41 protein-coding genes and 2 pseudogenes (2 of these 43 only partly in view) are annotated in these 57,671 nt (G+C 47.5%); 36 read left to right on the top strand and 7 right to left on the bottom strand.

What is annotated here, in order from left to right; all coding sequences use genetic code 11:
- A protein-coding gene (locus MHI37_RS26580; RefSeq protein ID WP_256710673.1) for a beta-L-arabinofuranosidase domain-containing protein crosses the window boundary here: on the top strand, positions 1–1,232 show its 3' portion. The gene continues 655 nt to the left of window position 1, outside the view; the window shows 1,232 of its 1,887 coding nt (coding positions 656–1,887); its start codon lies off the left edge, out of view; it ends in the stop codon at positions 1,230–1,232.
- A 94-nt stretch (positions 1,233–1,326) separates the two neighbouring features.
- Here MHI37_RS26580 and MHI37_RS26575 read toward each other — a convergent pair whose 3' ends face one another.
- Positions 1,327–2,232, bottom strand: a complete 906-nt coding sequence (locus MHI37_RS26575; RefSeq protein ID WP_076339176.1) for a helix-turn-helix domain-containing protein — start codon at positions 2,230–2,232, stop codon at positions 1,327–1,329.
- A 222-nt stretch (positions 2,233–2,454) separates the two neighbouring features.
- On the opposite strand from MHI37_RS26575, the gene MHI37_RS26570 reads away from it, so the two are divergent.
- The 21 genes from MHI37_RS26570 to MHI37_RS26470 all read left to right on the top strand — a co-directional run bounded on the left by MHI37_RS26570 (position 2,455) and on the right by MHI37_RS26470 (position 33,802).
- A complete protein-coding gene (locus MHI37_RS26570) occupies positions 2,455–3,537 on the top strand; it encodes a glycoside hydrolase family 172 protein (RefSeq protein ID WP_076339175.1) in 1,083 nt (360 codons plus the stop codon).
- Between the two features lie 49 nt (positions 3,538–3,586).
- The gene (locus MHI37_RS26565; protein ID WP_076339174.1) at positions 3,587–4,594 is read left to right on the top strand and encodes a LacI family DNA-binding transcriptional regulator; all 1,008 of its coding nucleotides are present in this window, start codon (positions 3,587–3,589) and stop codon (positions 4,592–4,594) included.
- 45 nt (positions 4,595–4,639) lie between these two features.
- Positions 4,640–6,433 (top strand): L-fucose isomerase, encoded by a 1,794-nt coding sequence (locus MHI37_RS26560; RefSeq protein WP_076339173.1) that lies wholly within the window; start codon positions 4,640–4,642, stop codon positions 6,431–6,433.
- A gap of 19 nt (positions 6,434–6,452) precedes the next feature.
- Positions 6,453–8,120, top strand: a complete 1,668-nt coding sequence (locus MHI37_RS26555; RefSeq protein WP_076339172.1) for a ribulokinase — start codon at positions 6,453–6,455, stop codon at positions 8,118–8,120.
- Between the two features lie 70 nt (positions 8,121–8,190).
- The gene (locus tag MHI37_RS26550) at positions 8,191–9,300 is read left to right on the top strand and encodes a glycoside hydrolase family 172 protein (RefSeq protein WP_076339171.1); all 1,110 of its coding nucleotides are present in this window, start codon (positions 8,191–8,193) and stop codon (positions 9,298–9,300) included.
- Positions 9,301–9,327: 27 nt separating this feature from the next.
- Positions 9,328–10,461: a DUF4185 domain-containing protein gene (locus MHI37_RS26545; RefSeq protein ID WP_256710675.1), complete on the top strand. Its 1,134-nt coding sequence runs from the start codon at positions 9,328–9,330 to the stop codon at positions 10,459–10,461.
- Between the two features lie 92 nt (positions 10,462–10,553).
- Positions 10,554–11,957, top strand: a complete 1,404-nt coding sequence (locus MHI37_RS26540; protein WP_076339169.1) for an extracellular solute-binding protein — start codon at positions 10,554–10,556, stop codon at positions 11,955–11,957.
- A gap of 83 nt (positions 11,958–12,040) precedes the next feature.
- Positions 12,041–12,925, top strand: coding sequence for a sugar ABC transporter permease (locus MHI37_RS26535; protein ID WP_083676500.1), 885 nt, complete (start codon positions 12,041–12,043; stop codon positions 12,923–12,925).
- A gap of 29 nt (positions 12,926–12,954) precedes the next feature.
- Positions 12,955–13,779 (top strand): carbohydrate ABC transporter permease, encoded by an 825-nt coding sequence (locus tag MHI37_RS26530; RefSeq protein ID WP_076339167.1) that lies wholly within the window; start codon positions 12,955–12,957, stop codon positions 13,777–13,779.
- Between the two features lie 16 nt (positions 13,780–13,795).
- Positions 13,796–16,027, top strand: coding sequence for a DUF6259 domain-containing protein (locus tag MHI37_RS26525; protein ID WP_076339166.1), 2,232 nt, complete (start codon positions 13,796–13,798; stop codon positions 16,025–16,027).
- A 136-nt stretch (positions 16,028–16,163) separates the two neighbouring features.
- The gene (locus MHI37_RS26520) at positions 16,164–18,113 is read left to right on the top strand and encodes a DUF4185 domain-containing protein (RefSeq protein ID WP_218638953.1); all 1,950 of its coding nucleotides are present in this window, start codon (positions 16,164–16,166) and stop codon (positions 18,111–18,113) included.
- A 19-nt stretch (positions 18,114–18,132) separates the two neighbouring features.
- Positions 18,133–19,125, top strand: a complete 993-nt coding sequence (locus MHI37_RS26515; RefSeq protein WP_076339165.1) for a zinc-dependent alcohol dehydrogenase family protein — start codon at positions 18,133–18,135, stop codon at positions 19,123–19,125.
- Positions 19,126–19,142: 17 nt separating this feature from the next.
- Positions 19,143–21,599, top strand: coding sequence for a GH116 family glycosyl-hydrolase (locus tag MHI37_RS26510; RefSeq protein WP_076339164.1), 2,457 nt, complete (start codon positions 19,143–19,145; stop codon positions 21,597–21,599).
- Positions 21,600–21,613: 14 nt separating this feature from the next.
- A complete protein-coding gene (locus tag MHI37_RS26505; RefSeq protein WP_076339163.1) occupies positions 21,614–24,586 on the top strand; it encodes a DUF4185 domain-containing protein in 2,973 nt (990 codons plus the stop codon).
- 230 nt (positions 24,587–24,816) lie between these two features.
- The gene (locus MHI37_RS26500) at positions 24,817–25,839 is read left to right on the top strand and encodes a LacI family DNA-binding transcriptional regulator (protein ID WP_076339162.1); all 1,023 of its coding nucleotides are present in this window, start codon (positions 24,817–24,819) and stop codon (positions 25,837–25,839) included.
- A 29-nt stretch (positions 25,840–25,868) separates the two neighbouring features.
- Entirely contained in the window at positions 25,869–27,668 is a 1,800-nt protein-coding gene (locus MHI37_RS26495; protein ID WP_076339161.1) for a sensor histidine kinase, read from the top strand.
- A gap of 21 nt (positions 27,669–27,689) precedes the next feature.
- Positions 27,690–29,261 carry a response regulator gene (locus tag MHI37_RS26490; RefSeq protein WP_076339160.1) on the top strand — a complete coding sequence of 524 codons (1,572 nt, stop codon included), beginning with the start codon at positions 27,690–27,692 and terminating at the stop codon, positions 29,259–29,261.
- A gap of 10 nt (positions 29,262–29,271) precedes the next feature.
- The gene (locus tag MHI37_RS26485; RefSeq protein ID WP_076339159.1) at positions 29,272–30,588 is read left to right on the top strand and encodes a sugar ABC transporter substrate-binding protein; all 1,317 of its coding nucleotides are present in this window, start codon (positions 29,272–29,274) and stop codon (positions 30,586–30,588) included.
- 87 nt (positions 30,589–30,675) lie between these two features.
- Positions 30,676–31,992, top strand: coding sequence for an ABC transporter substrate-binding protein (locus tag MHI37_RS26480; protein ID WP_076339158.1), 1,317 nt, complete (start codon positions 30,676–30,678; stop codon positions 31,990–31,992).
- A gap of 97 nt (positions 31,993–32,089) precedes the next feature.
- Entirely contained in the window at positions 32,090–32,977 is an 888-nt protein-coding gene (locus MHI37_RS26475; protein ID WP_218638952.1) for a sugar ABC transporter permease, read from the top strand.
- A 12-nt stretch (positions 32,978–32,989) separates the two neighbouring features.
- On the top strand, positions 32,990–33,802 hold the full coding sequence (locus MHI37_RS26470; RefSeq protein WP_083676498.1) for a carbohydrate ABC transporter permease: 813 nt from the start codon (positions 32,990–32,992) through the stop codon (positions 33,800–33,802).
- A gap of 283 nt (positions 33,803–34,085) precedes the next feature.
- On the opposite strand, the pseudogene MHI37_RS26465 reads toward MHI37_RS26470, so the two are convergent.
- Positions 34,086–34,825: pseudogene (locus MHI37_RS26465) on the bottom strand (IS630 family transposase); the annotation flags it as partial.
- A gap of 120 nt (positions 34,826–34,945) precedes the next feature.
- Between MHI37_RS26465 and MHI37_RS26460 the strand changes: the two are divergent.
- Together MHI37_RS26460 and MHI37_RS26455 are read left to right on the top strand one after the other, a co-directional pair.
- The gene (locus MHI37_RS26460) at positions 34,946–36,049 is read left to right on the top strand and encodes an ogr/Delta-like zinc finger family protein (protein WP_256710225.1); all 1,104 of its coding nucleotides are present in this window, start codon (positions 34,946–34,948) and stop codon (positions 36,047–36,049) included.
- A gap of 31 nt (positions 36,050–36,080) precedes the next feature.
- Entirely contained in the window at positions 36,081–36,614 is a 534-nt protein-coding gene (locus tag MHI37_RS26455; RefSeq protein ID WP_076335858.1) for a hypothetical protein, read from the top strand.
- Between the two features lie 41 nt (positions 36,615–36,655).
- Here the strand turns inward: MHI37_RS26455 and MHI37_RS26450 are convergent.
- Positions 36,656–36,859: pseudogene (locus MHI37_RS26450) on the bottom strand (IS5/IS1182 family transposase); the annotation flags it as partial.
- 850 nt (positions 36,860–37,709) lie between these two features.
- On the opposite strand from MHI37_RS26450, the gene MHI37_RS26445 reads away from it, so the two are divergent.
- Entirely contained in the window at positions 37,710–42,749 is a 5,040-nt protein-coding gene (locus tag MHI37_RS26445) for a stalk domain-containing protein (protein ID WP_076335859.1), read from the top strand.
- A gap of 472 nt (positions 42,750–43,221) precedes the next feature.
- Here MHI37_RS26445 and MHI37_RS26440 read toward each other — a convergent pair whose 3' ends face one another.
- Complete coding sequence (locus MHI37_RS26440; RefSeq protein WP_076335861.1) at positions 43,222–44,049, bottom strand: AraC family transcriptional regulator; 828 nt, start codon at positions 44,047–44,049, stop codon at positions 43,222–43,224.
- A 128-nt stretch (positions 44,050–44,177) separates the two neighbouring features.
- Between MHI37_RS26440 and MHI37_RS26435 the strand changes: the two genes are divergently transcribed.
- Positions 44,178–46,091 (top strand): DUF4965 domain-containing protein, encoded by a 1,914-nt coding sequence (locus MHI37_RS26435; protein ID WP_076335862.1) that lies wholly within the window; start codon positions 44,178–44,180, stop codon positions 46,089–46,091.
- A gap of 152 nt (positions 46,092–46,243) precedes the next feature.
- Here the strand turns inward: MHI37_RS26435 and MHI37_RS26430 are convergent, their stop codons facing one another.
- Complete coding sequence (locus MHI37_RS26430; protein ID WP_076335863.1) at positions 46,244–47,731, bottom strand: FAD dependent oxidoreductase; 1,488 nt, start codon at positions 47,729–47,731, stop codon at positions 46,244–46,246.
- Positions 47,732–47,999: 268 nt separating this feature from the next.
- Here MHI37_RS26430 and MHI37_RS26425 point away from each other — a divergent pair, with 268 nt between their 5' ends.
- From MHI37_RS26425 to MHI37_RS26410, 4 genes are all read left to right on the top strand, one after another.
- Positions 48,000–48,584, top strand: a complete 585-nt coding sequence (locus MHI37_RS26425; protein WP_076335864.1) for a GNAT family N-acetyltransferase — start codon at positions 48,000–48,002, stop codon at positions 48,582–48,584.
- Between the two features lie 85 nt (positions 48,585–48,669).
- Positions 48,670–49,101, top strand: a complete 432-nt coding sequence (locus MHI37_RS26420) for a hypothetical protein (RefSeq protein ID WP_083676140.1) — start codon at positions 48,670–48,672, stop codon at positions 49,099–49,101.
- A gap of 98 nt (positions 49,102–49,199) precedes the next feature.
- The gene (locus MHI37_RS26415; protein WP_076335865.1) at positions 49,200–49,610 is read left to right on the top strand and encodes a DUF2203 domain-containing protein; all 411 of its coding nucleotides are present in this window, start codon (positions 49,200–49,202) and stop codon (positions 49,608–49,610) included.
- Positions 49,611–49,719: 109 nt separating this feature from the next.
- Complete coding sequence (locus tag MHI37_RS26410; protein WP_076335866.1) at positions 49,720–50,013, top strand: hypothetical protein; 294 nt, start codon at positions 49,720–49,722, stop codon at positions 50,011–50,013.
- Between the two features lie 403 nt (positions 50,014–50,416).
- Here the strand turns inward: MHI37_RS26410 and MHI37_RS26405 are convergent, their stop codons facing one another.
- The gene (locus MHI37_RS26405; RefSeq protein ID WP_076335867.1) at positions 50,417–51,478 is read right to left on the bottom strand and encodes an endonuclease/exonuclease/phosphatase family protein; all 1,062 of its coding nucleotides are present in this window, start codon (positions 51,476–51,478) and stop codon (positions 50,417–50,419) included.
- 109 nt (positions 51,479–51,587) lie between these two features.
- On the opposite strand from MHI37_RS26405, the gene MHI37_RS26400 reads away from it, so the two are divergent.
- The 6 genes from MHI37_RS26400 to MHI37_RS26375 all read left to right on the top strand — a co-directional run bounded on the left by MHI37_RS26400 (position 51,588) and on the right by MHI37_RS26375 (position 56,696).
- A complete protein-coding gene (locus MHI37_RS26400; protein WP_076335868.1) occupies positions 51,588–52,355 on the top strand; it encodes an IclR family transcriptional regulator in 768 nt (255 codons plus the stop codon).
- A 117-nt stretch (positions 52,356–52,472) separates the two neighbouring features.
- Positions 52,473–53,159, top strand: a complete 687-nt coding sequence (locus MHI37_RS26395; protein ID WP_256710232.1) for a type 1 glutamine amidotransferase — start codon at positions 52,473–52,475, stop codon at positions 53,157–53,159.
- A gap of 52 nt (positions 53,160–53,211) precedes the next feature.
- Positions 53,212–53,862 carry a FusB/FusC family EF-G-binding protein gene (locus tag MHI37_RS26390; protein ID WP_076335869.1) on the top strand — a complete coding sequence of 217 codons (651 nt, stop codon included), beginning with the start codon at positions 53,212–53,214 and terminating at the stop codon, positions 53,860–53,862.
- Between the two features lie 18 nt (positions 53,863–53,880).
- Positions 53,881–54,789 (top strand): aldo/keto reductase, encoded by a 909-nt coding sequence (locus tag MHI37_RS26385; protein WP_076335870.1) that lies wholly within the window; start codon positions 53,881–53,883, stop codon positions 54,787–54,789.
- Positions 54,790–55,031: 242 nt separating this feature from the next.
- On the top strand, positions 55,032–55,475 hold the full coding sequence (locus MHI37_RS26380) for an Rrf2 family transcriptional regulator (RefSeq protein ID WP_076335871.1): 444 nt from the start codon (positions 55,032–55,034) through the stop codon (positions 55,473–55,475).
- Between the two features lie 204 nt (positions 55,476–55,679).
- Positions 55,680–56,696, top strand: coding sequence for an LLM class flavin-dependent oxidoreductase (locus MHI37_RS26375; RefSeq protein ID WP_076335962.1), 1,017 nt, complete (start codon positions 55,680–55,682; stop codon positions 56,694–56,696).
- A 456-nt stretch (positions 56,697–57,152) separates the two neighbouring features.
- Here the strand turns inward: MHI37_RS26375 and MHI37_RS26370 are convergent, their stop codons facing one another.
- Positions 57,153–57,671, bottom strand: the 3' portion of a protein-coding gene (locus MHI37_RS26370) for a M15 family metallopeptidase (protein ID WP_083676141.1). The gene runs 117 nt beyond the window's last position; only the last 519 of its 636 coding nucleotides appear in the window; its start codon lies beyond the right edge, outside the window; its stop codon occupies positions 57,153–57,155.

The raw sequence follows: 57,671 nt of genomic DNA, 5'->3' as shown, positions 1-57,671 counted from the left end.
GGGACTGGACGACTCATGTCGTGAACGTGGCGATGGGAGTAAAGACACCAGGCGTGCTCTACGAATTGAACGGAAGCCCGGATGAGAGGGAGATTGTGCATCGCGGCATCGACTCTCTGATGACTTATCATGGTCAAGCGCACGGCATGTTCTCAGGCGATGAATGGCTATCAGGCACAAGTCCAAGCCAAGGTGTAGAATTATGTGCGGTTGTCGAGTATATGTTCTCAATGGAACAGCTCACGCGTGTTTTCGGGGAAGGACGTTTCGGTGATATTTTGGAGAAAGTAGCCTTTAATGCGCTACCGGCAGCAATTTCTGCGGATTGGACTTCCCATCAGTATGATCAGCAAGTCAATCAGATCGTATGTAACGTTGCACCGCGTGCATGGAGCAATGGTCCGGATGCGAACTTGTTTGGATTGGAGCCGAATTTTGGTTGCTGCACGTCAAACATGCACCAAGGCTGGCCGAAGCTGGCGTCACATTTGTGGATGAAAGATTTAGACGGTGGTTTGGCCGCTGTATCATACGCTCCTTGTAAGGTGACAACACAAGCGGGGAAAGGTGCTCTCGTCATTGTAGAGGTAAGCGGCGAGTATCCGTTCCGTGATCGTGTGTTCATCGATTTGAAGCTGGATCGGAGTGAACATTTTGCTATCTCGTTGCGGATTCCAGCCTGGTGCAGCAACCCTGCTGTTACGCTGAATGGAGAAAAGCTAGACATGATCGTAGAATTGGGATATACAAAAATTGATCGGGCTTGGAACAGCGGTGATCGGCTTGAGCTTCATTTGCCGATGGTAACGGAAACCGTATCTCGCAATCTGTACGCGACCAGCGTCGAGCGAGGCCCGCTCGTTTATGTGCTTCCTATCCAAGAGAACTGGCAAATGGTGCAGCAGCGGGAAATGTTCCATGACTGGGAGCTATATCCTTCCTCCAGCTGGAAATACGGCTTGCTCGCACAAACGCCATTCGAAGTCAAGGAATACGAAATTCCTTATCAGCCGTTTCATGCCGCTCACTCACCGGTTAAGCTTAAAGCGCAGGGCCAGCTTATAAAGGAATGGAAGATGGAAGGTAATAATGCAGGAACACCGCCTTTGCATCCGAACATAGACGGGCAGCCGATAGTCGAGCTTGAGCTCGTGCCATATGGGGGCGCGAAATTACGGATCGGCGAATTTCCATTAATCGGTCAACGTTCGTTATTTAAAGGGAAAAAGTAAGCAGGGGGTTCGTAATCGTGTAGATTTTAAAAAGTTTCGGTTAGGCTGGATATGCAGCGTAACTGAAACTTTTTTTGTTTTTGGCGTGTTTTGTTTAGATGTCATTGATACCCGTGAAGGTTTGGATGAATTTCCGTGGTGATATGGCTTCGATTTGCTTAAAAGCTTTGCTGAATGCGAAGACGCTGCCATAACCGACCTTCTCTGCGATCGTCGTAATCGACAAAGGAGTATAAATCATAAGATGCTTCGCTTTTTCGATGCGATAGCGCATTTGGAATTGATGTGGCGTAAGCCCGTATTTCTGTTTGAATAGTCGCGAGAAATGAAAAACGCTCAATGTTGCCGCCCGGGACAGCTCCTCGAGCAGTATCGTTTGGTCAAAACGCTCCATAATTAAAGTGGCTGCCGCATCAAGGGATTTATGATGGACTTTCCGTCCTGTTAGTTCGCTCGCTTCCAATCCTTTAATCAGGAGATAAATGAGCTTTAAGGCCAATGATTTTTGCAAAATAAAAAATTCAAGGTCGCGCCGTTCATAGGCATGTATAAGCTGCTGCAGTGTTCTTAATATTTCCCCGTGATTTTCAACGCGAATGACATCTGGTATTTGCAGCACAGATCCCAGAACATCCTCCCGAATCCATCTTTTTTCCTGTTCGCTGCATTCGGATAAGCTTTTGTAGCTGATGGCAACTTCCTCATAGTTATCCTCGTAAAGTGCATCAAAATGAATATGCGGCATCCAGCATTCTCCGATGGATTCAATAAACTCATGCTCCTTGCCCGGTTTAAAAAGAACGATATCGCCTGGCTGGATGTTATGGATCGTTTCATCGATCCTTAAGGTTATCTGGCCCTTCTCTAGGTAAAGCAGCTCATAATCGAATATGATTCTGGATTTCAAGCGCATGCCTGATTCGCGATGATTCCAGGCTTTGCGGACATTAGGCGAGAGCTTGGTCATTAATTTAGTCTTTCGATTAGAGAACGCTTCCATACGATCACTCCAAATTAGCAAGATTGGATAAATAATGACAAGTTGAAATAAAGAAGTTCCTGATAAGTTGTGATAACATAAGCAATGTAATCGGTAACACGGTTGGGAAGTCTTGATAATGGATAGCATCATCTATTATATTATAGCACTATTCTCTCATCAATCACCTTACGTCTATCTTCATTTGGACTGCTAATTTCGTATGAAAAGGAGCGCATAAACATGAACCGATTTAACGGACTTGAGATGGGGATCAGTAATTTGGCTAGAGTGTCAGACGCTCAAACTCGTTCCATAAGCCCTGAAAATTTTAAAGGTGAGAAAGGCAAGGGGGGGATGGCAACGGAAGGAACCGGCGCAGATTGCGCACGCGATCTGGGTATCGGCTGGAAAGTGTCTCCTTCGGTAGAGATTGCACCGGGAGAGATCTTCACGATGGCGGATATAGAGGGTCCTGGCGCGATCCAGCATATATGGCTGACTTGTTTTCCAACGCATTGGAGAAATATGATCCTTCGCATGTATTGGGACGAAGAGGAGCAGCCTTCTGTTGAAGTTCCGCTTGGAGACTTCTTCTGCAACGGCTGGCAAGAACGATGCGATGTGAATTCGCAGCCGATCGCCGTGAATCCTGCTGGGGGAATGAACAGCTATTGGCTGATGCCATTTCGGAAGCATGCCACCATTACGATCGAGAACAAGGAGCCAGACAAGGTCGTGCTCTATTACCAGGTCGACTATACATTGACCGAGGTACCGGAGGACATGGCATATTTTCATGCGCAGTGGAGAAGATCCAACCCGGTACCTTACGGAGAGGTGCATACGATACTGGACGGCGTGTCCGGAAAAGGACAATATATCGGCACCTATCTCGCTTGGCAGGTAAATAATACAGGCTGGTGGGGGGAAGGTGAAATCAAGTTTTACATGGACGGTGACAAGCAGTTCCCGACGATTTGCGGAACGGGTACGGAAGATTATTTCGGCGGAGCGTGGAACTGGGAACAGCCGCTCGGAAAGTATTCGACCTATTCCACCGCATATCTGGGGATGCATCAGCTTATTAACCCGGACGGCTTATACCGCAGCCAGCAACGGTTCGGAATGTATCGATGGCATATTCTAGATCCGATTCGGTTCCAATCTGACTTAAAGGTAACGATCCAGGATCTCGGCTGGCGTTCCGGAAGAAGATATTTGCCGCAGCAAAGCGATATCGCTTCGACGGCGTTCTGGTATCAATTGGAGCCGCATACCCCGCATCCCTCCTTGCCTAGTAACGATGATCGGGAAGTGATTTAATTAATGCGCTTAATCTGTCAATTCGATAAGGCTCTGAGGTGAGAGAGCTTTGTTGAAAGCAACGATCAAACAAGTAGCTGCCGAAGCGGAAGTTTCCACGGCAACCGTATCCCGTGTTCTGAACTGCAGTCTAAAAGTAAGCGATGAAGCGAGGCTCCGCGTGAACGAGGCGATCGCCAAGCTGCACTATGAGCCGAGCGCTATTGCAAGAAGCTTGAAGCAGGACAAAACGTACATGATTGGCATTATCGTTCCAGATATTACGAACCCGTACTTTATGGAAATATCGAAGGGTATCGAGGATACCGTCGGTCAATGCGGCTTTCAGCTGATGTTCTGCAGCTCTGATGAGAATAACGACAAAGAGGGAAGACTTCTTCAGCTGTTGAACGAGAAGCGGGTAGACGCCGTCGTCATTGCGACTGCAGGCGGTAATGGAGCCAAAATCGCAAGTATGTCTCGCTCCGGGCTGCCGGTCGTGCTGATTGACCGCAGTTTGGAAGGCGGAGAGGATTTGGAGAGTCTGGATCTGGTTGCGGAGAACAATGCGGAAGGTGCCTTTATGCTGACCAAGCGTCTGCTGGAGGACGGGCACACGGCTCTAGGTGTCGTAAACGGACCGTCGTCGGTAAGCACGGGACGCGAGCGACTTGAGGGTGTACTGCGAGCCATGCGGGAATGGGGAATCGAGGAGCCGCTTCACATATACAATGGTGATTTCACCATACAAGGAGGAATTCGTGCTGTTCGGCGGTTCTGGCAAGCCGAGCACAAGCCGACAGCGATCATCTCGCTTAACAATCGGATGACTTTCGGCGTTTTACTTGAGCTTGTGCGAAGCGGCCTTAATATTCCAAGCGATGTGGCCATCGCCTCCTTCGGCGAAGTTGAAGCGGGTCAGCTTCTAAAGAGGCCCAAGCTTTATTATATAGATCAACAACCCTACGTCATGGGAAGGAGAACGGGGGAGCTTCTTCTCAGCCGGATAAACAAACAAGATGACAGAGTATACCCTCATTTGGAGCGATTCAGCCATCAAATCAAATGTATTCAATAACGAAAAACATACAACGCAAACGACCACATAGAAGAGGTGACTTAGATGTCAAACGCGCAAATCATTAATCGACTGCAGGGCCAATTGCCAAAAATCGGCATCCGTCCCATTATTGACGGACGAAGAGGAGGCATACGCGAATCGCTGGAAGACGTAACGATGGATATGGCGAAAGCTGCAGCAGCCTTCCTTACTGAAAATGTTAGACATAGCTGCGGGATGCCCGTTGAATGCGTCATTGCAGACACCACGATCGGCGGCGTAGCCGAAGCAGCACGTGCAGATCAGAAATTCGCTACCGCTGGCGTTGGACTTACGATTTCCGTTACCCCATCCTGGTGCTACCCGACAGAAACGATGGATACCGATCCGACTAGGCCGAAAGCGATCTGGGGCTTTAATGGAACGGAGAGACCAGGCGCCGTTTATTTGGCGGCGGCGCTTTCCGCGCATAACCAGAAAGGACTTCCCGCTTTCAGCATCTATGGCCGTGACGTGCAGGATATTGGCGATACTACCATTACGCCAGACGTTCAGGAGAAGCTGCTGCAGTTTGCTCGGGCCGGCCTCGCCGTGGCGACGATGCGAGGCAAATCATATTTGTCGATGGGTTCCGTCTCGATGGGCATCGCAGGCTGTATCGTTGACGAGTCGTTTTTCCAGAAATACTTGGGCATCCGCAACGAGTACGTCGATATGACGGAGTTTGTAAGGCGGATAGAGCTTGGTATTTACGACCACGAGGAATTTGAGCTGGCACTGGCATGGACGAAGGAAAATTGCAAGGAAGGCATCGAAGTGAAGCCGGAGCATCTGATACGGACGGGCGAGCAGAAGGAGAAGGACTGGGAAACCGTTGTCAAAATGGCCCTGATCGGGCGCGATTTGATGATCGGCAATCCGAAGCTGAATGAACTCGGATACGGTGAAGAGGCGCTCGGCCACAATGCGATCGCAGCAGGCTTTCAAGGTCAGCGTGCCTGGACGGATTACTTCCCTACCGGTGATTTCATGGAAGCTATGCTCTCAACCTCCTTTGATTGGAATGGCATTCGTGAGCCGTTTATGCTGGCGACGGAGAATGATACGCTTAATGGCATTACGATGCTGTTTGGCCATTTACTTACGAATGCGGCTCAAATTTTCGCCGATGTTCGTACATATTGGAGTCCGGAATCGGTGAGACGCGTTACCGGTCATGAGCTGACAGGCCGTGCGGCGAATGGGATTATCCATCTGATCAATTCCGGACCTGCTGCCCTGGACGGTACCGGCCGTCAGACACGCAATGGTGAGCCGGTGATGAAACCATTCTGGGAAATAACCGAGGATGAAGTAAAAAGCTGCCTGGAAGCTACGGAATGGTGCCCAGCGGTAGACTTCTTTCGCGGCGGAGGTTACTCCACCGATTTCACGACCCGTGCTGGCATGCCCGTGACAATGGCTCGCATTAATCTGATCGCAGGACTTGGTCCCGTGCTTCAAATCGCAGAGGGTTACACGGTTGAGCTGCCGGATGATGTGCACAGCAAGCTGGATGAGCGGAGCAACCAGACCTGGCCAACCACGTGGTTTGCGCCGAATCTGACAGGAGAGGGCCTATTCAAGGATGTATACACGGTGATGAACAAATGGGGCTCCAACCACGGCGCTGTGAGCTACGGACACATCGGCAGTGATCTGATTACGCTGGCATCCATGCTGCGTATTCCCGTTTCCATGCATAACGTTCCGGAAGAGAAAATATTTCGACCAAGCGCTTGGTCGGCATTTGGCGAGATGGAACCGGTCGGGGCCGATTACCGAGCATGCCAAAACTTCGGCCCGCTATATCGATAACGGAAAGGAGTCATGACAAATGTATGCCAAATATGTAATCGGCGTCGATTATGGCACTGAATCGGGAAGGGCATTGCTGGTTGACGTTTCGGATGGGACGGAAATCGCATCGCATGTTACACCGTATCCGCATGGCGTAATGGATGAAAAACTGCCAGGCGGAACGTCGCTCGAGCCTGACTGGGCGCTGCAGCATCCCGATGACTATATAGAGGTGTTGAGACGCTCTGTACCGGAGGTGCTGCGCGAGGCGGGCGTTCATCCTGCGGATGTCATCGGTATCGGTATCGACTTCACGGCTTGTACGATGATGCCGCTTGATGAGAAAGGCCGGCCGCTATGTCTGAAGCCAGAGTGGAGCAGCAATCCGCATAGCTGGGTGAAGCTTTGGAAGCATCATGCAGCCCAGCAAGAAGCGAGTCTTTTGAACCGGATTGCAATAGAGCGCGGGGAAAGCTTCCTGCCTCGCTATGGAGGGAAATTGTCCTCGGAATGGATGCTCGCTAAAATATGGCAAATATTGAATGAAGCACCCAAGGTGTATGAGCAGACGGATTTGTTTATGGAAGCGGCGGATTGGGTCGTCATGCAAATGACGGGCAGCCTCGTAAGGAACAGCTGTACGGCAGGATACAAAGCGGTATGGCATAAGGAACAAGGCTATCCGTCGAATGAGTTTTTTGCAGCGCTGGATCCGCGGCTGGAGACGCTCACCAAGACGAAGCTTCGCGGGCGAATCGCTGCGCTGGGAACGAAAGCGGGCGAGTTAAATGCCGAAATGGCGGAAATCATGGGCTTGCGCGCCGGCATCGCGGTTGCGGTAGGCAATGTCGACGCCCATGCAGCTGTACCGGCGGTAGGCGTTGTGACGCCGGGAAAACTAGTCATGGCGATGGGCACGTCCATCTGTCACCTATTGCTCAGCGACATGGAAGTAAATGTTGAAGGCATTTGCGGCGTCGTAGAAGACGGCATCGTACCGGGCTATTACGGCTACGAAGCTGGTCAATCCGCAGCAGGCGACATTTTCGGGTGGTATGTAGATGAGGTAGTGCCGGAATATGTACGGGAAACCGCACGGGAAGAAGATACTGGCGTTCATCAATGGTTGGAACGCAGGGCGGCTGCGTATCAGCCGGGAGAAATCGGTTTGCTTGCGCTGGACTGGTGGAACGGCAATCGTTCGGTGCTTGTGGACGCGGAATTATCTGGCCTGATTGTCGGACTGACACTGCAGACGAAGCCGGAAGAAATTTATAGGGCACTGCTCGAATCGACCGCATTCGGAACGAGACGAATCATTGAAGCGTTCCATCTGAACGGCGTCGAGGTTCAAGAGCTGTACGCCTGCGGAGGTCTGCCGCAGCGCAATCGACTGCTTATGCAAATTTATGCGGATGTTACGGGCCGGGAAATTAAAATCGCTGATTCGACGCAAACGGCGGCGCTTGGAGCGGCCATGTTCGCAGCGGTAGCGGCGGGAGCTGAGGCTTATGGCTATGCGACTATCGTTGAAGCGGCGGAGAAGATGGCGCGTGTAAGAGAGGAAACGTTCAAACCTATTCCGGAGCATGAGGCAATATATGAGGCGCTTTATCAAGGCTATCTGAGCCTGCATGATTATTTCGGACGGGGCGGCAACGACGTTATGAGAACGCTCAAGGCAATGAAACACAGCTCGATTTAAACGATCAAGGCTTTAGGATCTACAGTGTGCAATCGATCCCACATTACATCACAGAAAAGGTGGAACAATCATGGAAATTCAACAATCGATCCAATCGCTTAGCCAAGTGAGACCAGGAAAACGAAAAAGGGAGTCCAGTTACGATCGTACGGGAGGAAACAAAGACTACTATACAATTAATCCAGGCGATAAAACGGACATTTGTATGGTCAAGGGTGCGGGGGCAATTACCCACATCTGGATGACGATGGCGACAGACGGTCCTCAGGAAGAGGCGCTTCTGCCAAGAAAGATCGTGCTTCGCATGTATTGGGACGGAGAAACCGAGCCTAGCGTAGAAGCGCCGATCGGAGATTTCTTCGGACTTGGGCATGGAATTACGAAAAACTATGAGTCGGCTTGTCTTATGATGAGTCCAGAAGACGGCAAAGCGCTTAACAGCTTTTTCCGTATGCCATATGCAATCGATGCCAGAATCGAAATTGAGAGCGAAGCGGATCATCCTATCAAATTTTACTTTTATATCGATTATGAGGCGTATGACAAGCTGCCGGAAAACGAGCTGCGTTTCCATGCTCAGTGGCTCCGGGAATGTCCGACGGATGGCATTGACGATACGAGCGTAGATAATGCTTTCTTTGAATTCGGCGGTAAAAATACGACGGGAGACGGCAATTACGTCATTCTTGAAGCCAAGGGCAAGGGACATTATGTTGGCGTAAACTTCAATGTCCACAATCTGAGAGAAACGAGAGAGTGGAACTGGTACGGAGAAGGAGATGACATGATCTTCATCGACGGGGAGCCTTGGCCGCCAACGCTGCACGGAACGGGGATGGAAGACTACTTTAATACGGCATGGTGCCCGCAGCAGGAAGTATGCACGCCGTATCACGGCCTTATCCTTGGCGGAGGACCGAATTGGAGCGGCAAAATCTCCACCTACCGCTATCATATTCTTGATCCGATCATGTTTGACCAAAGCATTAAAGTGACCATCGAGCATGGCCACAACAATCATCGAAGCGACGATATTTCGTCGACAGCTTACTGGTATCAAACAGAGCCGCATCAAGCTTTCAAGCCGATGCCGAACATAGAAGGCCGCCTTCCGATAACGGATACGAAACCCTTTAATGATCAAAGCCTGAAAGAAATATTCAAGCACGCCAATCCATAAGCGCACTGGAAACGCCTTTTGAAGGAGATGATGAAGCTGCGTAAAGCGATGACGGCAAGTTTAATGATCGTCTGCTTGCTGCTGGTTTCCTGCCGTAACGGCGATGCTCAGATTGCGGATCGGATGCTGGACGGGAGTAACAAAGCCTTTCGGTTGAAGAGCGTGACAGGGCTTCAGCAGGTCGCACAATTAACGGGAAAAGAATCGATGAACGGAACCGACCGCTATGCGGTATCGGGAACCGATCTTGGTTCCATGTTTCAAGCGGGCGACAGAACCTATTTCGTATTCGGCGACACCTTCGGCGATCGGTCGGATGGCTCGACAGGCGCCGGAGGCAGCTTCTGGCGGTCCAATACTTTAGCTTATTCTACCGATATCGACCCGTCGGACGGCATTACGTTCGACGGGATGATAACCGATGAGATTGGACTGGCGAAAGAGCTGCTGCCCTCTAAAAAAAACGATTTTGACGAAATGACGAAAATCCCTACTCACGGCCTGTACGCAAATGACGTTATGTATTTGTACTACATGTCGGTCAACCATTGGGGAGATCCAGGTCAATGGGATGCCAATTACAGCAGTATTGCAAAATCAACGAATGATGGGAAAGATTGGACGCTGCTGGACGAGGTGAAATGGCCGGGAGACAGCAGCTTCATTCAGGTCAGTCCCTTTAAGATGCCAAACGGCAAGGATCACTCTGATATTTACTTTTGGTGTATTCCTTCCGGTCGCTTCGGAGGCGTTAAGCTGATGAAAGTGAACGAGGCCGCTATCGAAGATATAAACAGCTACGATTATTTTGCGGGAATAGATAAAACAGGAGAGCCCGTATGGAGCAAAGCCATCGCTGAAGCCCAACTCGTAGTAGATGACAGGGCCGGAGAGCTTTCCGTCATATGGAATCCTTACCTCGACAGCTGGATCATGACTTATTTGGAGGAAGGTGAGGGCGTCGTCTTGCGCGAAGGCGTGACGCCATGGGGCCCATGGAGCGAAACGACCTTGCTGGTTTCATCAACGGAGTATCCAGGCCTTTATGGTCCTTATATGAATCCTCAATATATGGAAGATGGCGGGAGCACCATTTATTTCACTTTATCGCTATGGGAGCCGTACAACGTTTTCTGGTATAAAGCGACGCTTCATAAATGAAAGCGCTTCAATATTTGAAGAACCATGGATTCCGGTTTGAACGCTCTGGCGTTTAAATAAATAGTTTTTTTAAAAAAAGGGAGGATTCACACATGCAGGTTTATCGGGGGAAGATCGTAACGTCAATTCTAGCGGTTGTTATTTTGCTCACACTCGTCTTATCGGGCTGCGGGAATGGAAACACGAATGCTGGGAACACGGGCAAAACAGACAATGAAGGCGGCACAAATTCACAGGCAGGCAACGACAACACGGGGGAGAAACCGGCTGAGAAAGTAACGATCGAATTCTGGGCACAGAAGTTCGAGGATACAACGGACGCTTGGTTCAAAAAGTGGACGGACGAATTCAACAAAACGCATGACAATATTCAGGTAAAGCTGCAAATCGTTCCAGGGGATGCCTGGGCACAAAAGTTGAAAGCAGCGCAGGCTGCGGGCAAAGCACCTGATTTGATGACGATGAGCTACTCGGGAATCGCTCCTGCTGCAAAAATTGGTCAAATCAAGCCATTAAACGACTTGATGGATCCGGCTGTATTCGATGACCTCTATGAAAATATCAAGGAATTCGTTACCGTTGGGGATCAATTTTATGCATATCCGAAGCTGGTAGAGCCCTCCGCTGTATTGTACTATCGCAAAGACTTGTTCGAAGCGGCCGGTCTTGATCCAGAGAAACCGCCAGTTACTTGGACAGAGCTGATCGAATACGGCAAAAAACTGACACAAAAAGGAGTTTTCGGCCTATCCACCGCGCAAACGGCTCCGGATTTGGGCTGGTCGAGCTGGGGCTTGCAATACAATGCTGCTGGACATTTGCCTGTTACGGACGATTGGTCCAAAGCGGATGTGATGAATGATGGCTACAAAGAGCTGCTTAACTACTATAAAACGCTCTACCAAGACGGAATCATCCCGAAGCAGCAGCTTGCGGGTTACGCCGATGCAACTCCGTTCGGCGAAGGGAAGCTGGCGATGACGATCAGCGGCTCCTGGTCGATCGGCTTGTTCCGCAACGACTTTAAAGACATGCTGGACAAAATCGGAGTAGCGCCAATGCCGTCCATTGATGGTGATCCAACAAAACCGACAGCGACGTTAGGCGGCTGGACGCTTGTTGTTGACGGTAAATCGAAGCAGCCAGAAGCTGCTGCCAAGTACATTGAGTATTTGCTCGCAGGTGACCCGGGCATTATGATCGACTTCTTCAAAACGAGCCAATTCTCCAAATTCTCGCCGCGCAAATCGGTGGACGAGGCGATGGCTCAGGATCCGGCAGCCTCAAGCGATGAATGGCGCAGGCTGATTGCCGAGAAGGTCATTCCTTTCGCACAAGCTGAGCCGAACTACCCTTGGGATATCAGCATCGCGTTTGCGACTGCTATCGAGTCTGCGATGAAAGGCGAGGATGTCGATAAAGCGCTTGCCAAAGCAGAGAAAACGATTAACGACTTTATCGCGAAACAAAGCTTAGCAGGTACGAATCCGAAATAATGTACGGCCGGGGAGAGTCGTCCGGAAGCGGGAGCTTCCGGACAGCTGGTCTCCACACTTTTATGCGACGGTGGTGAATGCGAATGAAGAAGAAAACACGGCTCGACAATGTGACCGCATTTACGATGCTGATTCCTATCGTAGTGCTGCTGACTATATTTGTCGTCATCCCGTTTATTTATGCGCTCTACGTCAGCTTTTACGACTGGAGCTTCTATCAGGATTCCGAATTTGTAGGTTGGAGCAATTTCTCTAATGTGCTTTCCGATCCTTTGTTTATGATGTCCATCGAAACGGGCTTGAAATTTGCTTTGTTTGTTGTCCCGGCCCAAATGATTCTTGCATTCTTTTTTGCGCATGTCATTAGAGGGATGGGGACGAAGCTATCCGGCTTCATCAAAACCTCGATCTATATCCCGACCATTATTTCCGGTATTATTGCGTCTATTATTTTTGTGTTTATTTACGACTATAACGCAGGTCTTGCCAACGTCATCGTCAATATGTTCGGCGTTGAGAATCAAGCTTGGCTTGCCGATGCCAAGACAGCGCTCGGAAGCATTGCGATTCCCGCGGTATGGCTCGGCTTCGGCATTACATCGCTGATCATGCTTGCGGGCCTGCTCGATATCCCCGAGAGCTATTATGAGGCTGCGGATCTCGAAGGTGCTGGCTCCTGGACCAAAATGGTCTACATTACGATTCCATTAATGAAAAATGTCGTTCTGTATTTATTGATCGTTGGGTTTACGGGAGCCATTCAGCAGTTCGAGCTGCCGCTCGTTATGACCGGCGGAGGGCCGCTTAATGAAACGACGACACCGAATTTATACATCTTCAACCATTTCCGCAACGACTTGCTGGTTGGCCATTCCATTGCCTCTGCTCTCCTGTTGTTCGTTGTACTTGGCAGCATATCTGCCATTATTTTTAAAGTGCTCAATTCAGAAAAAGCGGTTGACGGTTAGAGAAGCAGGCGAATGGAGGAGTGTCAGCAATGAAATTAAAGGATCAGATCATAAAAACGATGATGTACGCAACCGGATTGCTTGTGGCGGTTGTCGCATTGTTTCCGCTTGCCTGGATGGTAATCTCCGGTTTTAAGGCGAAAACAGAGGTTTTGTCGACACCATTTCGATTTTTCCCAAAGGATTGGATGTTTTCCAATTACAGCTCAATTCTGGAAGACCCAATGTTTCTCAAATCGATGCTAGTAACATTCACAGGGGCGGTAATCTTTGCTGTATTAAGCCTAATTATTAATTCCATGGCAGCGTATGTGTTTGCCAGGCTGGAATTCCGCTTTAAACGAACGTTATGGGTATTTGTCATCTTAACCATGTTCGTTCCCGGTATGGCTATTTTACTTACCTCCTTTATCGTTGTCACGAAGATGCACATGCTGGACACGATGGCAGTTCTTATACTTCCTGGCGTTGCCTCAGCAGGCCATATGTTCTTTATCCGGCAATTTTATTTGAATATCCCGCTCGCATTGGAGGAGGCTGCGTTTATAGACGGCGCTAATCGTTGGAAAATATTTACGAGTATTTTTTTTCCGATGTCCTATCCGGTATTCGTTATCGTCGGCATTGGCTCTTATCTGGGCTATTGGAATTCTTTTGTATGGCCGACTATGACGATTACGAATGTCGACATGTTTCAAATTATGCAATTTTTGAATACGTTCCGCTCCGAGCGGTCAACGGAGATGGGTCTCTTGATGGCAGGCTCTACGCTCGCAGCTATACCGACCATCATCTTGTTCCTTATTTTCCAAAAGTACATCATCAAGGGAATAAAAATTTCCGGATTAAAGTAACGGGAGGCGTTTTCTCATGATTCAGCTGGCGAATAGCCGAATTCGTATGGACATTAGCGAATCGGACGGATCTATCTGCAGTTTGAAGGATAAGCTCAAAAGCAAGGCATACATCGTTGCCGGAGAAGCCTGCGAACCTTTCAGGCTTGAGACGGCAAGCGGTGTGTCGTCCGCATTCGAACGATTTGATTTCGAAGTGCATCAAGCAGCCGATAGGCAGGAGGTACACTTGACGTGGCTGGTACGGAATGGATTGCAGATCAAGGCATTCATCAGCCTCAGACACGATGCCGATGAGCTCGAATTCCGCTGTGAGGCTGTGAATGATACGGATGAAGCTGTGATCAGCCTCGAATACCCGGTGCTTGGCAATCTAGGTGCTATTACGGCAGGAGGCGAGAGCGATTTCGCCGCACATAGCTTTGCCACAGGCTTCAAGATCCAAAACCCGTTGAAGCACTTTGAACAGGGCGGAGCAGGTCTGCGGTTTATGCCTTATCCGGAAAGCTTCTCTGGTGCTTCAATGCAATTTTTCACCTATTATGGCCAGGATGAGGGCGGCCTCTATTTTGCTGCGCTGGATGGGGAGGGCTGCGCCAAATGGCTGAATTTCTATAAGAACAGCGCTGGCTTGCTCGAAGCTTCCTTCATTCACGGCTGCGAGGATATGGGGGCAGGCAAGGGCATTCGCACGGAGTATCCGATCGTCGTCAAACTGCTCGAAGGCCGTGATTGGTATGAGGCTGCCGATCACTACAAAGCTTGGGCAGAGCAGCAGAGTTGGTGTGCAAAAGGCAAGCTGGTCGAACGCAAGGAGGAGGAACGCTGTGACTGGCTGTATGAGCAGATGGGTGCCGCTACATTCGGCATTAACGCAGGCTTCGATCGAACCGAATGGCTGGACCAATATCACGAGCATATTAGAACTCCGATGTTTCACATTCTCGGACCTGATTGGACGAATGCGCCTCAAACCTTTTACAAAGGTGTGCCGGGCGGGCTTGAGGATTGGTTTCCCACGAGCTTCAACCCTCAGAACTTGGAGGCTATGAAGCGCTACGGCGACAAGTACGCGCCGTTTGAGTTCGACTATCTGTTCAACTTCGAGGGAGACGATGGGGTGCGCGCGAAGGCGGCTGCGCAGAAGTTTCCGGAGAAAGACAGGCTGAAATCGATAGATGCCTATCGGTTCCCGTTTATTTGTCCCGCAGCGGAGTATACGCAGCAATTTCATGTAGAGCGGGATGAGACGCTTCAGCGGAATGTTGATGTAGATTCCATCTATTATGATATCTCGGCCAATAACATTATGAAAATATGCCTGGATGACTCACATGGACATCCGGTAGGAGCAGGCAAGGCGGTTCAGGAGGCCTATCGGCAAAATTACATCCGGACGAAGGCCGCAATGATCAAGGCAGCGGGGCGTTATGTGCCGATGGGCACAGAGATGATGAATGAGATGTTTCTGGATGTGCTCGACTATTATCAAGCACGCGCCGGAGGCCAGCCGGCAGCGCCTCTCGAAGGTTATCCGCTGCGCGATTTGATCAAAGCCGGTCAAGCTGAGCTTATTCCGATGTTCGCGTACGTCTATCACGAGTATGGGGCGGTAAGACTTGATGGTTGGGGCAAGCTGACGGAGGAAATCGGTTCGCTTTATTATTTCACGGTTGCCCGCACTTATTTATGGGGCGGCTTGTACGAGCTGAATTACGAATACAGTCCGATGGAAGCACTGAAAGGGAAGGAGAATGCCCCAGAGGAGCATTATTATCCGTTCGAGCCGAGAGGTTATGCATTCTCTGCCGAGCGAGCCGACTACCTGGCGCAGTTCGCCGATCTGCGGACAGGCGCAGGCAACAAATATTTGGCCTATGGCAAAATGCTCCCTCCGCTTGCCTTCGAGCGCGGAAGGATAAGCGCAGAATGGTTCCATTACAATCACGGTAAGGAAACGAAAGAGTACAACGATTCCGGTGTACTGGAGGTTGACGCTGTAGTTCATTCCGCTTGGCGCTTCAAAGAGGAGAGCACGGGCTTGTTTTTCGCCAATGTCAGCAATGATAACCGCCTTGTGAGGGCTGCTGCCTCCGAGCTGGAACGCTATGATGCAAGACCTTCTTCCGAATATGTGCTGCATACGGCAGAATCGGGAGGAGAAGAGGTCGCGATCTCGCCGGGGCAAGATGGATTTTTTGAACTGGTAATACCGCCTAGAAGCGTTGTCCTGCTGGAACTGCGTTAATATGGAGCGTTAACGAGGCGCTTCGAAACAGCATGATGTACAGAATAAGATCGATTTGGCGCCTTGCCTTGCACGGTTAACATCTGGTCAGACCGGCATGATTCAAAAAACATGTGGAGAAAGATGGTGCAAGATTTTGCGAAAAAAAATGCTGGTATGTGCCTTGCTGTTTCAAGTTGCTTTTTGTTCCCTGCTTGTCGCAAAGGCGGATGCGGTCACTCCTACCGATCTGGAAATGGTCTCTCGCGTAACGGGAGTCAAGCCAGCTGGGGAAACGATGCCAAACCCCAATCAGACGGATACCAACTATCAAATATCAGGGACTGATCTGGGAATCGTCTGGGACAAAGGAGGCGGACAATATTTTGTTCTGTTCGGCGATACGAACGGATTGGGCCCCAACGATTGGCGCAGCAATACTCTCGCTATTTCATCGGATACGAATTTATCTGACGGCTTGTCGTTCGATACGATGGTTCAGGACCGACCCGGACACGCCAAAGAAATATTGTACTCCAAAAAAATCGATTTCGACGAAATAACCGTCATTCCTACTGCCGGCGTAACCGTAGGCACTCGCCATTATATTCATTATATGTCCGTTAATCATTGGGGCGATGCGGGTGTTTGGCAAACCAATTATTCGGGAATCGCTTATTCGGACAACAATGGTGCGACATGGACCAAGCACCCGACTGCAAGGTGGTACAACAACACAACGACTTGGGACAACAAGTTCCAAATGGCTGCTTTTATCAAGGACAGCGGCTTTATCTATATGTATGCTACGCCGAACGGGCGGTTCGGGGACGTATATTTGGCTCGTGTGCCTGAGAACAGTCTGCTAAGCATAAACGAATACCGGTATTGGGACGGCAATGGCTGGTCAGTAGGCCAATCGTCCGCCCGTCCGGTTGCCAATGGCGTCGCAGGCGAGCTCTCGGTCGCTTACAACTCGCATTTTAACCGCTATATCATGACTTACTTGAACGAGCATCGCCAAGCAATCGTGATGCGGGATGCGCCTACGCCGGTTGGTCCATGGAGCGGTGAGAAAATATTGGTGCCTGGCAACTTTACGGGCCTTGGACAATATAACGCCTTTATCCACCCGTTATCCAATACCAGCTCGACCCTCTATTTCATCATGTCGACCTGGTATCCCGATTACAACACCCATCTTATGAAGGTCACACTGACCGCCGATATATTCGGTGACAATATAGTGAGCGATCCAGGCTTTGAATCGCAGGGGCAGACAAAGGTCATGGCGCCATGGCATACGATCGGAGAAGGCGGCATCGACCGTAATGCGGGCAATGCCCGTACAGGACAGGATAATGGCTATATCCGAAATGGAAGCGGATGGAATGCGATTAAGCAGAGGGTAGTCGTTGAACCATTCACGAACTATACGTTGAAAGGATGGATCAGGACGTCGGGCAACAACAACGATGGTTATTTCGGTGCGCGAGTTCCGAATGGCGGGATGATCCTAGGCGAGGCTCCATTTGATTCTTATGCGGACTATACCGAGCTTACCGTTTCATTTAACTCGGGCGCCAATCATTTTGTCGAGCTTTACACAGGCATGTGGGCAGACGAAGATACTTGGGTGCAGGTCGATGATGTGAGCTTGAACAGGGACGCGAATTTGGTAGCGCATGCCGGCTTTGAGGCTCAGCCGTCTTCAACGATCACTTCACCTTGGTATTTGAACGGGAACGGCGGGATTGACCGGGCTGCGGGATTTGCACGCAGCGGCCTTAACAATGCATTTGCCAGGTACGGTACGGGCTGGAACGCGGTCAAGCAAGAGGTGTTCGTGGAGCAGAATACGAATTACACACTTTCCGCATGGATTCGTACCTCAACCAATCAGAATAATGGCTACTTCGGAGCAAGACTACTTGGCGGCGGAACTATTTTGAACGAAACGCCTTTCGGCTATTTATCAGACTATACGAAGAAAACCGTACAATTCAATTCAGGAAATGCACATAGCGTAGAAATTTATGCGGGTATGTGGGCAAATGGCGGCGATACCTGGATACAGGCAGACGACTTCAGTTTGACTAAAAATTGACAACGAGAGGGGAACGTTCATGAAAGCGCTTGTTATTGACAGACCGCATCATGCATCCATTCAGGAGGTGCCATATCCTTCTCCAGGACCAGGCGAGATTGTCATTCGTGTAGAACGTGTCGGCATTTGCGGTACCGATTTCCATATTTATGAGGGAGAGTTTCTTTCTCCGTATCCCATAATTCCCGGCCATGAGTTTTCAGGGACCGTTCATGAATGTGGAGCAGGAGTCGAAGGCTTTCGGGTCGGCGAGCGGGTAACCGCCGATCCTTCCTTATTCTGCGGGCGATGCATTTATTGTCTTACGAACCGGGGCAATCAGTGCGAGAATTGGGGAGCTCTCGGCAATACCGTAAACGGAAGCATGGCTGAATATGTTGCGGTTCCGGCACGGAATGTGGTGCGCATTCCAGATTCCATATCCTTCGAAACGGCCGCATTCATTGAACCGATCGCTTGCGTTGTGCATGCCATGAACCGACTGCGCCTGAAAGCTGGAGATTCTGTCCTTCTTCTCGGAGCAGGAGCGATGGGGCAGCAGCTTGTGCAGACCTTATCGAGATCCGGTGCATCGCGGCTAACTGTCGTTGATGTATCAGAGACCAAGCTGGCGCTAGCAAGGTCATTGGGCGCGACGGAAACGGTACATGTAAGCCATAAATCAAGCCTTGCCGGAGAAAAATTTGACATTGTGGTCGATGCGACGGGCATACCGGCAGTTATCGAGGATGCTTTCACCTATATGGGGAAGACGGCGACCTACCTGCAATTCGGGGTGACGCCGAAAGATGCCCGGATTTCGGTCAATCCATTCGACCTCTATCACAAGGACTGGACCATATTGGGGTCTATGGCGATCAATTATACGTTTCTTCCCGCCTTCGAATGGGTCAAGGAGGGACGTATTTTACTGGAGCCGCTAGTATCGAAGATCATTTCCCTTGAGGAAACGGTTGAATTTCTTGCAAAGCCAAAAGACCCGGAGCTGTTGAAGGTACAGATCAGGATTTAAGGAGAAGGGAGCATGCTATGAGCTATTCGAAGGAAGAGCTATATGCCGATCACAAGCAGCGCAGCTATCCCGGCGAAGCGCGGGAAGCAGCATTTCTGCTTGGCGGGATCGGAACCGGAAATATATCCCTCGGCAGTCGAGGGGAGCTGCGGGATTTTGAAATTTTCAACCATCCTGCAAAAGGCAGTTCCTTGCCCAACACATTCTTCGCGATTCGTGTAAAGCCAGAGGAGGGGACAGCGGTTTACAGGGTACTGGAATCGCAGCTTCAGCCGCCGCATTCCTTGTCACACGGCTATCATCCGCTGACAGCTGGCGGATTGCCGCGACTGAAGAGTTCAACTATGGTTGGGGCGTATCCTGTGGCGCAAATTGCCTTCGAGGATGCAGCGCTTCCGGTAAGGGTAGAGTTAGAGGCGTTCACGCCAATGATCCCGCTTGATCCGGACGATTCCGGCATACCCGCAGCCATTCTATCTTATCGGGTTACAAATACGGGGGTTAAGCGTATCGAGGCGGTTATTGCAGGCTCACTGATGAATCCAGTAGGGGGCCTTTCCTACGACCGATTCGGAAACCTGCATCCAGATATGACCTGCGGAGGAAACGTGAACGAGTTTAGAAAGACGGAGGAGGCAGCTGGTTTATATTTGCATTCAGAGAAGTGGGCTGCCGATGATTTGCAGTATGGCAGTCTCTCTCTTATGACGACAAACCGGAACGTTACCTATAAACGGGCTTGGCTGAGGGGAGCCTGGTATGATTATTTGCAGGAATTTTGGGACGATTTCACGGAAGACGGACGGTTGAATGATCTCGGATATGACACACCCTCGGCCGACCATCGCACTGACACCGGATCGCTTGGTGTGATGGAATGGCTTGAGCCCGGAGAGACGAAGGAATTTCGCTTTATTCTCTCTTGGAGCTTTCCGAATCGAATAAACGGCTGGTATGAGCATGTAAGAGATAAGCGGCCTGGAAGGGAAACGGTTCGTAATTATTATGCTGCCCGGTTCGCCGATTCTTGGGAAGCCGGACTTTATATCATTCGCCATTATGAGCGGCTTTACAGCAGCACACTGTCATTCCGCGATGCGCTTCACGGAAGCACGCTGCCCGGCTATGTGATCGAAGCGTTGGCTGGAAACTTGCCGGTGCTGCGCAGTACGACCTGTTTTTGGCTGGAGGATGGACGGTTCTTTGGCTATGAAGGAACATTTGATGATTTGGGGTCGTGTGAAGGCACATGTACCCACGTCTGGAACTATGCGCAATCATTAGCCTTTCTTTACCCGACACTCGAGCAAAGCATGCGGAGGATCGAGTTTCTGGAAGAGCTTGATGAGCGTGGAATGATGGCGTTCCGGGCGATGAGGACGTTTGATTGCGAATGGCATTGGGAAGGGGGAAAAGCGCCTGCGGCTGCGGACGGTCAGCTGGGCTCTATTATGCGGGTGTACCGCGAATGGAAGCTTTCGGGCGATTCAGCATTTCTTGCCGAGCTGTGGCCTCATGTGAAGCGTGCGCTTGATTTTGCATTAGCACATTGGGATCTGGACGGAGATGCTGTACTGGAAGGCAAGCAGCACAATACGTATGACATTGAATTTTACGGTCCGAATCCATTGACTGGCTTTATGCTGCTCGGTGCGTTAAAAGCGGCAGCAGCTATGGCTGAATCGATGGATGACAGCGAGGCGGCGGACTGTTATAAGCTGCTTGAGCAACAAAGCGCAGCACGCCTAGGCGAGCTGACCTGGAACGGCGAATATTTCATCCAGCGTCTCGAAGACGTTAATGTTCATAAATATCAGCATGGAACAGGATGCTTGTCGGACCAGCTGTTCGGTCAACAGCTGGCCCATCTGTATGGTCTTGGTTATTTGGCGGATGAAAAACGAATAAAGAGTGCCATTCAAGCGGTCTACCGCCATAATTTCAAAACCGATTTCAGCGATCACGCCAATTGCCAGCGCGCTTATGTGCTGCATGACGAGCAGGGACTGCTGATGTGCACGTGGCCGGAGGGAGGAAGGCCTAAACTTCCATTCGTATATTCCGATGAGGTATGGACCGGCGTCGAATATCATGTTGCCTCCACCTTGATTTACGAGGGCTTCGTGGATGAAGGCCTCTCCGTAGTCAAGGCCGTACGCGACCGCCATGATGGGTTTAGAAGAAATCCTTGGAATGAGGTGGAATGCGGCCATCATTACGCGCGTTCGATGGCAAGCTGGGGGCTGCTTATTGCCTTGAGCGGTTTCGAGTTCGATATGGTGAAAGGGGTCATGAAGTTCAATCCGGTTGTGCAGCAGGATGAGTTCTCCACGTTCTGGAGTACGGGAAAAGGATGGGGCACTTATCGGCAAACAAAAAATCCAGACACAGGCAAGCTCCACGTTCAGCTAGATGTGCTCTTCGGTGATATGAGTGATATCAAGGTAGAGGCTTGCGGTCAAGAAGACATATAGAGGGGGAAAGTAGAATGCATTCAATGAAATACAAGATTTTCGGAACGACAGCGCTCGCGGCCATTTTGTTTCTGTCCACGGTATTACCTGCATACGCGCAGGGAAACGGGGTATTGAACGGCTCATCCGAATTTGAGCTTACAGCAAGCAGAGCAACGAAGGTGGCGAGAGTAACCGGGGCCACACAACCTGGGGAAAGCGTGCCAAATCCGAATCAGACAATCGACAATTATGCACTAACTGCTACCGATCTAGGCATCATGTGGGATGCGACAACGGATCCAACCGATAAAAAAATTATGGTCGCGTTTGGCGATTCCTACGACAACGGCTGGGGAGGCTTTGGAGGCGGCGGAAATTCTGCAGGCTGGAGAAGCAATCTATTGGCGATATCGAAAGATACGCTGCTTTCGGATGGGCTAACCTTCTCCTCAATGATTATGGATGAGAACAAAGCCGAGTATTCCAAGGAAATCATTAGCTCTGCGCACAATACGTCAGGCAGCGGCGATTTCACTGCCATTCCTACTGCCGGAATTACGGTAGGTACGAGACATTATATCCATTATATGCAAATTAAAAATTGGGGAGCTAATGGCCGCTGGAACACTAACTTCTCTGAGATCGCTTATTCGGACGACGAGGGGCAAAATTGGACAAAATCAGGTGTGAAATGGGGGGCTGCCAGCAAGTTCGCACAAGCGGCATACGTGAAGGATGGCGGATATGTTTATATGTTCGGAACTCCTGCCGGCAGATTCGACAAGGCCTATTTGGCAAGAACGGGAGAAGCGGACCTATTAAACAAAGAGAAATATGAATATTGGAGTGGAACGAGCTGGATTGTTAACGACGAAGCGGCAGCCAAAGCGATTGTAGATGCGCCTGTCAGCGAATTGTCCGTCGCTTACAATTCTTATTATGAGAAGTGGATTATGACTTATCTGAATGAGAATCGTTATGCGATCGTCATGAGAAGCTCCTCGAGCTTAACCGGCGGCTGGTCAGCGGAAACCGAGGTTGTAACCGGAGCAGAATTCCCCGGATTATACGGCGGTTTTATTCATCCTTGGACGAACAACGGCAAAGACCTGTACATGGTCGTATCTGAGTGGGGACCGTATAACTCGATCCTTATGCATAGTACGCTCAACGTAGGAACTCCTTTAAGCAATCTGATTGCCGATCCATCGTTCGAGCTGCAAGCATCGGGAACGATTGCAGCTCCATGGACACTGGAAGCAGGTACAGGAGGAATAGATCGAAACTTTTTGTCCAGAGCGGGCAGCAACAACCTGTGGCTTAGAAACGCAAGCGGATGGAATGCCATAACCCAGAAGGTTCAGGTCGTGCCGGTTACTGAATACAAACTAACGGCCTTTATTCGGACCTCGCCCAACTTTAATGACGGTTATTTCGGCGTCAGGGATTCGCACGGAACGATTGTGAAAGAGACGAAATTAACCAAATCCGATAATTACACGCCAGTTGAGGTACTGTTCAATTCAGGCAGCAGCACCGAGCTTACTCTGTTTACAGGCATGCATGCAGCAGGAGATACTTGGATGCAGGCAGATGATTACATGCTGCTGCCTATTATTGTAGAAATCGGGATTGAAAGCATCAAGGAGGTAGACGTATCAACGACAGCAGGCAGCGCGCCGGTACTTCCATCTAAGGTAGAAGCTACATACTCCGACGGCACGGTAGCAGATGTCAGTGTCGTATGGGATGCGGTGGAAGAGTTCAGTTACGCGCAGGCTGGCTCGTTTACGGTAAACGGTACGGTAGCGGACACGGCGGTGAAAGCATCTGCGAAAATATTGGTAACAGCAGCTCCTGTTTCTTCGGGTCCCGTCCCAGCTCCAATTCTGAGCTCTGAGCGGAGCATAACCGCCGAAGAACTGAAGACAATGAAGGACGGAGATGCTCCTTTCAAGCTGAACGAGGGACAGAAGGAGTTCCATGTTCCCATTCAAGCCGCCGATATTCTAAAGGATCGCAAGCTGATTGTAACAGCGGGTGAGGTGAAGCTGCACGTACCAGCCGCCGTATTGGCCGCATTAAAGGATCTGCTTCCTGAACAGTCTTTGCAGGATGCGCGAATTGTGCTGCGGGCAACGCCGGTAGATCAAGCGCTGTTCGAATCGAACAGCAACGACGGAAAATACAAGCAGGACGGGATCGCATACGAGCTTGATATTGCGGCACGAACCGCAGATGGAAAGGAAACACGGCTTGACCTATTACCGCAATCCGTTCATGTTTCACTGCCGTATCAGGCAAGCGAGACTGATGAGGCTTTACTCGGAGTATACCGCTTCAACGAAGTGACCGCGCTATGGGAATATGCAGGTGGTCAAATCGATAAGCCGCAAAAACGGATTGCTGCAGACATCAGCCATTTCAGTAAATATGCCATTTTGTCTTACGACAAAGAGTTTACAGATGTGGGCACTGACCATTGGGCTTACCAGATATTAAAGACGCTCTCCGCCAAACATATTGTCGAAGGCGTGGATGCAAACCGATTCGAGCCAAAAGCGAATATGACAAGAGCGGAATTTGCGGCTTTGCTCGTTAGGGCGCTAAATATCAAAACGACAAGCAACACGCTTCCATTCACAGATGTGAGAAAAGGCGCCTGGTACTTGGAGGAAGTGGCCGCAGCCTATGAGGCAGGTCTGATTACAGGAATTACAGAAGCCAGCTTTGCGCCGAACGCAGCCATTACAAGGGAGCAAATGGCGGTTATGGTGATCAGAGCGAATGCATACAGCAATGACGCAGATCAGCAGCTTCAGCTTGATGCGAGTGCCTTCACCGATGCCGATAAAGTGTCGGCTTGGGCGCGTGAAGCCGTCGAACAGGCAGCCGCCCTGGGCCTTATGAAAGGGAAAGGTGCGGACCAGTTCGATCCGCAGGCCAATGCGCTGAGGATTGAAACTGCGCAAGTTATTTTTAATTTGCTGGATACCAACAAGTAGAAATAGCTCCAGCATACCTTCCCATACACAATAGCATTTGATCATTCCTCTCCGCTGAAGACACGTTTCAGCTGGAGGGGAATTTTCTGCGGTATGAGCGTTGTCCCTCGCTGCCTTCACCGCGTGCAATCTATTATTGATGATAGAAAAAAAACATGCTAATGTAAATTGTGAAATCGATTGCAGAACGGGTTGATTCGGTGCAGCAAGCTTGGGATCAGGAGGTTTATATGAGTAAAAGTACGATTTATCAAATCGCGGAGCAGGTCGGCGTATCGCCTTCGACTGTATCGAGAGCGCTCTCAGGAAGCGGCTATTGCGGCAAACGAACGAAGGCAAAGATTATGGAGGCGGCGAAAGCTTTGAATTACGCGCCTGACCATGCTGCCAAAATATTGAAAACCCGCAAAACGAATAAAATTATTTTTGCCGTGCCTGACATATGCAATCCATTTTACTTTGATATGATAAAGGGCATTAATCAGGTAGCGGAGGAGTACGGCTACTTGCTGATTCTTTTTTATACGAAACATCAGCTGTCGGAAGAGCTGAAGGCGATACAAAACGTTAAGGAGAGAGTGGCGGACGGCATGATTATGGTCTCCTTTCACTTCTGTGAGGAAAATATACATGCGATTAACGGGCTGTCCTCGCCAGTCGTTCTGACTAATCAATTCGATTCTCCCGGCGGGGGTGACCGCTTTGACTACGTCTATGTGGATACGTATATAGGTACGAAGCAGGCAACTGAGCATCTGATCAAGCAAGGCATAAAAAGAATCGGGTTTATTGGAGGAGCAATAAGCGAACAAACGGGCATGCAAAGGTATGCTGGTTATCGTAAAGCTCTGCTCGAGGGCGAATTGCCATACGTTGATGAGCTGATTAAGGAGTCCGATTACACAGAATCAGGCGGCTATGAGGCGGCTAGGCAGTTATTGTCGGAGCCTGATCGACCGCAGGCAATCGTTGCCGCAAACGACTTGATGGCAATTGGGGTGATGCATGCATGCGAGGATGCCGGCTTGTCAGTCCCGCACGATATTGCCATCGTCGGCATGGATAATCTGGATATCTCGTCGCGAGTGTACCCGAAGCTCTCTTCGGTTTCCCTTATGCAAGAGGAAATTGGAATACAAGCGGCAAGAATACTCATGAATAGACTGCACGGGAAGCAGATGAACAGGACAGCCATAAAAATAATGCCAAAACTAGTTGTCAGACAGTCGAGCAGATGGAGAATCGACGACTAATATGCAGAGAAGCGGAGAGATCAAACCAGATGCTGAAGCAGAGGCTGATTAGACATATGAACCTGCAAAAGAAAATAACGATGCTTCTCGTTTTATCCATTTTCATTCCGCTTACGCTGTTCGGCTATTTATTCTATCAAAGCTCGAATCAATTCGCCGAAGAACGCACCAACAAGGAAACGGATCAGCTGCTTCATTTGGTTAATCAAAATGTCGATCGGCTGTTGAACGAATATGAAGCGCAATTGCATTCGATCTATGAGAATGAGAACGTTATTTTGCAGCTCAGCCAGATTAACCAGCAAGGGGAGGGAACGGAGACGCAGCTGTCTGCCGATTCAATCAACCGTTATTTGCGCAATTTTCTTCGTGGAAAGGATGACATCGACTCTATCTATTTATTCAGCGGGCAGAAGCTGTTTTTTGCAGATTTCAAAGGCTCGCAATATTATGAGGAGCAATTCCGCAAGCATCCCCAGTGGCAGGAGGCGGTGCAGGATGCCGGCGGGAAAGCGGTTTGGATGCCGACATACGAGCTGCCTGTCAATCGATATTCCTTTGAGCCTTCCCATTATTTCTCGATAGGGATGCAGGTGAAAAACGTAGCCGATGTCATGCAAACGCTTGGCTCTATCTATATTAATGTAAAGATTACGGCACTGGACCGTCTGGCTGATCAGGTGAAGGTCAGCCCGAACGGAACGCTGCTTGTCACGGACGGAGAAGGGCATGTCATCTGGCATCCGAATGCCGAAACCTATCAAGAGACATTGAAGGATATTCCCTTTTATAAGGATATGCTTGCGAAACGGACGCCGTTCTCGACCGTTCGAATGAACGGACAGCTGTATCAGATGAACTACATACAATCGTCATATAATGACTGGTACTATGCAGCGCTCATTCCTAACGATGATTTAAAGGAGCAATCCAAGGAGCTTCGGCAGTTTCTAATTGTAACCGTCTTCGCATTTGGCGCATCGTTCATCATGCTTGCCCTATGGGTATCCAGGTTCATTACGAAACCGATCAGACAGATGGCAGTTGCGATGAAGCAGGTTCATAAGGAAAATGTCGACTTTCAGCTGCCCGTTGCTTCCGAGGACGAAATCGGTCTGCTGAATGCTGCATTTAATAGCATGAGAAGAAGAATTAATGATTTGATTCATGAGGTAAGGGTCATATCCGAGAAGGAGAAGGAGGCGGAGGTACGTGCGCTGCAGGCGCAAATTAATCCGCATTTTGTTTATAACTCGCTTGATACGATTAATTGGATGGCAATCGAACGCGATCAACACGACATCAGCTCGATGATTGCGGCTCTGAGCGACATTATGCGATATGCGATTCGTCCTGGAGAGCCTTACATTGCCCTGGAGGAGGAGTTGAAATGGGCTCAGAATTACGCTTATTTGCAAAAAATGCGGTTCGAGGACCGGTTCGACATCCATTTCCAAGTCGATAAAGCGCTGCTGCGGCAAAGAGTGCCCCGTCTATTTTTGCAGCCATATTTGGAAAATTCGATATTGCACGGGATGGAGCATATCGAAGAGGGCGGCTTAATAACGGTGACGGTCCTGCCGGACATGGGGACTGGAGGCATTCGTGTTGAGCTGTTGGATAACGGGAGCGGCATCAAGGAGGACGAGCTTCATAGCATTATGCTTCGTCGGACGCATGGCATTGGCATTTATAATTTGGACGACCGACTGAAGCTGGAGTACGGCTCCGAGTACGGCGTGAGTATCCGATCAGATTGGGGAGAGGGAACCGTGGTCACGATTATACTCCCTTTGCATGCGATGGATGACGCAGGCAACGGTCAATAATGACAGTCATAGGAGGATATCATGTATAAAGTTATTGTCGTCGATGACGAGCCTAGGGTGAGAAGGGGGCTGCAAGCGCTCATCCCGCAGCTGGATACCGATTGGTCTGTAGCGGGCTCAGCGAACAATGGGATTGAGGCGATAGAGCTTGTTCGAAAAGAAACGCCTGATTTGGTCATTACCGATATCCGGATGCCCCTCATGAATGGGCTTGATCTGCTTAGCGCCTTGAAGGAGTATCCCGTACATGTCGTTATTTTATCGGGTTACGGTTACTTCGAATATGCACAAACTGCAGTGAAGTTCGGCGCTTTCGATTATTTGCTCAAGCCGGTTAAGCCAGCAGAAATTAAAAGTGTGCTTCAGCGCGTAAAGGCGAATAAGCAAGTGGAGGGATCTGTAGCCGCCATCTTGCCAAGTCCCGTCAATTACTCAAAATGGTGGAGAGACTGGTTGTCATCCGAACCGGGGGAAGCGGAGGAATATAAGGAGAAGCTGCGGGAGCAGCTGCCGAAACAGGCAGCCAGCTTTCAACTGGTAGCTCTGGAAATCGATCGTTATGATGATCTGATGATGGACGATCAATGGGGGGACAAGCAGCTTGTGCTGTTTGCCGTACGCAATGTCGTTCATGAGATACTTCCGGAACTGGGAGCGGACAGCTCCACCTTCTTATTCTCAAGCGGTCCGCAGCTTTTTTATTTAATTAACGATGGCATATGCTCGCACGAGCAATCCACCAGGCTGATGGAGGAAGTACGCAAATGGGTGAAAATATCTATCTCAATTGGTGTAAGTGCTAAGGTAGTCGCTTTCGAGGAGCTGCCAGCAGGCTTTTGGCAGGCAAAGGAAGCGCTTCAAAACAAATGGATATACGGCGATGGCATCGTCAGTGCGTACGAGGACGTTGCCATGATGAACCGAAGGGAGCCAGGCTATCCTGCCGAGCTGGATGAAGCGATCGTGAGAGCGGTTAGATCTGGGGAACAGACGAATGCGATATATGGTCTGACTTCGTTTATGGAGCGGATAAAGGAAGGAAGCATCCCTTTCCGGCTGTTTCGCCGATTCTGCTTGCAGTTGTTAGCATCCATCTTCCGCATCGTCTATGAGCATAAGCTGAATGAAATAATTTTGAGGCAAATGAATAAACCGCAGGATTTATTTCACCGCGACTTTACAGCGGAAGAATTTGTCGATTTTATGTCGGAGCTGATTGGCGCGGTCATCAAGTCGATGGAGTGGAGTACGCAGCAGAAACAAAATCGAACGATCGAGAAAGTGATCGATTTCATCCGCAAAAACTACACGAAGGATATTTCGTTGGACGACATAGCTGTTCAGGCTCAAATGAGCAGCAACTATTTAAGTACATTTTTCAAGCAGGAAACGGGCGAGACATTTATTGAGTATTTAACCCGTCTTCGCGTCGATAAAGCCAAAACACTGATGATGAATGCCCAGCTTCGGCTTTATGAAATCGCCCAGATGGTCGGTTACCAGGATGTGAAGTATTTCTCTCGTCTGTTCAAGCGTATGGTTGGTGTGACGCCTGCGGAATACCGCCAATTTTTTTATCGTAGGGAGGAATGAAGGCGTGAGAATGAGGCTGAAAGCTGTTCATCTGCTCCTATGTGCCTTGCTCGCCTTGCTGTCAGCCTCCTGCGGCAGTTACGTGGAGTCAGAAGGAACAACAATCGATAAGCTGCTTACGGATTCAACGACCGCCGAGCCAAGCTTGAATAAAATCGAGCTGCGTTTATGGTCGTTCCACCAATCACGTGAATATGATTTCTGGCAATGGCTAGCGAAGGAATACGAAGCTGAGCATGAAAATATAAAAATTAAAGTTGAATTCGTAACGAGTGACGATTATTTCTCGAGAACACGCTTGCTGTCCTCATTCGCATCGGGCCAAGGGCCGGACATTTTTTTTGTATCCTCTGCGACGCTGGAACGGTTCGTAAATGCTAATATTTTATTTCCGCTGACGGAGTCCTTCACGCCGGCAATAAAAAACGATTTTTATCCATCGGCGTTGGAATCGGTGACGGTGGGCAGCGATATTTATGCGGTGCCTATTGAAACGGAGTTGCTTGGGCTTTTCTATAATATGGAATTGTTCCGCAAGAGAGGAATAAAGCCTCCTTCAACATGGCAGGAAATGAAGGAAGCGGCAAAACAGCTTACGACGAGCAGGGTGAGCGGACTGACGCTTGAAACGTTTGAAGGCGTTTATCTGAATTTTTCATGGCTTCCTTTCTTGTGGCAGACCGGCAGCGATTTGTTGACGGAAGATGGCAAAGGGTCGGCGCTGTCGGGTGGAGCATCGCAAGAGATGTACACCTTTTTCAAGGACATGGTCAATCAAGGGCTCTTAAATATGAGACCGTCACGGCCAGTAACCGATATCGGTATTATTGCGAACGGCGAGACGGCGATGCAAGTGAGCGGCACATGGAATATCCGCACGCTTGAGACTGAATTCGCTGATCAGCCGATCGGCGTTGTACCGCTGCCTATTCCCGAGGGTGGAAGCCCAGTCACGATCGCTGGCGGCTGGAAGCTTGCTGCCAATAAACAGAGCGAGCATGCGGAGGAGGCTGCTAAATTTATTATGTGGGCGCTGGCTGGTGATCCGGATATTCCTCTTAAATGGGTCAATGACGTTAAATTCGCTTATTCGCCGCGCAAATCCGTTATGGAAGAAGGGGTGGATAATTACCGGAAAGGCTTGAGAGCGGTTTTTACCGACCAAATATTTGGTACAGAGCAGGAAGAGCCGCAGCTTCCGGAGGACATAAACCGGATTTTCTCTGACTCCTTGCAGCAGCTGCTCTTTGGAGACAAGAGCGCGTCGCAGATTCAGGAGCTAGCCGATGCAAGAATCAATAAGTACTTGGAGGAAGTCAGAAAATAGTCCACCCTCCTTAAATATTTCCCGTTATATGCTTTAGCCCAAGTGGATTACACTTGGGCTATATTCATTGAAAGGGGCTAAATAAAAATGGGGAAAAGTTGGAAAATAATTGGTTTAGCGGTATTGTCAGTGACGCTGCTTCTGCAGGTCGCTTGCGGCAATTCAAACAATGGAAGAGAGCAGGGAGGCAATAAAGCTGCTGATTCGGAACAAACGACAACTGCAGGGAAAAAAGTAAAGCTGAAATTTTGGGATTTCCACTCTGAGAAAGAAGAGGAATTCTTTAAGGGTTTGGTTGAGGAGTACAATAAAACGCAGGATAAAGTGGTTATTGAGTACTCGACCTTCAACCAAACGGACTATACGACAACTAAGCTTCCGACAGGCTTCGCTTCCGGCGAAGGTCCGGACATTTATATGATTAGTCCCGGTGATTTTATGAAGTTTTCCAAATCCGGTTTAATGGCGGATTTAACGCCTTATTTCCCGGAAGGAGCCAAAGAGGATTTCCTGCCTGCATCGCTGGATGCAGTAACGGTTGACGGCAAGGTTCTGGCACTTCCGTACGAGCTTGAGCTTCTAGGTCTTTACTATAATGAGCAAATGCTGAATGATGCGGGCGTCGAGGTTCCAAAAACATGGGATGAGCTGTATTCTGCAGCGAAGAAGCTCACGACAGATAAGGTGGCAGGCTTGATTTTGCCACCGGACAAAGGACCGTATTTCAACTTCATCTGGTATCCGTTTCTATGGCAGCAAGGTGGCAATGTATTGAACGAGGAAGGATCGGCCTCCACCTTCAATACACCGGAAACGGCTAAAGCGCTTGACTTCTGGGGTCGTTTCTTCAAAGAAGGCATCTCGCCGACCAAGCTGCAGCAAGGGCCATGGGAGATCGATCACATTGGCAAAAAAACGGCAGCGATGCAAATCGTCGGCACTTGGGCGATCAATCGCGCTGAGGAAGTATTCGGCGATGTGCCAATTAATGTAGCTCCACTGCCGATTTCGGAAGGCGGCAAGGCGGCAACAGATGCGGGAGGATGGAAGTTTGCAGTCAACGGTAAAAGCGAGCATGTAGATGAAGCGGCAAAATTCATTATGTGGGCTTTCGCCGGAGATCCGGAACGGGCTCTGAAATGGTGCACGGAAATTAAATTTGCTTATTCGCCTCGCAAGTCCGTCGTTGAGAAGGGGACTGAGGTTTACAGCAAAGGCATGCGCAAAGTGTTTACGGAGCAAATTTACGATTCCGCGATTCCAGAGCCGCGTTATCCATCAGAAGTATTGGATGTTGTTGGTGATGCGATGCAGTACGTTATGTTCGGGAAAATGGACGGTGCAGATGCGGCACAACAGGCTGATGGAAAGATCAACGAAGCGATTCAGGCAGCAAACAAATAAATAAAATAAGCTTCAAACGAAAAGGATGGTGCATGCAGCGAGCCCAAGCTGCGGATCGCTGCATGTACCACTCCGACTGAAGGAGGTTGGATGTTCAGTGACTCCAAAACGAATGAGTAACAGGATGAGGAATGAGTGGGTCACAGCGTACGCTTTTTTACTCCCAAACACATTAGGCTTGCTTACTTTTGTATTTATTCCGATCGTGTATGCCTTTTATGTCAGCTTGCATGACTGGAATGCGTTAAGCCCTAAAGTATTCTCCGGATTTGCGAACTACCAGAAGCTGCTTCACGATCAATTATGGTGGAATTCCGTGTTGAAGACGCTGTTGTTCAGCGTCATCTATGTTCCCTCTCTTTATTTGCTTTCACTGGGCTCTGCTCTGTTGCTGAATGCATTGAAGGGGAGAATCGTAGGCCCAGTAAGAACGATGTTTCTGATGCCGTTCGCAATTACTTCTATTATTAGCGCCATTATCGGCATGTATATGCTGGATCCTCGTAACGGCGTCATCAACCATTTGCTTGGGTTTGCAGGCATTGGTCCGCAGCAGTTTCTAGGCTCCACCTCGCAGGCGATGCTAAGCATTATCGGCGTTATTCTGTGGATTAATATCGGATACAATATGATTATTTTTTTGTCTGCTATCAAAGAAATTCCAAGGGATTATTATGAAGCGGCACAAATCGACGGCGCAACGGGCTGGAAGGCTTTTCGCTGGATAACATTCCCACTATTGGCCGAGACGAGCACCTTTATTCTTATCGTGACTATGATTGGCTCCTTTCAGGCTTTCGATCAGATCGTCGTCATGACTAAGGGCGGTCCTGCTAACGCAACGGAAGTGAGCGTTCTCTATATCTTTAAGCAGGGCTTCGAGCTGCTGAATATGGGGTATGCATCCGCACTGGCTTTTGTGTTGTTCCTTATTATATTTTGTTTGTCCATTATTCAGTTAAAGCTCCTCTCATTGAGGAAATAGGCGGTGAAGACTTTGAGATTAAACAATCGAATCCTATTGCCGTCAGCAGCGGTTATATTAGGCATTTTAATGATTTTTCCGATTTATTTGCTCGTGATCAGCTCTTTGCGTTCCGAAACAAATGTATTCGACTTTAATTTATTGCCGACAGCTTTTGAATTCAGCAACTTCAAAGAAGCATGGATAGGTTCGGGGCTGCCCCGTTCGATCGCCAATTCCTTAATCGTTTCGGGCACGGTTACTGCCGTTGCTATGATTTTTCATGCGATGTCAGGTTATGCGCTTGCGCGGTTTCGTTTCCCTGGGAAAACGATTATGTTCGCTTGGATGTTAAGCACACTCATGGTGCCGTTTGCCGTCATCATGATTCCGCTCTATTTGATTACAAAAAATTTAGGGTTAGCGAACTCGTACGCCGGCCTTATTATTCCATCGATTTTTAATGCCTACGGTATTTTTTTGTTCCGTCAGTTTTATATGGATTTTCCCAAGGAGCTGGAGGAGGCGGGTTACATGGAAGGGCTTAGCCTGTCGGGCACTTTCTTCCGATTGGCACTCCCGTTGTCCGTGCCAATCATGGTGCCGCTTACGATTGGTTTTTTCCTGACGAATTGGAATGCCTATATGTGGCCTCTAATCATAACGCAAGACGAGAGCTTGTGGGTCGTTCAGCAGCGGCTGGCGCATTTGGTGGGCGGAGGCTACTTTACGCCATGGAATGTCGTGCTTGCAGCCGCCGTCGTAGTCGCCATTCCGACCTTTATCCTGTTTTTCGTTGCACAGAAATATTTGGTCGAAGGCATTAAGATGAGCGGCATCAAATAATAGTGTTGCACGCTTGCCTAGACATAATCAATGAATTTATGATTATGTCTTTTTTTCATTTTTGTTTGCGACACGATGATTTACTCCAAAATTAGAGATGAAAAGCTTTGATTGTATGTGCCTGAACCATTCCCTTCCATCTTGCCGCCCCTTCCATCCTCTCGCTTGCTTTCACCTATTCCCCTGATTTAGTCCTAGCTCGGTTTCTCTTTATGGAAACGAATATCACTTCATCGCTATCCTGCGCTTCCAACAATATATATAAGTTGAACTAAAGACACTTCTACATTCTAATGCAAAGACGATCGATAATATTCATGGGATCTTTCATGATATTAATCATAAATGTCCCTACATTTTTCCGTATCTCAGCAGTTTTGTGATAAAACACATTAATTGATGACATCTGCTTTGAGCCACTTCCATAACCCTTTGACCAGGTTTAACTGTTGACTGTACGGTGGTAGAAAAACAAACTTCAACCGTTGATTTTCATTCAGGAAGCCCGACAATAGCTTGGCATGATGAATACGAGCATTGTCTAATATGATAACGATTTTGCCAGTCGGATAAGCCTCGAGAACTTGGCTTAAAAACGTTAGAAATGCTGCTGCATCATACTGTTCGTCTTCCTTCCAGATGATATTTCCGTTTCCATAGTCCAACGTCGCCAAAAGCTTTACACCGAGATGTTTACCCGTGGTCTTAATCATTCGTTGCTTTCCCTTGGCAAACCATGTCTTCTGAAGTGCCTTGTAATCCCGAATCATACTTTCATCTTCAAACAATAAATGATCAATTTCGCCGTTTTCGTACTTTTTTTAACCTGGGGAAGGTGGTTTCGACAAACACTTTTTGTTTTTCTTCGTCAGCAGCCGCTAAAGTGTAAGTCGGCTTGGTATAACTGAGATCCATCCGATGCATGAGTTTCGATACTCCCCGAATAGAGTAGATTTTGCCGAAATTATTCTTGATGTATCCTCTAATGATTTGGAGTGTCCAGTTGAACTTGGATGTGAACCCTAATTCATGAGGAACACAATCCATAATGGTTTTTTTTCTACGACGGTACAATCATATAACAAGATTTCCCTGCTTTCTGTCGAATGCATAAGGGAAAGAATGATGTAGGAGATGACCCTTATGCTTTCGAAAAATCGCCTCGGTGCTGCTCCAAAGATTTACTTCAGACCGGAAATGAACAATTGTCCACATTGTGAGTCTAAATTAGTGCGGTCGCATACCGCGTGGAAAAAGAAAATATCTAAATTATCAGGCGTCATTCACGCATGGAGTATGGCGTATGTTTGTTCAAACGAAAACTGCATACATGCAAGTGCTACTTATAAATCAGCAGAGGCAGAAGCTTTGAGCATGAAATACTCATCTTACAGCTACGATGTTCTCTGCCTGGTCGGTGAACTGCGTTTTAAGCAACATCGCACGCGTAAAGAGATTGCGGACGCATTAAATGAACGTGGCATTGTGGCCAGTGAACGGTATGCACAATCGCTGTATGAAAGGTATCAAACCCTTCTCGCTGCAAGTCTCGATGAACATGTCAAACAAAGCCTTGCAGAGACAACGGCGCAAAATGGCGGCATTATCCTCTCGATGGACGGTGTCCAACCCGAGAAGGGGAATGAGATGCTTTACGTTATTCGCGAAGTATTCAGCGGTACCATTCTTGCGGCTCGGAACATGAAAAGTGGAGCCGCTGCTGAATTGCGGACACTCATTGATCCGATTATTGAATGGGGTTATCCCATCGTAGGGATTGTAAGCGACGGACAAGTTTCCATTCGGCAGGCTTTCGAATCTCTCTTGCCTGACGTGCCGTATCAGTACTGTCAGTACCATTATTTGAAAGACATTGCCAAGCCTGTTGTAGATGCCGATCGAAAGCTCAAAATGGAACTGAAAAAGAGCATGCGCGGCCTGCGGGATGTGGAACGAAAAATCGAGCAGACCGAGAAAAAAGAAGCGGAAGCCGCACGGACGAACGATGATGAGATTCCTGACTCATCACACGTAGCAGCGGAAACAACTGTGCTTTCTGAAGCACAGGTGGCGAAGGGTTACGTAGCGGCCGTTCGCGCTTTACTCTTGGAAGATGGCGAACCGCCGATTCATTTACCGGGCATGTTGATCTATGAACGAGCCCAGGCCATACAAGCGTCGCTTGCGCGATGCTTGACTAAAAAAAGAGCCTCTTCTCCTTCAGGGTCTATTCAGAATTTTCAGTAAACTTGGGGAACAGACCTCACGATACGAAGCTGTGTCCCGCTGGGCGAAGCCGATTGCCCCTATCGCAACAGCACTGGAACCGGACGATGATAAAACGAGCGAAACAGTAGAATGGGAAATGACCCATGTATTGAACTGGCTCAAACAGACGTATACGGAAGAGACTGATTCCACCATGGTTAATAACGTGACCAACTATTCCCGCGGGTTCTGGAAAGGTCTGTTTACCTGTTACGATCATTATCACATCCCGAGAACCAACAACGACCTGGAACAATTTTTCCGTCAGACGAAAGCATGCCACCGCCGAATTACGGGACTCCGCAATTGGAACAACTATATCGTTCGAAATGGCGAGATGATCGTGCTCGTAAGCGATGCACTCCGACAAAAACATGTCATCGCTCGTCTGAGAAGTGTGAGCTATGCAGCGTATACTCAGCGCAAAGCACGATGGAGCGAGCGCCTATCTGCAGGCGTTCAACGTAGACGGTTTAATCGTAATCCCTACACTTTCTTGCATCAATTGGAAACGCAATGGGATCAAATCGCGGTTGTTAGTTGATTGTGCCGTCGTAGTTTTTTTAGATCTATATCGATCTACTCCGTCTCTTGAAATGCCATTTGCTCGGAGTGTTCATCGGATCTAGCACTTACGGAATAGCTCTTGCTTTTGGCGATTTCTTTGTAACAGCCTTCTCTGAGTAAACAATTTTTGCATCGCTCAACGTCAAAGTAATAGGTGTCCACTTGGTTTTTACCGACGCCTTTTTTTCCTTGTCGAGCCTTTCGGATGGCCATGTGACCAGCATCGTATGCTGCAATAGGCTTAATAACATTCATTTCATGTGACATTAATGATTACCTCCCAATTTTGGTCGGGAGTTTGGTGCGGTGAAAAGATTGACGCACCTGACGGCTATTAGCCGCGCCAATCTGGGGAAAAGCGAGCGCACACAACTCTAGCGGAGAACAAGGGACGTATTTTTTATTTTGGGAAATATATATAGAATTAACTTCCCTTATGGGGCACGGGATCGCGAAAATTAGGAGTTTATGGAAACGGGTGAGGACGAGGTTTAACATGCTTCAATCACTCGGAACTGGTAAACAGAAATCGACAAGTAACTGTGTAAACTTAGGAACCGCCGTATACCGAGCGGTACGTGGTGGTGTGGGAGGCCGGCTACATAATTATTGGGTAGCCCTCCTACCCAATTTTAGATTTAACAATTCATTTATGGCATTAGCGGAAGACATCTTCAAACAGGCTTAATCGAGTATGCCTCTGCTCCAGTGTGCCAAAGTAAATTCACCTGTCGCATGCCTTAATACTTATCCTACTCATCCATCATACATTGGCTCCCATCTGACTACTAGGTGGGGCCTATTTGACGCTCACAGTAAAACGACGCTCAACACTGCAAGATCGCGAATGTTCTGTGCTATTATCCTTTTTGTATATGCCATTGAACAAATTGACCATATAATCAGCCGCAACGTACTACTATACTTAGGTTGTTCGATACAGCTGTACATTACAGTGGAAAGTAGGTGAGGGCTATAGCGAATTGGTGCCGAGCTTGCTAGCACGTGCATATTGCTCGAATCGGATGACGCTAGGCGGTAAGTATTAAGCAAAGGAAGAAGGGGAGATAAAATGAAAACGATTTCCGATTTATGTAAAAAGGGTTTGCTGTTTGTTCTATTATTCACCATGTTATTTAGTACGCTGGAGCTGTATCCGCAGACTGTTGTGTTCGCCGAGTCCAATACAGTCTACAGCGCAGACGAACTGCTTCCTCCAACTGCAGCCCCAGGTGCAGGCACCTACGAAACGACACAGCAGATAACACTGCAAAGTGAGGTTGTGGAAGCGGGAATTTACTATACTCTGGACGGATCTGACCCTCAGGAAAACGGGATTCGTTATGAGTCGCCCATTTCTGTTGACGCATCCGTATCCATCATAGCTTATATTAAGTCAGGTGATCTTGTAAGCGATACCATTTTACTTCAATATACAATTGACAGAGAAAAAGATGCCGACACGGAGTCTCCTGAAAGGAACGAAGAGCAAGCTGAAGAAGTTGCAGAGGAGGAGGCAATTGAGCAGGATTTACTCAAACTTGAAGAAGCGGAAGAACTGTTAAGAATGGCTGCCTTACTTGATGAGAATCCGGCATATGCAGAGCATTTTTTAACCAAGCCGGGTAAAGGTTTTGCTTACATACGCCCGAATTATCCGGGTATGAGCATTACAGAGGGGAGGCCCGCTGTTATTGATGCGAGCAAGCAAACGGACAAGTTTCCGGTATTCCATATTAGCAACGCTAGAACTGGGCTGCAGCTAGTTGCACAGCTCTATGGGCCTGACCAAACAATTGTGTATACATCCACGCCAAAAGAATTTGAAGGTCAGGATACGCTGACTATACCGGATACCGTTCAAATGCAACGAGGCACTTATCGCCTTTTGCTGACTCTTACAGCAGATGGCAAGACGTTATATGACACTTACTATTTTACCGCTATTGACGAATTTGCTACTTATCATTCTATACACAATGAACAAAACTCCAACAATGCCAATGTTGGCAACGTCAATTACGATGAAGCGGGCATCAAAGAATATCCGGCCGTTCAGCTTCTTCAGGATAGGCTGGCCTACATTCCAGATTACAAAGGCAATCAAATTACTGACTTTTCCAACGTGGGCTATAAGGGGGGCGGCGTAGACATTCCCAATGTTCCCGTCAAGGTAAGGCTGGAGCCACTGGTGGATGACACTATGGATGCTTGGGATATGATCCAGAACGCCATCAACTATGTATCTGGTCTGGTCCCCGACAACAGCGGCTTTCGTGGAGCTGTGTACTTGAATGAAGGGATTTATCGCATTAGTAGACCATTGACAATTAGAGCTTCAGGAGTTGTTATCCAGGGTGCAGGACAAGGAACGCCAACAGACGTCAAAGGGGATGGATCGCAGGCTAATCCCTTAACCTATGAATTAGCGGACCAAGCATTCGAAACTGGCGTCACCAAGCTCATCTCCACATGGAAGGTGAATTCAAACAGTACATGGGTGCCTGAGAAGAATGATGACCGGACTCCCAATACCAATACAGAATCAGGCGTCAATGTGAACTCTCCGCGCTCAACTGGTCAGAACAGCACGCTTATTCACTTTTCTGGTTCATCTCCTACTACAGGAAACGACTATGTGGAGGTGACTGACCAATACGTAGGGGCAGGTCAGTTTAGCGTACACGTTGCAGATGTATCAAAATTCGAGGTTGGTGAGGTTGTAGAGGTTCGCAAACGGATCGATATAAATTGGGCAAAAGCTATGTATATGGACCGTATAGATGGCGCTGCAGACAGATTATGGTCTAATAGCAACACCATTAACACTTTTAATAACAATTTTAAGAGCGAACGTACAATTGCTGCGATTGACAGAGAAAATAAACAGCTTACTTTTGCAGAACCGCTTGCTGACAATTTGGATATGCGCTGGGATGTTGCACGTATCTACAAGTTGACTAATGACGGACGACTAACCAATGTAGGCGTAGAGGGAATTCAAGGCATTTCCCATTTCTATGCGGTTGAGGATGCACAAGGTGAAGCCTATAAACCGTTGACTTCCCGTTACAACATCTTCTTCCGCACCTATAATGACGAGAATCATGCGATGGTGTTTGTAACAATGAATGCGGTCAAGGACGGGTGGGTTAGAAACTTTCAGACCTATCACCTGGATATCGGCTTCCAAGGAGGCGGACAATCTCGCAATATTACAGTGCAGGATGGCGCTGTATTAGATCCTGTCAGTTATATGGATGCCGGTGAGCGCAGGTATTCCATCTATTTCAACACCTCGCAATTTATGCTCGGTCAACGACTATATACACGCTTTATGCGCCATGCTTACGCATTTGACGCCTATACATCTGGTCCGAATGTGTTTTACAACAGTAATTCTGATTATACTGCCGATTCTTCCGAGCCGCATTTCCGTTGGTCCTCTGCGGGACTGTACGACAATATGCGGACGAGAGTGCATATCCAAAATCGCTGGAATTGGGGAACCTCGCATGGTCATTCCGGCGTCAACTATGTCCTGTACAACTCAGAGGGACCTTTCATTATGAGCCAGCCACAAATCTCACCAAATTATCTAATCGGTCACAGCTATGACTATCCGAAAGATCGATTAAAATATGGTGAGACGGTGAATGTGTTTTTAACGAAAGGTGATGAACTGACCGGTCATTTGCCGCCGGACTTTGATTCTGAGCCTAACTTGTTTCTACTGCAGAACGCCAATCTGAATAATGGACAAGTACCCAACTTCCCGGCGTACATGTATAGTGTGGAAAGAAAGGTAAGCCCTGCTCTCGATAACATGCCGGATAGCCTCTATCTTCAACAGGTAAAGGATCGTCTTGGCACTAAAGCCGTCGAAAGCATCAATCAGTTGCCTATTCCGCCTGCACTATTATCCGAGCTTAGCATCAATGGACAGGTCATCGAAGGATTTAAGTCAAGGACATTTATCTACACCTATGATCTGGGGCTGGATTTTGTTGAATTACCGGAAATAGCCGTCGCTTCATCCGATGGCAACGCAAAAATCGACATTATCTATCCTGAGCATTACGCGCAAAATGAGATTCAAATTGTCCTCACCAACGCCAATCAGGTGAAGACGGTTTACACGATACGCTTAAGTAGTGGAGTCATTACATCGCCGATCGTTTCAGCTAGTAGTGAACAAATTAATGGTTCCAACACGAACTACGCCTTGCATGTTTTAAATCCTGATCTAACGGAAGGAAATCCCGACGTTCCCCGGTGGGCTGCTGAAAATGAAGCCGCGCTTACGATGTATTTAGGAAATCAAGCTAAACGAATTGAAGGCATTGAGCTTGGCGTTGTCCGGCCAGGAAGCGGCTCGCGAGCCTACCAATTCGGCGTAGAGTTTTCATTGGATGGCAAGACATGGATTAAGCCTGATGAAGGAACTTATAAGACGAATACACAACAGGATAAAGAGGGATGGAGCTACACCACTGAAGGACGAATAGCTGGTATTGCCGTCAATTCGAACAACACCGAACATATCCTGCAGACCTTCTATTTCAGTGAACCAACCGAGGCTAGGTTTATTCGTTTTACGGGTGCAGGAAATACCGTTAATCAATGGAATAACTATTGGCGGCTACGTCCTGTCTTTGCAGACGGTTCGGTTTACACCCCTCCTACTGCTGTTAGCATTAAAGGAGATGAAAGCATAACGGTTGGGGACAAGGCACAACTGCAGGCAGTAATCACACCAGATGATGCAACTGTAAAAGATGTATTCTGGTCGTCCAGTAATCCATCCATAGTCAAAGTCGATCAACTAGGACATGTAACCGCGATTGCAGCAGGAACAGCGATTATTAAAGCGGTCACGGCCGATGGCCAGTATCAATCAGATGACGGAATCCCTTCGATTCAATACAATACGTCTACATTAAGCGTTACTGTGGTAGAAAAAATCATCAATTACCGCGTTTCCTTCCACACAGGAGACGAAAGCAATATTGCTGAACAAACTGTAGAAGCTGGGTCGACGCTTGCTGCGCCTGAAGCACCTGCAAGAGACGAGTATCGGTTCGCAGGCTGGTTTAAAGATCAGCAGCACACCATCCCTTGGATATTTGATACAGACAAAGTGGACAGTGACCTTGTCTTGTATGCCAAATGGATTCATGAGCCGTCTTATGTGTATCAACCGAGCACGCCAATTGCCGTAGAAAGAACTGCACTTGAGAATCAACGCGAAATTACCGAGCAACTGGAGAACAAGCAAGCACCGTCCTTAACTATTCCTGCAACTAGCAAAAAGGCTGAGCTGAATGCAGAAACGGCGCGCTCCATTGGCTTAGCAGGCCAAGGCATCACGATCAAGAAAGATGCCTTCTCGGTTTTCATACCTGCACATGTACTGTCACTTATTAACCCGGACAGTACCTCAGTCACGATAGTGATTTCCCCACTGTCAACTGATGACGCCCTGCAAGCCATGAAGCAGGTGGATGCGAAGCTGCTTAGCAGAATTTATGAGCTATCGATCATTGTCAATGGTGTAAATGTAGAACAATTCAACGAGCCGATCGAACTTCGTTTGAATATAGCTGGAGCCAATCTGCAGTCGGATAACGCAACTTCAATCATCAAACTGACTGGAACTGGATTAAAGCATAATCGTGGCGGTGTCTACAGCGACAAGGACGGTGTAATTACTGGCTATACACATGATATCGGCTTGTATGCGGCTGCGTCCGTCAAGGATCTGGTAGCTCTTCATCTGTCACTTAAGAGCCTTGAATATGAGCTGAACGATCAGCCATATACCTTTGATGTGTCACCACTATTAGTTGAAAATCGCACCTTAGTGCCGATACGACTGATTGCAGAAAGCTTTGGCGCAAAAGTATCCTGGGATCCTGCGACTTTCTCGGCTGTCATAGCGCTAGAGGGCAAAGAGCTGAGATTTACGATTGGACAGGCAACAGAAAACATGGAGGTTCCGGCTATGCTGTTCAAGCAGCGCACAATGATACCTTTGCGATTCGTAGCTGAATATTTTGGTGCTAATGTCCTTTATGACAAGGAAACGAAGGGCATTACCATTTTCAGATAACAGCATATTAACTTCTTAATGGTTGGAAAGGCACATGGATTGTCGCCGTCAAACGTGATAATTCTCCATCATGCCTTTTCCCTCCTAAATGTTATCTACCAATTCCTCCAGTTTTTTGCCCTCGGATGGATGTAAGGGATGATTATGAAAAGGGGGGGCTTACTGATGGAGAATCTCTCAAGATTATCTTTTACTTACAGCAAACTTGCGCAGCTATACCTTAGATCTTGATATCGGATTCACCGAAAGTTTTGCTTTTTAAAAAAATCGGGAAGTTTTGAGTGATATATCGTGGTTTATTTCGTTCACCCACAGAATCTCCATAAATGTAATCCAAATAATCTGTGCAATAGGAGGCACCGTACAAGCGTTGATTGTTCTGCTGCTTCTCTTGAAGACGTATTAGAAGCTCATAGAATGCATCTACAAGCAGCGAGAAGATCATTTTGAAGGTGTTTTGATTCGTCTCACACTATAGAGTAGTTCCGGCTATCTTGCTATTTCTTTTCCGGTATTCGGACGGGGAAATGCCGACGATGGCTCTAAAAGTCGAAGAAAAATAATGCTGGTCCGCAAAGTTCAGCTTGACGGAGATTTCATTGATAATGAGATGAGTGTTCAGCAAGTAATGCTTGGCAAGTTCAATTTTGTGTTTGCGGTAATAAGCATAGGGAGTAATCCCATACGTTTCGCGAAACAGCTTGATGATATAATTTTTCGAATATCCTAACTGTACGCAAACATCGTTCATATCTAACCTGTTTTCAATGTTTACGTCTAGGCATAATTTGATTTGCTCCGCAACGGAGAGCACCTTATGCTCCAAATGGTTTTTTAAACGCAAAACGATCTTCAACAACATGACTGAAACTTCGTCGATTAATTCGGAATAGCTCTTATCTCTGACGGACGATATATTAATGATTTCATTCATATAAGAAAGAATGTTGCAATCCTTTACAATATACGTGTCTGGAGGCAAATACTGCTTAAACAAATATTCCGCAAATTCCCCGTAAAAAACTATCCAAATTTTAGTCCAAGGATGATCTTCGCTGGAATAATACACGTGATCGCTGTTTCGAGTCAAAATATAAACGTCATTTTTTTGAGGGTACAAAGTCTGGGTGTCAATCTTCAGAACGCCACTGCCATCGATAATGTATTCGAACGAAAAGAGGTTTTCGCCTTGCCGATCAATCCGGTAATTTTTATCGCAATAAGAGATTCCTGACATCATGACATTCAGTGGGAAATCGGAATCGCACATTTGCCAGAAATTATATATATCCTCACGCATGATTATAATCCTCACCTTTGAAGTGATATTTCCTATTATTATATATCAATTAATATGATAAATTAAACAATGCGTAGAACAAAAGAATTGTAATCTTACTAAATCTAAGCGAAATAGGAGGGATTGAAATGAATTTGCGAGCTCCAGCCGTTCCACTAATTACCATAGATCCTTATTTTTCTATTTGGTCGATGGCAGACAAGTTGAATGAATCAGACACCAAGCATTGGACGGGTAAACCTCATCGAATGATCGGCACCGCTTCAGTCAGTGGCAAAGAGTATCTTTTTATGGGCGATAAGCCAAACAGCTTGAAAATGGAACAAACTAGTCTGGACATTACTGCACTCTCAACCAACTACCGTTTTGCATGTGATGAAATTCAATTAGAAATTACATTTACTACGCCCCTTCTGATGGATGATTTGAAGCTAATGTCCAGACCAGTTTCTTATATTCATGCGAAAGGTTGGACCAATGATGGGAAAATTCATAATGTGACGATTACCATTATGGTGGATGGCGAGATCTGCCAAAATTTAAAGTACGAGTTCCCAACCGAATATGCCGATCTTAGCCAACCAGGCTTTACCTGCGGTGAGATTGGAAGTAAGATCCAGAATATGTTATCCGTAGCTGGAGATGACCTTAGAATCAATTGGGGATATGTATATCTCGCTTCGGATCATGACCAAGCGGTAGTTACTGCCACAACCAGCACCAATGAATACGGTACCCTGAACCATACGATGGCACTGTCGATCACGCTAGATACGGAACAAAATGCTGAAGGACTTTTTGCCGTCGCTTATGATGATATTAAGGCAATTGAATATTTCCACGAGCCCCTCAATGCGTATTGGAAAAAGGACGGCCAAAGCATCAAGGAAGCGATCAAGCAAGCCTTGAGCGAGTATGACACTATTTCCAATAAATGCGAATTATTCTCGTCGAAACTGTATCAGGATGCCACTGATTCAGGCAACGAAAAATATGCGGAACTGCTATTCCTAGCCTACCGGCAGGCGATTGCAGCGCATAAAGTTTGTGTGGATCCAAACGGAGATGTGTTGTTTATTTCCAAGGAGAATTTCAGTAACGGCTGCGCCGCCACCGTCGACGTGACCTATCCTTCCATCCCTCTATTTTTGCTTTATAACCCAGAGCTTGTTAAAGGGATGCTAAGACCGATTTTCAAATATGCCTCAATGGATGTTTGGCATTACGATTTTGCTCCTCACGATGTGGGGACCTATCCTATTCTTAACGGTCAGGTATACAGCCATGGGACTTGCCCTACTTGGCAGATGCCAGTGGAAGAATGCGGAAATATGCTGATCGTTAGCGCGGCAGTTGCACTTGCGGAAAATGACATCTCGTTTGCTCAGGAGAATTGGAGCCATCTTGAGAAATGGTGCAATTACCTTATCAAAAACGGCGTAGATCCGGATAACCAGTTGTGTACGGACGATTTCGCAGGGCATTTAGCCCATAACTGTAATTTATCGATTAAGGCCATCATGGGAATCGCCAGCTTCTCTATTTTGAACCGCTTAGCAGGAAATGAGGAGAAAGCAGAGGAACTACTGAAGATTGCCGGGTCCATGGTTGAAAAATGGCTGGCTATGGCCGCAAATGAAGATGGGACGTTCCGTCTGGCATTTGACCGTCCTGGCTCCTTTAGTATGAAATACAATGCGGTCTGGGATCAAATTTTCGGACTGAACTTATTTCCTAAAGATACCTTTACGGCAGAGACGAGAGCCTATATCGAAAAGTACTCCGGCCCTTACGGCCTCATGTTGGATAACCGCAACAACTATACCAAATCAGATTGGCTGGTGTGGAGCGCCTCGCTTTGTGATAACAAGGAAGATTTCACGACCATCGTAGATCGCTTGTGGCTTGCGTACAACGAGTCGGAAAGCCGTGTTCCAATGACGGATTTTTATTCGACGACCGATGCGAAAATAGAAAACTTCCAAAACAGATCGGTACAGGGTGGGCTATTCATCAAGTTACTTATTGACAAAGGAATTTAATGCTTTCAAAAGTGAATAGCGGTAATACCTCTTTCATCGCGGGTCTAGAATCGGGTGACGACGTATTTAAATGAGTAATGAAAAGAGCAGTCCACCCTTGGATGAGGATGGACTGCTTTTTTTCATGTGTAACGGTTTGCAGTCGGCATATTCTAATCAAATATATGTGCGAACGAAGGAATTATCGCATCTATCCTCGTCTGAAACTTATGGGGATCTGTCTCACCCAGCTCTGCTAATAATTGTTGTGCCTCTAAAGATCGACTATCCTCCAAGATGAGTGTGAGTACATTGGAATTGAAAATCTCACGGGGGGAGATAATCAATGCATTCATCATAAACTGTTCCGAGTACAGGGATAGGTTATTTTCTGTGGTTGCGAGCTTCATAGTCTGCTTCATATACAAATCCAAATATTTTTGTGCAAATACAACGCCCTTCATTGGTTCAGAGTATACATGCTCTACCCCTTTCCATCGCAGATCTGCAACGGAGCTGAGCCACCAGGCTGGTTCAATGGCCTCCTGCATTCTTTTCAGTACTCGCCGCTCGAAATGGGGCTGTGGATTGCTGCGCTCTTCCTCCAAGCAACCTCCTAAAGTTTCTGCTTCAATCGCTGCTACCGTCATTCCCTGCCCATGGATAGGATCAAAGCAACAAAAAGCGTCACCTAGAACTAACAACCCGGACGGCCAATTTTCCATTTTCTCAAAATGTTGACGAACAGATTCCGGTGTACGGTAGCCCCGTGGACTTTGAACAGGTTCCAATTGTTTCACAATTTCCGCCATTCGTGAATCAGGAAGATGGTTTATTTCTGCTTGATATTGTTCAGGATCCGTCGATGGATAATGTTCTCCTCCAGCGCTAAATAACAAAGTTCCAGCGATATTATTTTCAAATCTTAGAAGCATTGCGGTACTAACGCATTTGGATGGCTGTGCTTCTGAAATAATGGATGTCCAGTTTTCTTCAAGCTGCTGAGGTATTTTGTAATAACGGGTACTATAGCCAAGCGAGACATGAAGACGTTCTGGTTCCGGCACAACAAAGCCAAGAGACTCCAGCCACTGGGTGGCTTTGGAGGAACTCCCGGTTGTATCCACCACCAAATCGGCAGTTGAGGCCCCCTCTTGCTTTTGATCACTGCAATCCCTTGTAAATACGCCAATAATTCTTGTCTGGTCAGATGATGCTTGCAAGCCGGTTACTTCCAAATTTGATGAAAACCGTACTTTTGGAATCTGATCTACGCGCTGACGCAGAACGTATTCAAGTAATGCTCTGCTGCAAGCTGCGTTTTTCACAGGAGAACTAGCTTTGAAACTGGCGAATTCATTTACTATCAGCATTTTTTCTTTCATGGTTGGAAAGGCACCTAGATTTAACAAGTCCTCAATATAATCAGGGAAATAACGCTCGAGAATCATACTGCCGCGCGGGAGCATGCGATGCGGGTGAAACGCCTGCGGCGTGCCGAGACGGTTAGAAGGTTTCAGTGAAAACTCATCTCTTTCAATAATCAAGACTTCACCATAAAAATCAGAAAGGACCCGTGCAGTCAGCAATCCAGCGATGCCTGCACCGATGACGATTGCTTTTTCTGCTTTTGATTGCGCAGCCGGGACATATTGTTTCATAAATTTCATACCTTTCTTTATAATTTCTAGTTTGACTGAGGTTTCATCAATCCTTTTAGTTGATTTATTTGAGAAAGGGAATTGTTGCTAGTCGGATAAACGATATACAATTAAAAGAGTGTTACACTTACAACATGTGTATTATAGGTTGGATAGAAGCAAAGTTCAAATTATAATTCCATCATTTGGACAGAAATGTACAGAAGAGATTAAAGTTCTGCATTCAAATCAGGCAATAATTACTTTTTTATATAGGAGGTGCTTAAGGATGGAAGATGCGACAATGAATCCACTCTTGCTGGACATACCTGAGAGCTTTGAAAGCCAGAGGCTGATTATCCGCTCGCCATTATGGGGAGATGGTGCTCATCTTAACGAGGCAGTGAAAGCGAGTATAAAAGAATTGAAGCCTTGGATGCCCTGGGCTGAGCAAATACCTACAGTGGACGAATCGGAAGCTGTTGTTAGGCGAGCACGATTAAAGTTTTTAGAGCGTTCAGATTTCATGCTGCTGCTTATCCTAAAGGAAACGGGTCAGCTGATAGGGAGCAGTGGTCTTCATCGGATCGATTGGCAATCGAGAAAGTTTGAGATCGGTTATTGGATTCATTCTGCATTTAGCGGAAATGGCTATATATCGGAAGCAGTAGATGCGATAAGCAACTTTGCTGTTCAAGAGTTAAAGGCGAATCGCGTTGAGATCCGCTGTGATTCTCGTAATATTAAGAGCGCTGGTGTCGCTCAGCGCTTAGGCTTCACGCTTGAAGGTATTCTACGGTACGAAAAATGTGCCGTAGACGGTTCACTTCGCGACACGATGATTTTCTCCAAAATTAGAGGGAAAGAGCTTTGAATGTATGCCAATGCTGTCCTGCACTTTTGCAAGGTAGCGGCTAGTGCAGGATAGCCTATGTATGTACGGTAATGGGGGCGTTGCAATGAAAAGGATAGTAGTCATTCTCACGGTAATCTGCATCATGATTACAGGCTGCAGCATTAAGGAGACGTTCATAACTGAGAAGCTAATAACCGCCACGCAGGTAAAGGAATTATTTGATAAATATGAAATTGAACGATCTGAGCCCAAGGACTTGCATCCCCAAAATGTATTTACAAGAGTTCTTAATGGTGTAACACCTGAAACTTATGAAATAAATAATGATCAATTGATTAGTATATACGTGTATTCCTCAAGCAAAGAAGCTAAGGAGGGAGAAAAGGGTTTTAAGGATAGTACAGCAACAGCCGATGTTGTTCAGCATAGCGTTTATGTGATTGGCAATGTTTTATTATTTTATGTAGCAGATCGTGATTTTAAGGATTCGCGTGTGGAGCGGGTTATGAACGATATGCTTACTTTGTTAGTCTAAATCACTGGTACTGGCGTTTATTCGACCGGGTATGCAACAATAAGGTATTCATCATTAATTGTCTAAAGAAATGCAATCGGATAAGGAGCAGGTACATAATGGAGAACAAAATTTTCACATTGAGCGAAGCGAATGAGCTGCTGCCGCAGTTGAAGGCGGACTTAACGAGGCTTCAAAATTTAACGAAGCAGTTTGAGAAGCAGTATATGGACTATCAGAAGGAAAAGACAGATTTTGAGCAAGCCTTTGTGGCGGAGCAAGGCAGCATGGATCCGTTCTTTGAGCAGGAAAGCCAGCTGGAGTTCATGAAGATGGAAGCAGACCTATTGATAGAAAATTTTGCGCGCAAAGGCGTACAGTTGAAAATGATTAATCCGGGACTGATCGACTTTCCAGCCGTTCTTGACGGCGAGGATATTCTGATCTGCTGGAAGGAAGGCGAAGAGCGTGTCAGCCACTATCATGGCTGGAATGATGGCTTTGCCGGGAGAAAAGAATTTCCTCAGTAGTAGAGCCGCAGGGGCAGCTGAAAGCCAGCTGTGCCTGAAGTGGAACATTCCTAATTACGGCTGCGTTATGTATGTAGTGGGCTCATTCGAGTAGAGAGGCTGGTGCTGCATGACCATTTTCAGAAAAACAACGGCAATGCTTCTGACTGCAATCATCATTCGGCAGCATGAGCTATTCGATGAGGTGACTTTAACTGCAAGCGAATACGATCCAGCATTGAAGGAATTTAGAGAGAGTTTTTCAGTGAAGGCAATCATTAATGATAATAAATATGCAGGCGAGCTGAAATTTAAGCATCCAGGAAGCTATTGGGTAAACCTGGAGAGTCCGAAATATTTACAGTCCATAGATGTAGGCCCTTATTCGACCGTCTGGGCTAGTATGATCGTAGATGTAGAATAAGGGGGAAATAAAGAAGAGTCCCGATTCAACATCATCGAGACTCTTCTTGTCATTAGACAAGGACGGCGATAGCCATTTCACCTTGTTATATAGGAAACTATACATTCTCCGAACCTGTTGATAATGATGCTGCGGCAGCAGCCAGTAAGTAGATAACGAAAGCTAACGGAAGCCAGAGACGCTAAAGTGCCATTTTTGGTTAGCGTCACATTTTAACGGAAGTGGGAGACGCTATTCCGTAGAAATGAAGCGAGATCGGGCATGTAGGGTGCAAATAGAGGCCTGTGCTTCCGTTAGAATCTTGCAACGAGAAATAAAGGCGATTTAGCGTCTCTGATTTCCGTTAGAAGTCCGAGCTGACGCGACTGCGATTTCCAATCATCCGTAAGGGTGATTTTGTTCTTTATTGCAGAACAAACTCTGCCGTTACGGGGTTATGGTCGCTAAACTCGAAGTTTAAGTCGGTCCCCTTGATGCTGGTCATAGCAACATTTGAAGAAATGAAGAAGCCGTCAATAACTGCTTTGAAATTCACGCCTTCCGTATAGGGAATATCGAGTGTCCGAACGGTAGGGATGCTCTCGTCAATGATCCAATTGAAGCCGTTCGGTTTAAAATCCTCAGGAAACTTTTGCAGCCATTCGGGCCACCCTTGCGTCGTTACGAAGCGAGCCGGATCAGTACCGGGCAAGGCATGGTTCCAGTCACCGCCTACGATAATATAATTGCCTTGATCATTTTCTTTCTCCAGATGAGCGGATAAATAGTCTAATTGCTGCTTTCGGATTTCCCCGCCCTTGTCAAACGCTGATAGATGCAGATTGATGAGGATGAGCTCTTTTCCATTGCTGACGGGAAATCTGCTTTCCACAAAGGCACGATCCAAATCGAGCTGCTGCCGAGGCCAGCTTTCTTTGCCTGGAAGATCGTAACGCTGGCTGCTTGTGCTTTTGAAGGAAGCGAGAGTGAGCAATCCGCTCTGAACCGAGCCCATAGGAGAAAATACGGGAACGGGTACCCAAGGTACTTTGTAATTGTAGGCAAAAGTAGAGCTGTAGTCTGCCGAAGCCTTGGATAAATAGTCTGCTTGATCAATACGATAGCTTCGTGAAGATCTTGCATCGACCTCTTGAAGCAAATAAAAGCTTGAATGAGCATTGCTCATAAATGTTGAAATAGCAGCGAGATTTGCTTCGGTTTGTTCCTTGCTGCTGGAGCGTGAGCGCTTCCCGCCATCCATGAAAAAGTCCTGCCTGCTGTCTAATCCAGCATAACCAATATTGAAGGTTGTTATTGAAAATGGCGTGCCTTGCTCTAAAATATTTTCGGCAGCGTTTAAGGTCGTTAGCTCGGTAACTTCTTTTGGTTTGTAATCAGATAAAGTAAGATACAATAAGAAGCTTACAATAATTAGAACGATTGCTAATAGAAGCACACATAATCTTTTGAATAACTTTTTTCCCATTGCTTCACTCCTTTCACTATTGCTTATCTATGTTAAGAATACACGAAAGGATTCGGGAATGAACTATTGTATGGGATGAAATATAAGTTTTTTTTGGAGGTGAGCGGCAATGTCTGGCGTCATAACGAAGGCGATTCATTTGCTTGATCTTCTCCTTCCGCAAGGAACGGAGAAGGAGCTTAGTGTTACGGAGATGAGCCGAGAGCTGAATATGCCGGTACAAAGCGTGCATCGGATATTAGCTTCCTTAATGGAGCATGGCTTCGTCGCTCAGAATGCCAAGACTAAGAAGTACAAGCTAGGCTTGTCCATTATGAAATATGGTTTTCTCATGTGGGACAGCCTGATGCTCCGCACGATCGCCAGACCCTTTATGGAGGAGCTATCGCAAAAAACGAAGGAAACGGTCTATTTAGCAACTCGCGAAAATGCAGAGGGCGTTTATATCGATTCGGTAGATTCTCCGCAAATTTTAAAAATATCGGAACCGATCGGCCTCAAGCTGCCCTTGTGTATAGGTGCTTCAAACCGGGTTATTCTCGCTTATTTGCCTAGAAAAACACAGGAGGCTATTATGGATGAGACTGACTGGGAGGCCTTGCCCTCTTTAAAGCCCCTGACACGGGAATATATCGAGGGTGAGATTGTTGCGATCCATAAGCAGGGCTATGCAGTGACCTCGGGCGAGGCAACAGAGGGGACGACCGGCATCGGCGCTCCGATTTTTTCATACGAGAACATGGTCATAGGCTCCTTGAACGTTGCTGGCCCAACTCTTCGGTTAACGGAAGCTGCTATTGAAAAATATAGTTTACTCGTAAAAAAATATGCCGATATGATCTCGAACGAGCTGGGCTACCGATATAAGCTGAAATAGCAAACGAATTTATTAGTAATTATCCCACTATTCAGGAAAGTGATATTACGAATATCGAATAATGGGATTATAATTAGCTTCAATAACCGCAGCTTGCGTGAATTGGAGTTGAATGAAATGATGAATATATTAGCTTTTCGACACTTTTCCTTTGATGATGACTTTGCTTTTCGTTCATGGGCTAGTGCGGGTGGACATCACTTCGTCTTGCGAGACCCTTCCGTTGAGATCAGCCTTGATTGGCTGGATAACTTAGATTTGCTTATAATTTGCGGGGGGCCGATGAGTGTCTACGAGGAAGATCGTTATCCTTGGCTAATACACGAGAAGCAATTCGTAGCAGAAGCAATGAACCGTGGCAAAAAAGTGCTCGGCATTTGCTTCGGCGCTCAAATGATCGCTGAATTGCTAGGCAGTCCGGTATACCGGAATAGCTATAAGGAAATTGGCTGGCATACGATCAATCGCACACCGGAGCAGCACGCATGGTTGGTTGACTTGCCGGAGCCGCTCGTTTCATTTCAGTGGCATGGCGACACCTTTGATCTGCCAGAGGAGACGCGGCTGCTGGCCTATTCAGAGGCGTGCAGGGTACAGGCTTTTGCTTACCGAGAGCATGTGCTCGGGCTGCAATTCCATTTGGAAACGACGCCGGCATGCATGGAGGCGATGTTTGATCATTGGTCCAGCGAACTAATCGACGCGCCGTATATTCAGTCGGAGGAGCAGATACGCAGTCTTTTTGGACAAAGTGAGGTTTCAATTAAATTACTTCATCAAATATTGGATCAAATAAGCAGATAAGCGATATAGACGATCTATTTAAATAGTCGAAAAGAAGAGGTGCAAAGGGACAATGAAACCATTTATTCATAATCACCAATTCAATGCCATTAAGCGCAGCGTCGATACATTGCAGCGAACCTACAATACTGTCGCGGACAAAAAGGTCATTGAAGCGGCTAAATACTCAGCAGAGGGCCTGGTGGAAGAGCTGTTTAAAGAGAAAACAGCTGAGCAGGAGCAGCTATTCAAGCCTCTATTCGAGCATAAGAGCAAAATCGAATATGACCATGCGCTTAATGCGCTGCAGCCGTATTTGCTGCCGCTCTCTGGCGTGACGGAAGGAGCGATCAAGAAGCTTTTCCCGAAAGTAAAGAAGCTTAAGGTTCCTGATTTATCTGCTTTATCCTTCGTTTCCTTAACCTATTTGGGCTGGATTGATGCGGGCTCTAATAAGCTGTATATGGTCTATGATTACCAAGGCAAGGTTGCAGGAATTGAGGCGCGTTTTACTATTGCGGGCAAAAAAAATATTTGCTCGCTATGCAACGGCTACGGCGAGGTAGCACTCGTAACAGCGATCTCGAAAGCAAAGCTGCATAATTCTCCCGATTATTATAAAGCGGTAGGCAACTATATGTGCACCGATAGTATGCTATGCAATACGCGGATTACGGATATTACTTATTTAGAGAAATTTTTCGAAGAAATTATTTGTTCTTAAAAAAAGGAGTGTTCAAGCATGAAGCAAAATCGTCTCGGACAATCGGAGCTTTACGTTAGTGAAATCGGCCTAGGCTGCATGTCGCTTGGTACCGATAAGGAAAAGGCTGTCTCACTTGTGCATGCAGCGATTGACGGCGGCATTAATTTTTTGGATACAGCTGACCTGTACCATGAAGGACTTAATGAGGAGATTGTAGGCGAGGCGGTTCGGGGACGACGGTCGGAAATCATTATTGCGACTAAGGTAGGCAATCGATGGGAGCCTGGCAAGGAAGGCTGGTCATGGGACCCGTCGAAGGCCTATATTAAGGCAGCGGTAAAGGATAGCCTAAGAAGGCTTCAAACGGACTATATTGACTTATATCAGCTCCATGGGGGTACGCTGGAAGATCCGATCGAGGAAACCATCGAAGCATTCGAGGAGCTGAAGCAGGAAGGGTTTATTCGCTATTATGGCATTTCTTCTATACGTCCGAATGTCATCCGAGAGTACGCAGAGCGGTCGAATATCGTAAGCGTGATGAGCCAGTACAGCATTTTAGACCGAAGAGCTGAGGAACAGGTGCTGCCCTTGCTGGCAGACAACGGCATTGGCATGATTGCTCGGGGCCCGGTAGCAAAAGGAATTTTAACGAAGGCTGGCACTGTGAAAATGGAAAAAGGGTATTTGGATTACAGCGCGCAGGAGCTTACTGCCTTACATACGTCCTTGCAGGAAGTCGGAGAAAGCGCTCGTGATCTCGCACACACCGCAATGAAATATGCATTGGCCCATCCTGCGGTAGCAACGGTCATTCCTGGGGCTAGCACAATAGAACAGCTGCTGCACAATATTTCGGCGAATGAGGCGGCTCCGTTATCGACTGCAGAATTAGAGGCGATTCAGCGTATAAGTAAAAGCAGTCTTTATGAGCAGCATCGATAAGATTTATATGGAAAAATGAAATAAAAAGAAATGATTCACAGAATGAACTTTCTGCGTTATGATCCAGTTAGGTCGCGTTTTCGGGTGACACAATAGGCACATCCATTGTTATATCTATAAGCTGCGAAGAGAGAGCCTGTACCACGGCTTTCTCTTTTGTGCTATGCTTGGCGGGGAAGGTTTGACTTTATCAACTGTATGAAATAAGATTACAGTATCCTTCTTGAGAGGGAGTTGTGAAAATGAACAGTGAGTTTACGGTAGCGGTTCACAGCTTAGCGCTGTTAGCCTATTTACCTGACCATATGGCAAGCAGCGAGAGGATCGCTCGCAATGTGGCAACGAATCCAACTCGCATTCGCAAAATTATGAGTACACTGCGCAAGCATGGCTTTGTGAAGACGAAGGAAGGTATTGGCGGAGGCTATATACTGAACTGCGTACCGAATGAGGTTACGCTGGCTCAAATATACCGCGCGCTTTCCGGCGGGACGCTGAAGCCGCATTGGTGCTCGGGTAATCCGGAGGAGGATTGTCTCGTATCTGCTAATATTCAAGCGGTCATGGATCATTTCTTTTTTGAGGCCGAGCAGCATTATGAGGCTTATTTGGAGCAAAACACGCTTCAAACGGTTCTGGATAGAATAAGAAAATGCCAACAGCAGCAAAATCCGCTTCAAGTATAGCATATAAGAGTACAAGGCGATGGCTGGAGCTGTCGATACGGATAGCGGTAATAGACAGGTTACTCGTATTTTACCGCTGGCTGTGCCTCTTGTAAGCCTGGTGCGGATTATTTTGCGTTCAATATGTATTTAATTTTCATACAGTTTATGAGGATTTGCTGCAGTAGTGCTGCGACATTTAATTAGAAGCAAAGGGTGAAGCTGATGTTAGAAAATACAATCAATCAATCCACGTTCAATATTCCGCTATCGGTCCTAGATGTATCTCCAATTGTAGAAGGTGGCTCAGTTGCAGAATCACTCAGCAATACGTTGGATTTGGCACAGCACGTAGAACGATGGGGCTACAATCGTTACTGGCTGGCGGAGCATCATAATGCACCCAGCATTGCAAGCTCGGCTACGTCCATCGTTATCGGCCATGTAGCAGCAGGCACGTCGACGATTCGAGTAGGCTCAGGAGGCATTATGCTCCCTAACCACGCGGCGCTAGTGATTGCGGAGCAGTTCGGCACACTAGAAACGTTATTTCCTGGTCGTATTGACCTTGGCCTCGGACGAGCGCCTGGAACAGACGGTCTTACGGCAGCTGCGCTTAGGGGAAACAGAAGAAGCAACGGTCAAGACTTTCCGGAACAGCTTGCGGAGCTGCGTGCGTTTTTAGATCCGTCGAGCGCACAAGTAGGCATGCCTGTTCGCGCGATTCCTGGTGAAGGCTTGGATATTCCGATTTGGCTGCTGGGCTCAAGTGATTTTAGCGCGTTGCTGGCTGCGGAGCTGGGCTTGCCTTTTGCATTTGCAGGACACTTCTCGCCTACGTTTACTGTACCGGCCATGAATCTTTATCGCAGCAGCTTCAAGCCATCGGCTGTTCTTGACCAGCCGAAAGGAATGGTTGCCGTTAATGTTGTCGCAGCAGATACGGATGAGGAAGCCGCGTACCTAGCAACGTCTAATCAGCAGCTATTCCTATCGTTTATTCGCAATAAGCGCGGTCCGCTTCCTGCTCCTGTTCACGATATGGACAGCATCTGGACCGCTCAGGAGAAAATCGCATTGCAGCAGCAGCTCGGTTCGACGATCGTTGGGGGACCAGATACGGTGCGCAGCAAGCTTAAGCAATATATTGAAGCGACAAAAGCGGATGAAATCATGATCGCTGCTCATATCTTTGACCACAAGGCACGCTTGCGCTCGTATGAGATTATAGCTGGGCTATAATTTGTAGCGCTAGCGGTGCTGAGGAGAGGAATAGATCTAAATTATAGATCTATTTTAGTCGAATGAGCCCATAAAGCGGGATTAGGTCTAAAAAGTAGATCTAATTCCGCAGATCTCCATCAAATGGGTATGCCGTCGCCGCTCTGGCGAGGAATAGATCTAAATTATAGATCTATTTTAGTCGAATGAGCCCATAAAGCGGGATTAGGTCTAAAAAGTAGATCTAATTCCGTATATTTCCATCAAATGGGCATGCCGTCGTCGCTCTGGCGAGGAATAGATCAAAAAAGGCCTTAGCAAAAGTAGGTTTATCTACTTTTGCTAAGGCCTTTTTTGAAATATAGGAAAGTATATCATTTTACCATACTTTCTCTATATTTCTCCGGAATGAAACGCGCCACCGCCATGAGGATGGCGACAGCCGTTTCACCTTGCGTTGCAAGGAACAGTCTGCCTCTATTCCACATCAACTGGCGGACGCTGACCATTGCGCAACTGACGGATGGAATAACCGAAGTCCATTTGCAGATGCGGATAGTCAGGGAAGTTTTTCCAATCGCCACCCCAAGAGAAGCCTAGCTCTTTGGCAATCGTGACGACCTCCATCCAATCTGACTTTCCGTTTTTATTGCCGTCATACTTCATATCCCATACCACTTCATTCTTCTTCGTGCGCAGCGCAAAATCGATGGCGAGCCCATAATTATGATACGAGTGGCCGCCTTGCACTTGAGTAACGACCTGGCCCTCGGCTGTCCTTCCCTTAGCATAGATGGCATCTTGCTCCTCGCTGGAGCGAAAGCCATCTGTAATTAGAATCGTAATGCCAGCCTGGCTTGCTGCTGCAATCAGCTCGTTCTGCTTCGCAAAGACGGCTGGATGCAGCTCAGTTACAGGGGGAGCGGGATTGATATTATGATTAGGTGAATAGGGTTCCAAGGTGAAAATGCTTTTCCACAACAACACAGCAGTTAT

Source organism: Paenibacillus sp. FSL H8-0548, assembly GCF_038630985.1.
GTDB lineage: Bacteria > Bacillota > Bacilli > Paenibacillales > Paenibacillaceae > Pristimantibacillus.
This window is presented reverse-complemented; position numbering and strand designations above follow the sequence as displayed.

What these genes read in the sequence shown, in the direction of transcription:
- MHI37_RS26440 (WP_076335861.1), bottom strand. Translation starts at nt 44,049, where the DNA reads ATGCGTGAGGATATATATAATTTCTGGCAAATGTGCGATTCCGATTTC.
- MHI37_RS26445 (WP_076335859.1), top strand. Translation starts at nt 37,710, where the DNA reads ATGAAAACGATTTCCGATTTATGTAAAAAGGGTTTGCTGTTTGTTCTA.
- MHI37_RS26560 (WP_076339173.1), top strand. Translation starts at nt 4,640, where the DNA reads ATGTCAAACGCGCAAATCATTAATCGACTGCAGGGCCAATTGCCAAAA.
- MHI37_RS26530 (WP_076339167.1), top strand. Translation starts at nt 12,955, where the DNA reads ATGAAATTAAAGGATCAGATCATAAAAACGATGATGTACGCAACCGGA.
- MHI37_RS26525 (WP_076339166.1), top strand. Translation starts at nt 13,796, where the DNA reads ATGATTCAGCTGGCGAATAGCCGAATTCGTATGGACATTAGCGAATCG.
- MHI37_RS26545 (WP_256710675.1), top strand. Translation starts at nt 9,328, where the DNA reads ATGATGAAGCTGCGTAAAGCGATGACGGCAAGTTTAATGATCGTCTGC.
- MHI37_RS26485 (WP_076339159.1), top strand. Translation starts at nt 29,272, where the DNA reads ATGAGGCTGAAAGCTGTTCATCTGCTCCTATGTGCCTTGCTCGCCTTG.
- MHI37_RS26435 (WP_076335862.1), top strand. Translation starts at nt 44,178, where the DNA reads ATGAATTTGCGAGCTCCAGCCGTTCCACTAATTACCATAGATCCTTAT.
- MHI37_RS26510 (WP_076339164.1), top strand. Translation starts at nt 19,143, where the DNA reads ATGAGCTATTCGAAGGAAGAGCTATATGCCGATCACAAGCAGCGCAGC.
- MHI37_RS26540 (WP_076339169.1), top strand. Translation starts at nt 10,554, where the DNA reads ATGCAGGTTTATCGGGGGAAGATCGTAACGTCAATTCTAGCGGTTGTT.
- MHI37_RS26460 (WP_256710225.1), top strand. Translation starts at nt 34,946, where the DNA reads ATGCTTTCGAAAAATCGCCTCGGTGCTGCTCCAAAGATTTACTTCAGA.
- MHI37_RS26555 (WP_076339172.1), top strand. Translation starts at nt 6,453, where the DNA reads ATGTATGCCAAATATGTAATCGGCGTCGATTATGGCACTGAATCGGGA.
- MHI37_RS26480 (WP_076339158.1), top strand. Translation starts at nt 30,676, where the DNA reads ATGGGGAAAAGTTGGAAAATAATTGGTTTAGCGGTATTGTCAGTGACG.
- MHI37_RS26575 (WP_076339176.1), bottom strand. Translation starts at nt 2,232, where the DNA reads ATGGAAGCGTTCTCTAATCGAAAGACTAAATTAATGACCAAGCTCTCG.
- MHI37_RS26420 (WP_083676140.1), top strand. Translation starts at nt 48,670, where the DNA reads ATGAAAAGGATAGTAGTCATTCTCACGGTAATCTGCATCATGATTACA.
- MHI37_RS26425 (WP_076335864.1), top strand. Translation starts at nt 48,000, where the DNA reads ATGGAAGATGCGACAATGAATCCACTCTTGCTGGACATACCTGAGAGC.
- MHI37_RS26410 (WP_076335866.1), top strand. Translation starts at nt 49,720, where the DNA reads ATGACCATTTTCAGAAAAACAACGGCAATGCTTCTGACTGCAATCATC.
- MHI37_RS26405 (WP_076335867.1), bottom strand. Translation starts at nt 51,478, where the DNA reads ATGGGAAAAAAGTTATTCAAAAGATTATGTGTGCTTCTATTAGCAATC.
- MHI37_RS26415 (WP_076335865.1), top strand. Translation starts at nt 49,200, where the DNA reads ATGGAGAACAAAATTTTCACATTGAGCGAAGCGAATGAGCTGCTGCCG.
- MHI37_RS26570 (WP_076339175.1), top strand. Translation starts at nt 2,455, where the DNA reads ATGAACCGATTTAACGGACTTGAGATGGGGATCAGTAATTTGGCTAGA.
- MHI37_RS26505 (WP_076339163.1), top strand. Translation starts at nt 21,614, where the DNA reads ATGCATTCAATGAAATACAAGATTTTCGGAACGACAGCGCTCGCGGCC.
- MHI37_RS26490 (WP_076339160.1), top strand. Translation starts at nt 27,690, where the DNA reads ATGTATAAAGTTATTGTCGTCGATGACGAGCCTAGGGTGAGAAGGGGG.
- MHI37_RS26500 (WP_076339162.1), top strand. Translation starts at nt 24,817, where the DNA reads ATGAGTAAAAGTACGATTTATCAAATCGCGGAGCAGGTCGGCGTATCG.
- MHI37_RS26495 (WP_076339161.1), top strand. Translation starts at nt 25,869, where the DNA reads ATGCTGAAGCAGAGGCTGATTAGACATATGAACCTGCAAAAGAAAATA.
- MHI37_RS26515 (WP_076339165.1), top strand. Translation starts at nt 18,133, where the DNA reads ATGAAAGCGCTTGTTATTGACAGACCGCATCATGCATCCATTCAGGAG.
- MHI37_RS26375 (WP_076335962.1), top strand. Translation starts at nt 55,680, where the DNA reads ATGTTAGAAAATACAATCAATCAATCCACGTTCAATATTCCGCTATCG.
- MHI37_RS26550 (WP_076339171.1), top strand. Translation starts at nt 8,191, where the DNA reads ATGGAAATTCAACAATCGATCCAATCGCTTAGCCAAGTGAGACCAGGA.
- MHI37_RS26400 (WP_076335868.1), top strand. Translation starts at nt 51,588, where the DNA reads ATGTCTGGCGTCATAACGAAGGCGATTCATTTGCTTGATCTTCTCCTT.
- MHI37_RS26380 (WP_076335871.1), top strand. Translation starts at nt 55,032, where the DNA reads ATGAACAGTGAGTTTACGGTAGCGGTTCACAGCTTAGCGCTGTTAGCC.
- MHI37_RS26395 (WP_256710232.1), top strand. Translation starts at nt 52,473, where the DNA reads ATGATGAATATATTAGCTTTTCGACACTTTTCCTTTGATGATGACTTT.
- MHI37_RS26390 (WP_076335869.1), top strand. Translation starts at nt 53,212, where the DNA reads ATGAAACCATTTATTCATAATCACCAATTCAATGCCATTAAGCGCAGC.
- MHI37_RS26385 (WP_076335870.1), top strand. Translation starts at nt 53,881, where the DNA reads ATGAAGCAAAATCGTCTCGGACAATCGGAGCTTTACGTTAGTGAAATC.
- MHI37_RS26535 (WP_083676500.1), top strand. Translation starts at nt 12,041, where the DNA reads ATGAAGAAGAAAACACGGCTCGACAATGTGACCGCATTTACGATGCTG.
- MHI37_RS26430 (WP_076335863.1), bottom strand. Translation starts at nt 47,731, where the DNA reads ATGAAACAATATGTCCCGGCTGCGCAATCAAAAGCAGAAAAAGCAATC.